The following is a 49402-nucleotide window of genomic DNA, read 5'->3' as shown; positions in this document are numbered from 1 at the left end:
CCCCCCCCCCCCCCCCCCCCCCCCCCCCCCCCCCCCCCCCCCCCCCCCCCCCCCCCCCCCCCCCCCCCCCCCCCCCCCCCCCCCCCCCCCACCACCCTGGGTGCACTGCTCCTGCCGGTCAGGCGATCGAGAAGGTGACGACCGTCTGGTAGGTGTCCGCGAACATGAACGGCGGGAGCTGGATCATCCCGGCGCCGCCGACGGCGAACTCACCGCCGGTCAGCTCGTCCCCGCCGGCGGCCTGCGAGGCCACCTTCATCGGGGTCTCGGAGATCGCGCCGGGCGTGCCCGCGGTGCAGGTGCTCGGGCTGTCCGGGTTGGTCACGGTGCAGGACGGCTGGATGCCGATCTGCGCCTTCGCCATCGAGTGGCCGGTCGTCTGGTTCAGGAACGGCGTACGGGTCGCCGTCACGTCCCAGCCGAGCGTGCCGCCGCGGAAGTCCTGGACGGTCGCGGCGTTGAACACGCCGACCACCGACTGGGCCTTGCCGTTGATGGTGACCGAGGGGAAGGCGACGGCCGGCTGGCCGTCCTTCGGGCCGAGCGCCAGCGGGCCGGGGAGGACCTCGATGTCGACCGGGTTCTTCACGCCCGCCTGGTCCTCCAGGTACACGAAGGACTTGTACGGGGTGACCGAGCCGTCGATCTTGAGGGCGTCGGCCTTCTTGGTGACGGTGATGTTGCAGGTGGCGGCGCCGGTCGCGTCCGCCGTACCGGTGCCGGTGTCACCGGTGGCCGCGCCCGCGAGGAGGGCGGAGCAGGTGACGGGCCCGGCCGCGAAGTTGGCGCCGCTGACGACGACGGCCGTGCCGGCCTTGCCGCTGTTGGGCGTCAGCTTGGTGGTGACCGGGTCCTTGGGCAGGGCCTCGACGGCGACCGAGCCGAGGGTGGCGCTCGGCCGGGGAGCCGGGGTGCAGGTCGTGGTGAACACCGAACCGCTGAGGTCGGCGTCGGTGACCGCAAGGTCGAGCTTGATGTCGACCGTGGCGCCCTCGGTGCCGTCCGGGATCTTGATCGTTCCGGAGAAGGCCTTCGGGTCGAGCGGGGTGCCGGCGACGACGCTGACGGTCTCGGGCGGGCTGGTGACGACCTGGGTGGTCGTCCCCACCTTGAGGGTGATCTTGGTGGTGTTCACCGTCGTGACGGAGAAGCCGGGGATCAGCGGGCTCGCACCCGGATCGATCGTGATCGGTACGACGTCGCCGGCCTTGGCCGTGCCGGGCACCGTGACCGTGTAGTTCTGGTTTCCCGAACCGTCCGGCTGCGGAGCCGGGGCGTCGCAGTTCTCGAAGACGGGGGTGGTCACGGTCGCCGCCTGGGCGGTGCCGGTCAGGCCCACCACGCCGCCCGTCAGCGCGAGGGACAGGGCGCCCGCCCCGGCCAGAATTCTTCGTCGGAACGTTGTACTCACTGGGTCGCGACTCCTTCGTCAGACGAACCCCTCCCCCCACCCGCTGTGTGGGGGAGGCCGAGCCGGTGCGGTGGCCGACATTGACGCGTCGCGGTGATGAGAAGTCAATGACTTGCTTTCGCCCGAAGCACACAGAAATTGATGTCCCATCAGGCCGGGGCTTCGGGGGTGCGGTGCGGGTGGGATGGGTGGGGTGCGGGCGGGGGCGGACCCGGTCGCTGACCTGGGCGCCGGACCGAGGCCGCCCGCGCGGGCCCGTCAGTCCGCGGCCGCCGGGGCGCGCAGCAGAAGGTTGGCGGTGCCCGCCGGGACCCCGGTGAGGTGGTCCGGTACGGCGCCCCGCACCAGCGCGGCGGAGACCTCTGCGGGGGTCTTCGCCGTACCGCCCGCGGCGAGGCCGTCCGCGAGGATGAGCGCGGCGACGCCCGCCGCGTGCGGGGCCGCCATGGAGGTGCCGGAGGCGCGCGCGAGGGCGGTCGTCGAGCCCTTCCAGGCCGAGGTGACGGACACGCCCGGCGCGGCGAGGTCCACGCACTTGCCGTAACTGGAGAACGGGGCCCACTGGTCCGCGGCGTCGGCCGCGCCGACCGTGACCGCCGCGGGGACGGCGGCGGGGGAGCCGGTGCAGGCGTCGTCGGCAGAGTTGCCGGCGGCGACGGTGAAGGTGATCCCGGCGGCGACGGCCCGCGTCACCGCCGCGTCCAGGGAGTAGCTGCGGGTGCCGCCCATGCTCATGTTGGCCACGGCGGGGGTGCCCGGGGCCTTGGCGGCGTCCTTCACCATCCACTCCAGGCCGCCCAGGATCGACGTCAGGGACGCGGACCCCTTGCAGTTGGCGACCTTGACGCTCACGAGGGAAACCCCCTTCGCGACCCCGTACGTCGCCCCGCCCAGGGTGCCCGCGACGTGCGTGCCGTGGCCGTTGCAGTCGGAGGACCTCTCCAGGAACACCCCGTTGTAGCCGGCCCGGGCCCGGCCCCCGAACTCCTGGTGGCCGGTGTTGATCCCGGTGTCCACGACGTACGCGGTGACGCCCCGCGCGGTGGTGGCGTACGTGTACGAGCCGTCGAGCGGGAGATCGCGCTGATCGATCCGGTCCAGGGCCCAGGGCGCCGGGTTCTGCGCGTCGCTGATCCGGAATTCGGCGTCCGGCTCCACCGAGGCCACCCGGGGGTCGGCGGCGAGGGCGGCCGCGCGGGCGGCGGTGGTGCGGACGGCGAAGCCGCTGAGGACGGTGTCGTAGACGGCCCCCACCTGGTCCCCGGAGCCGGCGGCCTCGGCGGCCAGGGCGCGGGTCGGGGCGCGGGAGGCGGTGTCCTTGAGGACCACGACGTACGGGGCGGTGGCGGTGGCGGTTGCGGCGCGGTCGGCGGCGGTGGGTGCGGGGTGCGGCGGCAGGGCGGTGGCCGCCGCCAGCAGGGCGGCGGCCGGGAGCAGCGCGGTGATTGCGGTCATGCGGCCGATGCTCGGCGAGCTGAGGGCAGGGCGCGCGGAGGGTGCGCCGAGTGGGCGCACGACACGCCGCCGGACGGATGAGGCGGTGCCCGCCCGATCATGGCGGCGCCCGCCCCGCCGGCCGCCCCGAGGGCGACGGTCTCGGTCGTCCCGTCCGGGCGCAGTGGGTCAGGCCGGATCCGGAAGGGGCGGCTTAGGGCCGGTCTTTCGGATCATGCCGGGCTCGCGGGGCCTGGCACGCGCGCTCGCCGCGTTGTCGTCGCTCGCCAACGTCCCCCAGCTACCGCTGGGAGGTGCCCCCACCGCGTTGACTCCCTCCTGCGCCTTGCGATCGCACGCACCAGGCCCCGCTCCCTGATCCGCCTGATCCAAAAGACAGGCCCTAGCCGGCGAGGGGCCAGCCGCGCATGGCGAAGACACCCTCGTCGCGGGAGCCGGCGGAGGCGTAGGTGGCGAGGGCGGCCTCGTTGTCGGCGTCGACTCCCACCCACATGCCGTAGCAGCCGCGCGCCTTGGCCTCGTCGGCGAGGGCCTCGGTCAGGGCGCGGCCGATGCCGCGGCGCCGGTAGCCCTCGTCGACGGAGAGCTCGTACAGGCACATCTCGGTGCCCTTGTCCGGGTGGCTCATCTCGACCCCGGAGACCATGCCGGCGGGGATGTCGTCGACGTAGGCGATGAGCATCAGGTGTCCCGGCGCGGAGAGGAAGCGCTCGGACCAGTCGAGTCGGGCGGGGCCGTCGAAGAGCCCCTCCGCGGCCTGGAGTTCGGCAACGGTACGAGCGGGGCGGATGTCCATGGCGGTCACGATAGTGGGCGCGCGACGAGCGGAGACTTGATTTCCCCACGGCGTGGCGCACCGTTCCGGAGGCGGTGCTCAGGGGCGCGGCTGCCCGCGCGAGTCGTGCCTCCTGATGCCGCTCCCGCTGCGCCCGACCGCCGCCGCGGCGCAGTCGGCGGGCGGAGTGGGCGGGCCGGGGTGGTGGGGTGGTGGGTCAGGTGCGGAGCGCGAGGGCCGCCGCGTAGGCCGGAGGGGACGGAAGGTCCGTGACGTGCCAGCCGGGGACGGGCGCCGGGTCGGGGCCCGCGCCGACGTACGGGTCGGCCAGACCCATGGCCAGGCCGGTGCCCGTGCCCTTGAAGTAGGCCTCCTTGCGCGACCACAGGCGGGCCATTGCCTCGGGCCGCTCCGCCACGGGCAGCGCGGAGAGCTCCGCGGTCTCCGCCGGATGCAGGCTGGGCAGGACGTCCGCCACCGCCGCCGCACTCGGGGTCGCCTCCACGTCGATCCCGACCGGCACCCCCGCGAACGCGAGGTACGCCAGGTCGTCACTGTGCGAGAGCGAGAACTGCACCGCGCCTCCCGCCACCGCCGGCCGCCCGTGCGGGCCGTCGCAGCACGGGCAGTCCTCCCGGACCAGGGCGACGTCCTGCGGAGCCAGCCCGAGGTAGCCGCCGAGCAGGACCCGCAGCCCCACGTGGGAGGCGAGGTACCGGTGCCGGTCCTCGGCCCGCAGCAGCCGCCCGGCCCGGTCCCGTTCGTTCCCGTCCAGGATCGCGAGGGCTCCGTCGATGCGGTGGCCGCCGACCACGTCGAGGGTGGTGTCCAGGGTCCACACCGTCACGGCCGTCCCCGTCGGGACCTCGCCGGTCCGCGGTGCGTCCTCGCCGAGTCGGTTCACGTACGTACTCACCCGACGAGGGTAGACCAGACGTTCGAGTCGGCCCTGGTTAATCTCTTCCTCTCGCTGATCAGTTGATCAGCCGATCAAGGGAGAGCCTGATGCGAAGTGCCGCCGTCACAGCGGAAGATGACCGGATCCGCTGGGTCGAGCTGCCCGGCGAGGAGCCCGCCCGGGTGTACCTGCACGGGCTGGGGTCGACCTCGCCCGCCTACTTCGCCGCGAGCGCCGTGCACCCGCTCCTCGCGGGCCGCCGCTCGCTGCTGGTCGACCTGCTGGGACACGGGCACAGCGACCGGCCCGAGGGTTTCCCGTACACCCTCGAGGCACACGCAGACACCCTGGCGGCCGCTCTGGATGCGGCAGGTGCGACGGACGTCGAGCTGATTGCCCACAGCATGGGCGGCGCCGTGGCCATCGTGCTCGCCCACCGGCACCCCCGCCTGGTCTCCCGGCTGGTGCTGGTCGACGCCAACCTGGACCCGGTGCCGGTCGTCCCGCGCACGGCCGGCAGCAGCGGCATCGCCTCCTACACCGAGGAGGAGTTCCTCGCCGGCGGCTGGGCCGAGGTGCGCGACCGGGTCGGCGCGCACTGGTGGTCCACCATGCGCCTGGCGGACCGTACGGCCCTGCACCGCACCGCCGTACACCTCGCGGCCGGCACGACGCCGACCATGCGCGAGCTGCTGCTCGAGCTGAAGATCCCGCGCACCTACCTGCTGCCCGCGGCCGACGGTCCCCTCGCCGGAGCCGAGGCGCTGGAGGCCGCCGGGGTGTCCGTGGTCCCCGTACCGGACTGCGGGCACAACATCATGCTCGACAACCCGGACGCGTTCGCCCGGGCCACCGCGGCCGCACTCGCCCGCGACCAGGACCGGGCCTGGGGCCAGGGCTAGGGCTAGGGCCTGTCTTTTGATCAGGCGCCGTTAGCCGCGGCTGCGTGCGTGGGCCGTGGCCGGGGAGCCGTCCTGCGTCTTCGCCCCCGGCGAAGGGGTCCCGTCGGTCCAGGCGTAGACCCGCTTGTCACGCACCGCGACCTGGTACTGGTAGAAGTCCCGGCACTCGGGCCGCTCCTCGGCCCGGGTGCCCTGCGGCCACCACTTGGCGCTCAGCTTCCGCCCGCCCTGGTCGTTCGGCGTGCCCGCAGTGCACTGCGGGCCGTCCAGCGGGGTCGCTCCGAGCGTGAATCGGATCAGCCTGGCTTCGCCGGTGCTGCGCACGCGTATGCGTATGTCGGTGGCGTCCTTGGGCACCCAGGACGGCAGCGTGAAGGCCTTCCCGTCGCGGGTGGGCGCGTCGGCGGCGGTCGCGAAGTGCTTGCTCTTCTCCTTGAAGACCTGGTCGTTGAGGGAGTCGGTCAACGGGTTGGGCGGGAGATTGGGCAGCGCGATGGCGGCGGTCGCGACGACTCCCACGGTGGCGGCGGCGATGACGAGGGGACGGCGTTTCATGTGATCCAGTCTCGGCCGCGGCGCTCCCGCGCGCGTCCCTCCCCAGGACGAACCTGATGTCTGCCGGAGGTCTGATACGGCGTCCTACCTGAGAGCTGCCTCGGTCAGCGACGCGCCGGCTGCGGCACGAGGCCAGGACCGAGCCAGGACACGCCACTGCCCCCTGTCATCCCGACACCCCGGCCCTGCGAGCGGCGTTATAGCGGCGTTAAGGGGCGGCGATAGGACGTGCCCCGAGGGTGGGACCCGACGCCGTACCGGGGGTTACCCCGGGCGGCCCCGTCCCCGTCCCGGAGGAATGCCATGCGCCGTCGTCCCGCTCCTCTCCTCGCATCGGTGGCCGCAGCCGCCGTACTCGTCGTCGCGACCCCCGCGTCGGCGGCCCCGGCCGACAAGCCGCAGGTCCTCGGCACTTGGACGCAGACCAGCGCCACCAGCTACAACGCCTGGGTCGCGGCGCGCGGCAACCAGGCCAAGTGGGCGCCGTACGGGTTCGACTGGTCGACGGACTACTGCACGACCTCGCCCGACAACCCGTTCGGGTTCCCCTTCCAGACGTCCTGCGCCCGCCACGACTTCGGCTACCGCAACTACAAGGCCGCAGGCGCCTTTTCGGCCAACAAGTCCCGCCTGGACGACGCCCTCTACGCGGACCTGAAGCGGGTCTGCTCGGCGTACTCCGGTGTGAAGAAGGGCTCCTGCGACAGCACCGCGTGGACCTACTACCAGGCCGTCAAGGCCTTCGGCGTCTCCCCGCAGGACGCGCCCCAGGGCGCGCCCGCCGCCTGAGCCGTCCCGTGACCGACCCGCTTCCCCCTTGATCTCCGGTCCCGCCCGCACCCCGGTCGGGCGGGACCGGCCGGGCTGTTCCTCACCGCCACCGCCACCGCCACCGCCACCGCCACCGCCACCGCCACCGCCAGAGCGCAGATCGCGGTCCGCCGGACCCCCGCACGTCGGACTACGTCCAGGGCCGCTTCGGCCGAGCCACCCGCGCAACCCGCAGGTCGACGAGGTAATGCTCGTCGACGGTCCCCTCGGGGAACAGCCGGAACAGGCGCTCCCTCTCCCCGTCCAGGAACTCATCGGTCCCGGGCCGTCCGATCAGAAAGAGGGAATGCGTCCCCAGCTTGGCGAGGTGGACGTCGACAGGCACCCGGCGGGACCAGCGCAGCAGCCGGGTGGTGAACTCCAAGCCGCTCTGTGACCGGGGACGTTCGTTGATGTACCAACCGGGACCGAACCGCTCCTCGATCCGCGCCTGCTGGTCGGCGATCCACCCGACGCCGACATCGGGGTCGTTCGACCAGACGGCCAGTGCCCCACCGGGCCGCAGCACGCGCAGGGCTTCGGGCCCGGAGCGTGCCGGGTCGGTCCAGTGCCAGGACTGCGCGTATGTAAGGAGGTCAAGGGACCCCGAAGCAAAGGGCAGCCGATCCCCATCCCCCCGCACGAGCGGAACGTGCGGGTGACGCCGCCGGAACTCCGCAGCCATCCCCGCCCCCGGCTCAACGCCGACCACGTCGGCCCCGCGGGCGTACAGCAACCCGGTGGCAATCCCCGTCCCGGCCCCCACGTCGGCAACCCGCGCCCCACCCAGCGCAACCCCCGAGACCTCCTCCAGGGCGTCCAGCAGCGCGTCGGGATACGACGGCCGATAGTCCCCGTACCGCCCGGCCGCCGACCCGAACGACCGCGCCCGCTCAACAGATCCGTCCGCCATCCGCCCACCCTCCCGCACCATCCCCCTCCCACACCAGGGCACACTGAGGCCATGGCCGGTCTCGTCTACTTCCGCAAGATCTCCGAGGACGCGGAGAGGGTCCGCTACGCCTTCGGCCCCGAACCGGACGACATGCCCCGCACCCTGACCTGGAACAAGGCCTCCCACACCTCGGAAGTGGACGACGGCCGCCCCGACTACCTCTCCCTGAAGGCATCCCGCAAGATCAACGCCCTGCGCGCCCGATCCCCCCACTGGCCAGAGCGCGGCATGAGCGCCAGCTAGCCCAGCCGCCGGTCACGCACCCGCCCATGAACCAGGACGTCCAGTCGGTCGGCGCGCAGCTCGGTGGCGCGCTGTCCGACAAGGAGACGCGTACTGCGGCCTGTCCCGCCCCGAGTTGACGGCCGGTCGGCCACGGGCCCTTTCCTCTGCCCTTGCCGTCCTTGCTTGCCCTGAGTCGTCCCACTCGGGCGAGATTCGGCCTTCTGGCCGACTTGCGTCTCTATCTGAGGTGGCGCGATCTCGTCACACTCTGATGGGAGTGAGCGAGACACCCATTGGCTTGGTGCTGAGTGCGCTGGGGGAAGCCGTTGGCATACGTTCCGATACTCAAAGGCAAGGCAGGGGAGTTCTCGGCCCTTGCGCACGTCACGCCGGCAGTTCGCTCATCCATCCGCCCGGTCATGGAGTTGGTTCCGGACCCGGACGTGCGGGATGTTCTGGAGACCTTCTGCGACCGTGCGATGGATGCAGTGCCGCTCGGAACGGTCCTGACGGTCGACAGCGGTGCCTTGCCGGCCGAGCGAGTCCTCGAGGGCGATGCGGGTGGCCCTGTCGCCCGACTCGGTGAGTCGCTCGGTCTGCGTGGCGTGGTGATGTGCCCAGTGGTTCGGTACACGGATCCGAGAGATGTGCTGGCTGAGGCCTCGCAGGCGATCGCAGCGCATCGGAGCGGCGCATGCCTGCGCGTCTCCGTCGCCACAGATTCGCCGGAGGGCCTGCCGCATCACGGACAGATCAGCGGGCTACTCCGAGCCCTTCACCTGGAACCGGAAGAGGTCGACCTGCTCATAGACGCCGGGCCGGTGGACTCCAGCATGACAAGAGACCGATCGGCTGATCGCGCGCTGGCCGCCCTCAAAGCGCTGTCTGCCTGGTGCTGGCGGAGTGAGTGTGTCGCTGCTGGGGCGTTCCCCGTCAATTTGTCGGGCTTCCCGAGGGGGCAGGCGACGCCCGTAGCCAGGCGGGATGCGCAGCTCTGGGGGCGAGTCCTGCGCGGATGCCACGGAAGATCCCCGGATTTCGGAGACTTCGGAGTGACGCACCCTCGGATGCCGGTGAAGTCCCGTGGGACGCCGGATCCCAACATGCGCTACACGACACCGAACGACTGGCAGGTGTTCGTCTATCCGCGAGTCCGCGCCGGCAATGACGACTTCTTCACGCTGAGCGCCGATCTGGTCGACTCCTCGTACTGGCCCGTGACAGGGGCGCGAACATCGTGGGGCGATGCGCGGCTCAAGGAGTGTGCGACCCGGCAGAGGTCCAAGGCGGGCGGCGGCACGGAGTGGCGGGCATGGGCAACGTCGCATCACCTGGCAGTGGTCACGTCCAATCTCACCACGCGAGGCCTCCCGTAGTGAGCGCCGAGCGGTCAGGCGGGCCATCAGGCAACCGCACGCACCGCACGGAGGCTGGGGGCCCTGACCTGCGCGAAAGCCCTCCCCGGGGGGAGGGTTTGGGGTGGCTGGTGGAGAGTGCCCCCGGCAGGACTCGAACCTGCGGCCAAGTGCTTAGAAGGCACCTGCTCTATCCACTGAGCTACGGGGGCCGGAAGGTGGCCGTGGTGGCCTGGAGCCCCGGGGTGGGGGTGGGACTGTCGTCCGGACCGGGTCAAGGATAGGGCTCCGGCCGCCTTGTCCCGGTTGCTTCACCCGCGTGCCACGATGTGGAGGTTCGGTGAAGCGGTCCCGATAATCGCAGGCAGGTGCGATTCTCGCACCGCTTTTGCGCCGCGGCGCCCCTGGTGTTGTGCACTCGTTATGCCTGCGCCCCACTCGTCCGCTGTGTCCAAAAGGTCCCACTGGAGTCGCGGTCGGCGCGCAGGGGGCGTATAAGCTTCAAAAATGGTCCCAAATTGGGCATTCTTCGCATGTGGTGACCTTGGATGTTCGGCCTCAGCTGCTCGATGCCCTGTCCGCCCTGCGCGACCGGGTCGCGTCCGTGCGTCTGCCGCTGCCCCTGCCCGGCGCCCCGCGCGCCCGCCAGACCAGAGCCGAGCTGCTCGCGCAGCTCGACGACTACCTCGTACCCCGGCTGAAGGCGCCCGAGGCGCCACTGCTCGCCGTCGTCGGCGGGTCCACCGGGGCCGGTAAGTCCACTCTCGTCAACTCCCTCGTGGGGCGCCAAGTGAGTGAAGCCGGCGTCCTGCGGCCCACGACACGCACCCCCGTGCTCGTCTGCCATCCGGATGACCATCACTGGTTCGCCGGAATGCGGGTGCTCCCCGACCTGATGCGGGTCTGGGCCCCGCCCGGCGAGGACGACCCGCTCCCCGCCCCCCACCGCGGCTCCCCCCGCGCGTTCGGGAACACCGCCGCCACCCGCGAGCTGCGGATCGAGACCGTCGCCGGCCTGCCGCGCGGGCTCGCCATCCTCGACGCCCCCGACATCGACTCCCTCGTCGTCGAGAACCGGACACTCGCCGCCGAGCTCATCTGCGCCGCCGACGTCTGGGTCATGGTCACCACCGCCTCCCGGTACGCCGACGCCGTGCCCTGGCACCTGCTGCGCACCGCCAAGCAGTACAAGGCCACCCTGATCATCGTCCTCGACCGGGTCCCGCACCAGGTGCTCGCCGAGGTCTCGCGGCAGTACGGGGCCCTGCTCACGCGGGCCGGGCTGGGCGACGTACCGCGGTTCACGGTGCCGGAGCTGCCCGAATCGGCCGGCGGGGGCGGGCTGCTGCCCGCCAGCGCCGTCGCCCCGCTCTTCGCGTGGCTCGCCCACCACGCGCAGGACCCCGCCGCCCGCCAGTACGCCGTCGGGCGCACCGCGCTCGGCGCGCTGGACTCCCTCGGGCGCCGGATGCCGGAGCTGGCATCCGCCGTCGCCGCCCAGTACGCCGCCTCCGTACGGCTGACCTCCGCGGTGGAGGACGCGTACCGCAGGGAGGGCAAGCGGGTCCGCAACCGGCTCGACCAGGGCGCCGTACTGGCCGGGGACGCGCTGACCCGGTGGCGCGGCTACCCCCTCGACACCAGCGCCGACGAACTGCTCGACTCGCTCGCCGAGTCGCTCGCCGCACTGCTCCAGTGCGCGGTGGCCGCCGCCGACGAGCGGATCGCCCAGGCCTGGCGGCGCGAGCCGGCCGCCGGGGCGGTGCAGCTGCCCGGGCCCGACCGGGAGGCGGCGGAACGTATCGGCCTGGCCGTACGGCGCTGGCGGCGCGTACTGGAGGAACTCGCCGAGGACGAGGTCGCCCGGCTCGACAAGCAGCCCGCGCCCGCCCCCGACGGGGTCACCGCCCTGCTCGCCGCCGCCCTCCTCGGTGGCAAACGGGCCCGGCCCGCCGGGGAGAAGCTCGCCGAGCGGATCGGCGTACAGGCCGCCGTACGGCTGCGCGACCGGGGCGGCGAACTGGTCGCGCAGCACCTGGAGCACGTGCTGCGCGCCGAACGCGACCGCCGGCTGGCCCCGCTGGAGGCGCTCGAGGTGACGCCGGAACCGCAGGCCGAGCTGATCGCCGCGCTGTCCCTACTGCAGAAGGAGAGGTGACGCGGTGACCGCTTTGACCGACCGCACCGACGACCGCTGGGACGACGGATTCATCGCACGCTCGCGCCGCGTCGGCGGGACCGACGTGGACATCGACATCGACATGGACATCGACGACGGGGACGAGGGCGACGACGCGCTCGTCCGTGCCGTCTCCGGCGCCGGCAGCGACGGGGGCAAGGCGCCCTCGCCGCCGCTCAGCCCCGAGGGACAGGCGCTGCGCACGCGCCTCGAGGCGCTGCGCCAGCTGGTCGGGCTCTCGCGGACCCGGCTCGACGGAAAGACCCTCGCCGAGGCCGGCCGGGTGCTCGACGAGGCGGCCGCGCGGCGCGGGCTGTCGCTGCAGCACACGGTCGTCGCGATCGCCGGAGCCACCGGAAGCGGCAAGTCCACGCTCTTCAATTCACTCGCCGGAGTGCAGATTTCGGAGACGGGGCTGCGCAGGCCGACGACCGCCGCGCCCATCGCGTGCAGCTGGTCGGACGGCGCGGCCGGGCTGCTCGACCGCCTCGAGATCCCGGGCAGGCTGCGCCGCCGGCCGCGCGAGACCTCGGAGACCGGGGCGCTGCGCGGGATGGTCCTCGTGGACCTGCCGGACCTGGACTCCGCGGTCGGCGCCCACCGCGAGCACGTGGACCGGGTCCTCGCCCTGGTCGACGCGGTGGTGTGGGTGGTCGACCCGGAGAAGTACGCCGACGCGGTGCTGCACGAGCGGTACCTGCGCCCGCTCGCGGGGCACGCCGAGGTGACGTTCGTCGTGCTGAACCAGGTGGACCGGCTGCCCGGCGAGTCGGCGGACCTCGTACTGGACGACCTGCGGCGGCTGCTGGACGACGACGGGATCGCCCTCGGCGAGCACGACGAGCCCGGCGCCACCGTCCTCGGGCTGTCGGCGCTGACCGGCGAGGGAGTAGGGGAACTGCGCGACCTCCTCGCACAGTTCACCCAGGAGAAGGGCGCTGCGACCCGGCGGATCTCCGCCGATGTCGACCGGGCCGCCATGCGCCTGCGCCCGCTGTACGTGGCCGACGGCCATCCGGGGCCGGAGATCGGGGAGGTGGCGCGCGCCGAGTTCGAGGACCGGCTCGCGGAGGCGGTCGGGGCGTACGCGGCCGGGCTGGCCGCCGAGCGGGCCTGGCGGCGCAATGCCGGCAAGGCGTGCGGCACCCCGTGGCTGCGGCTGTGGCGGTGGTTCGAGAGCCGGCGCGCCCCGCGCACGCTGGCCGGCCTGGCTGCGCTGGCGGTGATCGGCGGCCGGGGGCCCGCGACCGCGCAGACGCCGGTCGAGGAGGAGGTGACCGCGCGCCAGCGGGTGGAACAGGCCGTACGGACGGTCGCCGACGCGGCGGCCGACGGGCTGCCCGACGCCTGGGCGCAGGCGGTACGGGAGACCGCGGTGCGCGGCGCCGAACAGCTCCCGGAGTCGCTGGACGAGATCGCGGTGACGCTGGGGTCGGCGGTGACGGTGCCGAGTGCCAAGCCGCCGCGGCCGGCGTGGTGGCCCGCGGCGGTTCTGGCGCAGGCGGCGATGACGCTGCTGCAGATCTACGGCGGGCTGTGGCTGGTCGGGCAGATCGCCGGGGTCCTGGAGCCGCGCCTGATGCCGCCGGTTCTGCTGATGGTGGCGGGCATTGTCGGCGGACCGCTGGTGGAGTGGACCTGCTCGATCGCCGCCCGGGGCCCGGCGCGGCGGTACGGGCAGGACGCGGAGCGGCGGCTGCGGCAGGCGGCGGCCGGCTGCGGGCGGGCCCGGGTGCTGGAGCCGGTGGCGGCGGAGCTGCTGCGCTACCGGGAGGTGCGCGAGCAGTACGCGACGGTGGCCGCAGGGGGGACGAAGTTGTCCACAACCCGCCAGTAGTCCACAGGCCGGAGCCGGAATCGGGGAGCCGGGCCAGCATGGGTCGTACCTCGTGCGGACGGTCCGTGCGGGTCGTGCGGAGGGTCCGTGCGGGTCGTGCGGAAGGTCCGTGCAGGTCGGGCGGATGGTCCGTGCGGGCACGGACGCGGGGGAGGGCTGCCGGGATGAACGACACCACGGTGACGCTGATCGGCCATGTGGCCACGCAGATCGACTACAAGGAGACGGTGAACGGGCCGTCGGCGCGGTTCCGGTTCGCGGTGACGCCGCGGTACTTCGACCGGCGCAGGGACGCCTGGACGGACGGGACGACCAGCTTCTACACCGTGTGGGCGCGGCGCGCGCTCGCGGTGAACCTGGCCGGTTCCGTCGCGGTGGGCGAGCCGCTGGTGGTGCACGGGCGGCTCCGCGTACGAGAGGATCCGCCCGACGGTGAGGGCAACCGGTGGTTCTCGGCGGAGATCGACGCGACCGCCGTCGGCCACGACCTCAACCGGGGGACGGCGGCATTCCGGCGGGTCGTCAAGGCGGACCCCCCACTGATGGCCACTCAGAAGGCGGCGGTGGTCTGAGTGTTCGAGACGGTTAGGATTCCCCGGTACTCACGGGCACCTGGGTCATTGGCCCGAAGGGGAAGACTGTGTCGATTGCCGTTCCCGCATCCTCCGCTCCTGATTCCGTTCCTTCTTCGCTGCCTGCTGCGGCTGCGGCTGCGGCTGCCGTCGCTTCCGCGAGACCTGCCACTCCTGTTGCGGCGGTGGCGGCCGTACGGGCTTCCGCGCGGCGGCCGTTGGCCATGGCACTGCTGGCTGCGGCCCTGGCCGCCGCCCCGGCCGCGCGGGCGGCCGCCGACTCCGGGACTCCTGCGCCCCGGACGCCGGAGGGCGCGAGCGCCGTGCTGGACGGGTTGAAGACGTACGGGCAGGCGGTCCTGCGCGCGAAGGACGGGTCGGTCCGGCAGATTCCGGCCGGGCTGTACGAAATGCGGGTCGACGGCGGCGGGATGCTCCAGACCTACGGCGTCGGCGTGGCGGGCAACGCCCAGCCGCAGGCCCGGTACACGGAGAGCGGCTGGAACGGCACCCTGCTCGCGGGGAACGGGGAGGCGGGCCGGATCCGCTGGGTCCTCGAGCACTCCTTCCCGCAGCTGAACGATCTCGCCGGACTGGCCAAGGCGGCCGGGGCCGGGGCCCTGACCGCGGAGAGCGCGGCGGCCGGTACCCAGGTCGCGATCTGGAGGCTCGCGGACGGGGCGCAGGTGGAGGCCGCCGACCCGGCGGCGGAGAAGCTGGCCGACTACCTCCAGCGGTCGGCGGGCAAGCTCCCGGAGCCGCCGGCCTCGCTGGGGCTGGACCCGGAGAGCGTGTCGGGGCCCGTGGGCACCCGCCTCGGGCCGGTGACCGTGCGGACCGGGGCGCAGAGCGTGACGGTCACCCCGGACGCGGCGGCCCTGGAGATGGGGGTGCGGGTGGTGGACGCCGAGGGGCGACCGATCACCACCGCTGCCAACGGGAGCAAGCTGTACTTCGAGGTCCCGGCGGGCACCCCGGACGGCGCGGCCTCGGTCACCGTCCAGGGCTCCACGAAGGTGCCGGTCGGGCGGGTCTTCACCAGCGGGGTGCCGGCGCAGGCGCAGATCGTGGCCGGTTCCAGCGAGTCCGCGGCGGCGGCCACGGCGAACGCGGTCTGGCCGCAGCCCGTCGTGGCCGAGGGCGGCACGACCGGCGACGGGCCCGCCGTGACACAGGCATCCGCCGCGGCTGCGGCGGCGGTCTCGTCGGAGTCCACCCCGGACGAGGAGCGGCTCGCCACCAGCGGCAGCTCCGCCGCGACCCCGGTCATCGCCTCGCTGGCGGTGGGCCTGGTGGTTCTGGGCGGCCTGGTGGTCCTCCTGCTCCGCAAGCGCCCCCAGGACGAGGAGGACCAGGCGTAGGACGCCGCGCCCGGATGCCCGTGGGAACGGGTCTCAGGGGCAGCTGCATGGTGCCGATGACGTCCGTCGGGCGACCGGGTGCCCCGGGGAGCGGCATGGTGCCCGTCGAATCGGTCCGGCGCGCGGAGTGTGGGTGCTCGGGGAGGGCCGGTTGGCGCAGGGGTTGGTTCCAGGAGCGGCGGTGCGGGTAAGCGCAGGCAATGGCTGATCAGGAGCTGACCTGGCGGGGCGCCGCCGCGCGATGGGACCGGATGCTGTTCGACGGGGTGGCCCGCCGGCACTGGCCCGCGGCCGACCGGGTGCTGCCGAGACTCGGACGGGCCGCGAACCACGGTGTGCTGTGGGGCGGGGCAGCCGCGGCGATCGCGGTCCTCGGCTCGGCCAGGGCCCGTAAGGCGGCGCTGCGCGCAGCCGCCTCGCTGGCGCTGGCCTCGGCAACCGTCAACACCGTCGGCAAATGGTCCGTACGCCGGCCCCGGCCGCTGCTGGAGGGGGTGCCCGAGGTGCGGCAGCTGTTGACGCAGCCGACGACCACCTCGTTCCCGTCCGGCCACTCGGCGTCCGCGTTCGCGTTCACCACCGGGCTCGCGCTGGAGGCGCCCGGCTGGGGCGCCGTGCTGGCCCCCGTGGCCGTGTCGGTGGCGTTCTCCCGCGTGTACACGGGGGTCCATTACCCGTCCGACGTGGTCGCGGGGGCGGCGCTGGGCGTGGCCGCGGGCCTGGCCGTACGCCGCCTCGCGCGCGGCGTCGAAGAGGCGCGGGTCGTGCCGGGCGACGAGCGGGAGGCCGCCGAGGCGCCCGCGCTGCCGGACGGGGCCGGGCTCACGGTGGTGGTCAACACCGGGTCGGGCACGGCCGCCGACGCGGGGCTCGACGTGCTGCGCACCCGGCTGCCCAAGGCCGAGGTGGTCGAGTGCGAGGGCCCGGAGCTGTCCGCGGAACTGGCGGCGGCAGCCGCCCGGGCCGCCGTGCTCGGGGTGTGCGGCGGCGACGGCACGATCAACGCGGCCGCCACCGCCGCGCTGCGGGCCGGCGTCCCGCTCGCCGTGTTCCCCGGCGGCACGCTCAACCACTTCGCGCTGGACCTCGGCCTCGCCGGAGCCGAGGACACCTGCCGCGCGCTCGCCGCCGGCCAGGCGGTCCGCGTCGCGGTGGGCCGCTTCACCCCGGGCCCCGACCCCGACGACGGCCGCTCCGGGTACTTCCTGAACACCTTCAGCATCGGCGCGTACCCGGAGCTGCTGCGGCACCGCCTGCACTGGGCGCCGCGGATCGGCGGCGGGCCCGCCGCGCTCCTGGCCGCCTGGAAGGTGCTGCGTGCGGAGCGCCCCGTACGGCTCCGGCTGGCGGGGCGGCCCCGGAAGGTATGGCTGCTCTTCGCGGGCAACGGCACCTACCACGGCACCGGCCCCACCCCCCGTCGCCGCGACGGTCTCGGCGAGGGCCTGCTCGACGTCCGCCTCGTGCACGGCGGCGGCCGCCCCGGCCCGCGCCTGTTCGCCGCCGCGCTCACGGGCCCGCTGAGCCGTTCCCCCGTCCACACGGCCACCCGCCTGCGCAGCCTGCGCGTCGCGGAGATCCCCGCCGGCACCCCGCTCGCGTACGACGGGGAGTACGCCCACGCCCCCTCCGCACTCGTCCTCGACACCCTCCCGAACGCCCTGACGGTCTACCGCCCCCGCTGAACGGTCCCCTCCCCGCCCCTCCCCGCCCCTCCCCGCCCCTCCCCGCCCCTCCCCGCCCCTCCCCGCCCCTCCCCGCGACCCGCGCGCCCGCCCAGGCTCGGCGTCGTGTCGACGATCTACGTGCTCGACGGCCGCCGGATCGGGGGGCGCGAGGACTTCCGGGTGGTGCTGGGCGAAGCCGTCAACGGGGCCGGGGGGTATTTCGGGCGGAACCTGGACTCCCTCGACGACTGCCTCCGGGGAGGCTTCGGAACCCCCGACGACGGCGACTTCGTGATCGAGTGGCGCGACCACGAGGCGTCCCGGCGGGCGCTCGGGCACACCGAGACCGCGCGCCACTTCGAAGGGGTGCTCACGCGCTGTCACCCGACGAACCGCGAGCGCGTCGCCGACGAGCTGGCCCGGGCGCGCGCCAGCCGAGGCCCCACGCTGTTCGACTTCCTGACGGAGATCTTCGAGGGGCAGGTCCCGGGCGCCCTCCGCCTCCGCTGACCTGCCCGAAGACCCTCCGCGGCGCCGCCCCCGCCGGGCTCCCCGGGACCATACGGGTTTCCCCCGGGGGATGGACGTACGGCAAGATGGGGTGTTACTGGCCAACGGATCACGGAAAACCGCCCCCCACCTGCGGCGGAGCCGCTAGCGGGGGGCCGTCTCATGCCGCCTGGGCCGTCTCTGGGCCGTAATCGTTATGGATGCATGCGTCGACGCCGGCCATGGACCAGAATGGCCCCGTGGAAATCGCGCGCCTAGTACTCGACTTCGTCAAGGTCCTTGTCTGGCCAGCTGTGGTGGCTGGGATTGCCTGGGGCTTCAGGGGGCAAGTAGGGCGCCTCTTGGACCGAATGCGCACTTTGAGTGGACTGGGCTTTGATGCGGCGTTCTCGGCCGATATCGACCAAGCCAGTCTTGACGCCGAGCGCGCTGTCGCGGAGCCGCCCGCCGGTAGCGTCCAGGCTGAGCCCGACGAGTCGGAAACCCCGAGCGCTCTGGGGCGACCTGCAAGCACGGTGGGTACGGATGTTCTGATCGCTGCTCTTCAGAATCCCGCCGCTGGCATGGTTGCTGCGTGGGCGCCGATTGAGTCCATCCTGCGTGAGCTCGCCCCAGAACAGCCAGATCACCGATATGTCGGAGTGGGGCATGTTATCGACGCGTTGCCTGATATTCCCGCAGACATTCGCAGCTCGTTGCACAGGCTTCGTCAACTTCGCAACGCAGTGGCGCATGGCGTGGGCCCGGCTCCTAGGCCGAGCGCGGCAGCCAATTATGTTGAGAGTTGCCGGGCAATGCTGAGGTGGCTTCAGTCCTATCGGCGAGGGCACCAGTGATCCTTCTCAACCGCCGTCTCGGAGTCTCAGCACGGCATTAACTGCATTCCGCGTCCGCCCCTCACTACTCGGCATCAGGTGCGTGTAGACCTTGAGCGTGAAACCCGGGTCGCTGTGGCCGAGGTACGTGCTCAGCGCTTTGACGTTCTCGCCAGCGTCCAGGAGAACCGACGCGTAGAAGTGCCTCAGAGCGTGCATCCCGTGTTCGCGGGCTGATGCGTACCGCTTGCCCTTCTCCGGCAGGGGGATGATGCCTGCGGCTACGAGCGCAGGTTTCCACGCCTGGTCGTTGAAGGCGCTGCGCCAGACTGCGTTATTCGCCGAACTGGTGAACATCAGCTCCTTGGTCAGCGGGGCACCGTCCGGCGTCAGCCACGGCAGCGTGACCTTGACCGGCGGGAAGCAGCGCATGTGCTCCGTAAGTGCCGCCGCGACCGCGTCCGGGAGGGGAACGTCACGAACCTTGCCCCGCTTCGGTGGAGCGAAGACGAGAGTCCCGTGCACGCGCTTCACCTGGAAGCCGACGTGTACCCATCCTGTGTGGAAGCCGACTTCGTCAACGGGCAAGCCGAAGATCTCACCCTGCCGGAGCCCGCACCCTCCACCGAGGTTGACCATGGCCTGGTACCGCGTGGGCAGCCCGTCCCGGACGCCGAGCAACTGCTCGACCGTCCAGGGCTTCACGCGCGTCGGTACGGGCTGCGGCGCCTTAACGGATGTGGCGCGGCAGGGGTTCTGCCGAAGGATGCCATCGTCCACGGCCGCGTTCAGCACCGACGACGTGTTCTCGAAGATGGCCCGCCGGTAGCTCGCCGCGAGTCCCGTCGCCGCCAGCTCGCCGAGCCAGTCGCGAATGTGGGCGGGCTGGAAGGACCCGAGGGGGCGGGAGCCGAGGTGCGGGTATGCGTGCAGCCGGAGCCGCGACTCGACCGCTGTCCGGCTGACGTCGTCCGTTGTCAGCTTGGACACCCACTTCTCGGCGAACTGCTGGAAAGTCGTTCGCCCGGCGCGAGGGTCGACGTACTGTCCACGCGCCATGTCCGCTTCCACCTGGGCTAGCCACTGGTCCGCAAGGCGCTTCTGCCGGTCGGGAAAGGACTTGGACTTCTCGGTGCCGTCAGGGCCGAGGTAGCGGGCGCGGTACCGGAGCCCGGTGCCGTAACGGTCGGTCTTGACGCGTACGGGCTTGCCGCCGGCGTCCGTCTCGGTCTTGAACCAGCGGTCTTGGATATGGCCTGCCACGTGAGGGCCTCTCTGGGGAAGCGCCGAGGGCGGGCCCAGGTAGGCCCGCCCTCGGCGGTGATGTGGTTGGTCAGGCGGCTTGGCTGATGTCCTTGCGCTTCTGCTCGGCGATCCAGTCGTAGAGGTCGGCGGGGTCGTAGCGGGTGTGCTTGCCGACGCGGAATCCGGGCGGGCCGGTCCGCTTCTTGCGCCACTGGTAGAGGGTCTCCACCGGTACGTCGAGGAGTTCGGCGACGTCGTCGGGGGTGAGGTAGCGGTCGGGGAGTCCGCCGCGCAGGATGGCGCGGGGGTCGCTTTGGGCGGGCATTGCTCCTCCTGCGGAGGTGGCTGTGCAGGGCTGTTGAGCCGTTGCCGGAGAGGCGGTAGGGCTCTGTGTGTGTTCGAGGCTCGGATTTCTGCGTCACCACGTCGTCTGTGTCATTTGCCTGTCTGACCTGCGGTTTTCGATGACGCGTGGCGTGGTCGTGCGTCACCGGCCTGTGTCACCCGTGTCATCCGGTGACGCAGGCCGGTGACGTGGGTGACGCGTGATGACGCAGCCGTTGGCCGTCTGCGTCACCGGTGGAGCCGCAGGTCACGGGCCGTATGGAGTCCGGTGGTGACACGGGTGACGCAGCTTCTCTTTTCTTAGGAAAAGACGAGGGGCGTCTGTTGCAGTGCGGTGCGTCTTAGAACGTGAAGAGGGAGCCGCTGCGCGGCACGTCCGTGCAGCGGCGGCAAGCCGCCGGACAAGCAAGAGGAGCACGCCTCTGCGCGGCACGTCCGTGCAGCGGCGGCAAGCCGCCGGACAAGCAAGAGGAGCACGCCTCTGCGCGGCGGCGGGTGCTCCTCTTGCTTGAACGTGCGTTGTCGCGGCGACGCTGGTTAGAACATCCGATCCGCATGGTCTGCCGGCGCGGAGGCCGGGTGGGTCATCTCGATGTAGCGGGCGGTTTTGGTGCGGCCCCAGTCGACGAGGACGCCGCGGGCGGCGAGGGTCGGCTGAAGCCGCTTGAGACGGTCGGAGAAGACCTTGCCGGTGGTGGGCCACCCTTTGGGTAGGGCGCGGAAGTCGTCTCCGGTGTAGAGCTGGGTGAGGGCGTGGAGCCACTCGGTCGAGGTCATCCGGACTTCCTCGCCCCCCTCGAGGCCGGCGGCGTGCTTGAGGACGGTCTGTGCGAGGAGGTCACCCTCGATGACGTCGTCGTTGAGATCATCGAGGCTGGCCCGGTAGGCGTTCAACGCGCCGAGCCCGTTGGCTGCGTCGAGCTGTGCGCAGAGGTGGGCGAAGTCGGCCATGCGCAGATCGGTGGGGATGTCGGCCTCGGTGGCCCGCACCTTCACGGTGAGGTCCAGCAGTGAGCCGAGGATGACGGGCAGCACCTGCGCGTACTCCGCCCACAACTCCGCTTCCGTCCGGCGCACCCGGGGCCGTTCCAGGCGCAGGGGCAGGAGACGTTCGGCTAGGTCGGGGCGGATCACCCCCACGTCGATGCCGGTCAGCAGCAGCGGGCGGCGGTAGCGGGAGCGGACCACGTCGCCGTCAGTGAACAGAGCGCGCTTGATGCTCTCGGCGCCGGTGACGATGCAGCACATCAGGTCCGACAGGTCCGGGGGCAGGTGGGAAAGGTTGTCCAGGGCGGTGACCCATCCGGCCGCGACGGCCGTGATCAGGTTCTCCTCGTCCTTCGGCGCCCGGCGCAGGTCACCGCTCATGCCCTCGATGATCCGCACCAGCATCCGCCCGCCGGTCGACTTCCCGGCGCCCTGCGGGCCGGTGAGGAACGGCGCGGGGACCGGCACGGACGGCGCCAGGCAGCCAATCAGCCACGCGATAGCCAGACACTCGCTCTCGGCGTTGGCGAAGTTGCACAGCCGCAGCAGCAGGTCGATGCCCTTGCCATCGGTGTCCTTCTCGGGGAGGGGGAGTTCGCCGGTGAGCTGTGTGCGCCGCCAGCACACCTCCCGCGGGTCGGGGGTGAGGATGTCCCAGCCGGTGGGGTGGATACGGACGGACCGGCCGTCGTCGCGGCCCAGGTCGAGCCAGGTCGCGCCGTCGAATCCCGGGGCCACACGGATGTGGGTGGCCTGTACGTCCTGGCTGAGCGCGAGTGCTTCGATCAAGTCCAACGCCTCCTTGAGCGCGGTCCCGTTGAACACGCCGTGGCCGTCGTTGAAGAGGCCGACCATGAGTTCCTGTCGGTGGCTGCCGGTCGTGCCCTGGGAGCGGATCGGGCGGGCGACGGGGTGGCCGTTCTTCTGCGCGTACACGGTCCCTTCGGTGGTGCGGAAGTACCGAAAGTGGGCCTGCGCGTAGTCGGTGATGATCTCGCGGGCCGGAGTCTTCTCGTCCTCAGCCATGGCTACATCCCCAGCTTCATGCGGGCGTTGGACCAGGCGTCCTCGCAGTTCCGCGTCGACTCGCCCTTGGCTTGAGCCGCGATGAACAGCTGGCCGATGTGGGCCTCGGTGAGGCAGTCGCACCGGCCGTGGGCGGATAGCACCGCGAGGAAGATTCGGTACACGGTCTTGTGGATGCTGTCGGGTGCCTCGGTGATGCGCTGCTCCGCCATGGCGATGCCGCGTTCGAGGTAGGCGGGTGAACGGTGGGGACACTCTCCGCGCCCGGCTGACGCAGGCAGGGTGACAGTGCACGGTGCAGGCTGGACCGTGGTGGGCTCCTTCACGGCGAGCGCGCGCACGGCGTCGGGCAGGGCTTGGATCGTGCCGGAGCCGGGACCACGCCACCGCGCGTAGGCCATCGTGGACTTCAGGTCGACCCCTTCTCGGACGCCGTTGACCGAGCGCATGGTGCCCCTGTAGATCCAGTGCTCTCCTCGGGTGGTCGCCACGGTCTTGGTCGTGGGGAGGTTCTGGAGGGCCCATGCGACCGCTTCGGCGTTGTCGAGGTCTACGACGGTGAGTCCGGCGCCGCCAGGGTGGTAAGCAACGGCCCTAGCCTGCCTCCAAGCTCCCGCCCATGCGGAGGAGGTGAGAACGGCCGGATCGGTCGTGGCGGCGGCCCAGGCGTGGCAGGGGGCGGGGCACTGGCAGGGGCCGGCGGCGAGCATGTGCGGGCGGCCGCCGCACGCCGAGCCGGTACAGGCGGGGCAGTTCCCGAACGGCTGCTTGCCCTCCCGTAGCGGCATCACGGGCAGGCCCAGTTCGGCTAGCCAGAGCCCGGTTCGGAGGTGCGCGGGTAAGGCCGGGCGAGCGGGGTCTCGTGGGAAGTCGGTCGGGTGGGTCATGCTGGTCTCTCCAGTTCTTGAGTGTTCTGGACGAGAGCGGCCCCAGTCATTGGCGTGAGTGGGGGCCGCTCTCGGCATGTCCGACGGGTGAAGTGGAATCCCTGACGTAGGTGAGACAGGGAGGCTTGGGCACCCCCTGATGGGATGCGCGTGCAGGGGGTTTCGGGGGTCTGACCTGCGGCGCCTCCCTGCCTCCCTGGTGGATCATTCATGCAGGTCAGGCCCAGGGAGGCGGGCCAGGGAGACGGTCAGGGAGTTCTCCCTGCCTCCCTGACCATGCGGGGGTCGGGGCCCTCTACTCGGCGGCAGAAGCGGAACCGTTGTCGGGGCGGTTGGCGAGGGCGCGGGAGATGCGTTCGCGGCCGATGACCATGCGGCCGTCGGACTTGTACGGCTCGGCGCCGGTGCCGTCGAGGACGCGCTTGAGGTCGATGAACGACCACCGCCCGTACGCCTTGCCGTTGAGCGCGGCGAGCCGCTTGAGCACTTCCTGGGTGAGGACACGCGGCTCGGTGCCGAGGACGGTGAGGATGTCCTCGAGCGGGTCGCGCTCCTCCTGCGGCTCGGTGGCGTGGGCTGTGGTGACCCCGTCGCGCAGGGCCTTGGCCCGGTCGGCGATCAGGGCAGCAGCGTCGGTGTCGATGTAGTGCGTCCGCACCGTGATGGACGCCTGCCCGGCCGGGATGGTGATGCCGTCAGACGCGACGACCACGGTCCCCTTGTCGAGGCCCTGGCGGAGCAGGTGCGGAGCGGCGCCCCCGTCAACGGCCTTGTCTCCCAGGGCCATACGGGCCTGCGATTCGGTGCCGAGGGCGAGGGAGATGCGGGTGTGGGCGCCTTCGCGGACGAGCTTGGGCAGGTTCTGGTCGGTGGGGTCCTGGGTGCCCTCCCACAGCAGCACGTTGACGGCGCGGCCTTGGTTGTGGATCTTTCGTGCGGCCATGAAGTAGCGGGAGGTGGCCTTCGACCCGCCGTACGGGCGCTTGTCGTCGCCGACGGCCGGGCACATGAACGCCACCTGCGCTTCGTCCACGATGCCGACCAGCGGCGGGAAGACGGTTCCGGGCGGGGCCTGGATACGGCGTTCCATCTCCGCGACCAGCCCTTCGACCATTTCCGTCGCCTCGATGACGTGGTCGTCGGTCGGCCCCTGGATCAACGTGGTCGCCAGGCCGTCGAACATGGCCCAGTCACCCACGCCCTTGAGGTCGGCCACCCGAAACTCGACCGTCTTGTCGAGGGCCAGCCACAGGGCCAGCGCACGCAGGGCCGCGGTCTTGCCCTGGTTGGACAGTCCGGTGATCAGCAGCATGCGCTGATACAGACTGATGAGAGCGCCATCGCCCCGCAGATCCTGACCCCACGGGGCTTGCCCGGTCCGGTAGTTCGCGGTCATAGTCTCGTCGGTGACCAGCGGGGACGGGCCGATCGGCTCGTCGAGGGCGCCGGAATCGGCGATCCACAGCCGGACCGTGCGGGCGGCGGTCGGCAGGGTGATGAACACCTCGTGTTCGTGGCGGGCGAGGTTCTCGGCGAGCTTCCTGCGGCGGCCCTGCACCTCGGCGGTGGAGACGCCGGAAGGCAGGGTGACGTCGACTTCCACGCCGCATCCGGCGATGCGGATTGGGCCGAGCATCGCGGCGCCGGCGTCCCCCATCTCCTTGATGGCGTTGCGCAGGGGAGCAACGCCGAGGTCGCGCAGGGCGGTGACGACGATCGAGGGGGTGATCGGGGCTCCCGCGTCGTCCCGCTGCTGCGCGGGCAGGGCCCAGGCGGGGGCGGTCTGCCGCTGCCGACCGACCTGCCACAGGGCGAGTAAGGCCAGCCACGGGCCGGCCGTGACCAGCGGGCCCCAGACGACGGTGCCGATGTAGACGATCCAGCTGATCGCCTCGATCACCGCGCTGATCGGGGCGATCACGTCGGTGATGTCCTTGTTGGCTATGGCCAGCACGATCCCGAGCAACAGCAGACCGCCCACGGTGAGGCCGGTCCCGTACAGGGCGCTCTTGACCATGTCCTGCGGGGCCTTCAGGAGGTCCATACGCCGGTGATGGCGGGCGGCCCGGTAGCGAGAGAGTCGGTCCTCCCATTCCTTGGCCTCTTCGAACTGCCCGGCAGCCTCGGCAGCCCGGAGCATCCGCTCGTATCGGGAGGCGGTCCGGCCGTCCCAGGTTCGCTTGGCGACGATCCTCGTTCCACCTGCCACGTAAAGGCCGTGCCGGGCCACCAGCCGCGCTGCAGCCCGCGTGCGCTCGTCAGTCACGGCCGTACGCAGGGCGCGCCCGGTGCGCCGCCACACCCGCACGGGGCGTACGACGTCCGGCGCGGCCGGCACGGCGGCGGGATCGGTGTAGATGCCGGTCTGAGGGCCTTTGAAGAGGGGGACGACGTTGTCGGTCATGCTGAGCACTCCTGCTCTCGCTGACTAGCGGGTGGGTAGGGCCCGGGGCGGCCGCGCATTCTTTGGCGAGAGGGGCGGCCGCCCCGGGGCACAGCTACTTGCGGTTCTTGGCCTTCGCGGCGGCCTTGCGGGCGGCCTTCTCGGCCGCGGCGGCCTCGAGGGCCTGGCGCGCTTCGCGTTCGCGGGCGCCGTCGATGATCCGCTCGACCTTGCGTTCCAGGTCGCCCTGGTAGACGTTCTCGCCGGCGATGCCGCGCTTGGCCATCCGGCCGATGTACCAGCCGAGCTTGGCGGTCTCAGCAGCGGTGAACTTCGGGTCTTTCGCCATCACGGGTCTCCTTCCGGAGTCCGGGCTGTCCGGCTCCCCTCACCACCCGCCACGGGGCGGGTGGATCGGGCAGCTGTCAGCTAACGGATCTTCCGGGCGAGCCATTCGAGGCGCTTCGCCTCGCGTTCATCGGCGTCAACCTGGCGGTTCAGCCGCTGTGCCTCCCGCGAGGAGAGAGCCGTGATCCCGTAGTTGTTGCGCAGTGCGCGCATGCCGGTCTCCAGCGCCCTGGCCCGGGCGTACTGGACTGCGTGGACCAGCTCGTGCACGAGAGTGATGGCCGTCTCGCGGCGATGTGTCCCGCAGGCCGTGGCGTTGATGCCAATCAGGACCCCGTTCGGGCCGAGCGTCGTGCAGCCGAACACGGCGTCGTCGTAGCGGTAGAGGCGCTCCAGAGCGCCCCCTCCGAGCAAGCGCTCGTGAGCCTGCTGAACGGCCTCCTCCATGCCTTTGACGTCAGTGACCACGATCTCCAACCGGCCCAGACGCTCACGCATCTGCTCCTGGACCAGTGCGGCAGCCTTCTCAGCAGATGCTTCGACCTGCGCGAGAACCGGCGCGTGTCGGCGGGCCAGCTTGTATCCCTTGATCCTCATGAGCCCCTCACACGCGAACGCCGGGCCTTGCGCACGTTCTTCACGGCCGCCGCGCCCTGCGGGCTACCGACCGACTTCACGACCGTGTGGACACCCCAGCCGAGCATCAGGGCGAGGAACGCCAGGAACGCGATGTTCGCCGCGATCGCCGTCAGCACCCCGACGAGCAACGGGCCGAAGTACACCCCGGCCGCGACGGCCCCGGCACCGACGCCGGAGCCGAGCGCGATGCGCTGCACCGTCCGGTCCGGCGGCGCCTGGTGGATGTGCTGGTGGACGACCTGCGGCCCCTGGAATGCGGCGGGCAAGGTGCCCGGGTTGGCGTAGACGTGGCGGCCGTCCGGGAGTTGGACGACGTGCGGGAGGTCAGGCAGGTGCTCCATCAGGGGGTCCCTTCCGGGTAGGCGCACGGCACGCACATGCCGAGCGAGGCGGGGATCACGTATCCGGCATCGCCCCGGCAGACCGGACAGGTCCGGCGAGCCGCGTTGGCCTTCGCCAGGGCCGCACGCTTGGCGGGGGTCATCGGGCGGACGGGCTTGGCCCGGTCGACGCGGTACAAGAACGCGGCCAACGGGCCGCGCCGGTAGCGGGGCCGCAGGACCTGACCGGCAATGTCCTGACCCCCCGGCCTCAGGCCAAGGGCCCGTAACTGCCGGCGGGTCGCAAGTCCATCGGGGGCCAGGCGCCAGGGGAAGGTGGGTATCCCGAAGCGGGCGCCGGTCGGATCGATGCAGAGAGTCATGAGGCCACCGCCTCAGCGGCGGCGTTCGCAGCCCGCTCCGCCTTCAACGTCTCGCGCAACACCCGCGCCTTCGCCGGAGACGTACGCAGGGTCTTGCGGATCCTCTCGCCGGTGAGGTCCTCAACCGACCACGCCTCGGTGATGCTCCGAGCCTCGGCGAGGAGCTCGTCTGGGGTGCGGACCGGTCGGGCCGATCGAGCCGACTCCGGTACCCGACCGGTCGCCCGACGCTGCCGCGGAGCTTCAGCCGCAACAGCAACCGGCGCCGGGACCGCGATCGGCTCGACTGCCTCGAGCACCTCGACCGGCACGGACTCCAGCGCAGGGGGCGGGGTGGCCTCTTCGATCGAGGGTTCGCCCTGCTCAACCATCGACCGATTTGCAGCGGTCTGAGTCGATTCCTCCGGAGTCGACTCGATCAGGGGTCGGTGGTGCAGGACCTTGGCCACCAGATCGGAGCCGAAGTAGATCGAGCCGACCGGCAGCGACGTCGCCAGCAATACCAGCACCCAGTTCGTGAAGTCCCCGTCGGCCAGTCGGGTCCAGCCCATCGACTCGGAGTGCAACTCGGGCAGCAGCCCATGCACGTAGTTCAGGACCAGTGACGCGAGCGTGTATGTCGCCAGGACCCGAAGTGCGAACCTTCGGGCATCGCCGGTCAGGACGAGGGCGGCGACGAGGGCCAGGGCCATCAGGCCGTCGACCACGAACGGGTACAAGTTCGCTGCCGTGACGTCGGCGCCGATCGCCCGTGCCACATCCCGCAGCGCGTTCCACGACACACGGAACGCCATGCCGACCACGACCACCAGGGCGAGCACGAGGAGCGTCTTCGCTTTGCGGTTCACCGGTCGGCCTCTTTCTCGAGGTCGCCCGGCTCCCAGATCCACGACGGGCCCCACCAGTCGTCATCGCGCTCGTCCGGGAGGTCCACGGAAGAGGGCGGGGTCGGAGCGGCCGGTCGGAGCGCGGCTAACAGCTTGCGAAGGAGGTTCCTCACGCTCCCACCTCCGGGAGCGAAGAGGTCACGGCCTTGGCGGCCAAGTCCCGGCGCGCGGCGAGCAGGCGCCGACGGGCCCGGCGAATCCGCCGCTCGTCCAGCTCCGTGATCGGCCGGTCCAGCAAGGTGATCTGCACGTCGAGCAACTCGACCTCGGCGGAGATGATGGGCATCTCGACCTCGATCGCGTCCAGCTCCGCATCCGTCGGCTCCAGACCGTCGGACCACGGGGTAACACGGTTTTGAAGTGCAGCGATGAACTTCATGGGTCTTGCTCCTTCGGTAGAGGAACGGGCTCGAACAGCAGCCCCCGGCGTTCCCGCGCCGGGGGCTGCACCTGTGTGAAGCGGGGAAAACCCGGCTCCCCTCGACCCCGCCCGTACAGCGCCGAACGGCGTCGGACGGGCAGAGGAGGCAACCGGCCGCGGCGATGCTGCGGCATGGATGAGGTAGTGCGATGTCTCCTTCCGGCTGCGAGCCAAGGCGTATGGAGACGTGACCTTTCGGTCTAAGCCCTCCGGAATGACCAGGGTCCGGAATGCGCCCTCAGCCCGCTCTGTCCCGGGCCCCTTTGCCCGTGAGCGGCACCGATTCCCGGCGCAGCTCTCCCGTTCAGCCTGACTTACTTGGCTAGCCCGGTGGGCACGAGAACAACGTAGCCAGCTTGGCTAGTCACGTCAACATGTGGCTATCCAAGCTGCCCAAATAGTCAGGTTGGCCGTAGCATCGAGCCATGACGTTTGCGCTGGAAGCCCTGGACCCGGACGACGATCGACCGCCCTACGAGCAGGTCGCACGCAGTCTTGGTGCGGCGATCAGGACGAGGAAGCTCGCGCCAGGAGAGAAGCTCCCGTCGCACAAGATGCTGACCGAGCACTACGGATTCGCCCGTGCGACCATCCAGAGGGCGCTACGGGACCTCGAAGACGAAGGGCTTGTCGTCTCCCGCAAGGGCAGTGGTGTCTTCGTCCGGAACCGAACCGAGCGGCCGGCGGGACTACGCCCCTACGTTGAGCAGGCCTTCGCCAGTCGGAACGTGACGATCGACTTTGCGGGTTTCTCCAGCGAGACGCTGCATGGTGCGCTGCAAGAGCCGCTCGACAAGATCCGCATTGGACGGCTCACCCCGACAAGCATCCGTATTCGCATCCTTGTGCCGGACATGGCGGTGCCGCAGGCTGCTCCCGTGCGGCGCGAGGACTGCGCGGATGACCCCAGGCTCCGCGCCCGCATGCACGACATCATGGTCGGCTACACGCGGAGTATCTCGGATGCCATAAGCGAACTGAGCCACCTTGGGTTGGTGCAGGAGAGCAGTGTCAGCGTCCGTGTCCACAGCGGTACGCAATTCTTCAAGCTCTACGTGGTCAACAACGAGGACGCATTCTTCGGGTACTACCCGATCCGGCCGAACAAGGTGGTTGCTCAGGGCGAGGTCATCGAGATTTTTGACCTGGTCGGCAAGGACACGATCCTCTTCCACCACTCGATCAACGACGGCGACTCCTCAGGCGGTGCTCAGCAGGTTGAGCAGGCTCGCATGTGGTTCGACAGCATCTGGGACACGATCGGGAGGGACGCTGATGCAAGCACCCTCTGAGGCCCTGGTCGACGTGCTCAGCGTGTCCCGTGCGGTCCTCTTCGACTTCGACGGACCTGTCTGCGACGTGTTCCGCGGACTGCCTGCACCCCACGTCGCGGAGGAGCTGGCGGACCTCGTTGCCCTGCACGCCCCGCATCTCGGGGACCGAGCGCGTGCGACGGATGACCCGATGGAAGTGCACCGCATCTCCCAGGAGGGAGGGAAGGTGTTGCTTGGGGTGGTGGAGGACGCTCTCACCTCTGCGGAACTCCGTGCGGTCAAGGTGGCCGGCCCGCCTGTGGCGGGGGCCGTCCACGCGCTTCACGCGGCACGTGATGCGAAGTGGCGCCTCGCCGTAGTCAGCAACAACTCTGCCGACTGCGTGAAGGAATTTCTGGCGATCCATGGCCTCGCGGGTGTGGTGGACGAGGTGATCGGGAGGCCCAGGCTCCGGCCGGACCTCATGAAACCGGCGCCGTACCCGCTCCTCGCTGCCGCGCAGGCCCTGGGAGTCGAGCCCGGAGAAACGGTCCTCATCGGGGACGCGGTGACCGACGTCGAGGCGGCTAAGGCCGCCACAGCGCGGAGCATCGGATTCGCCAACAAGCCGATGAAGCGGTCGACCCTGGCTGGCGCCGGGGCCGACGTCGTCATCTTGGGCATGCAGGCTGTGGCGGATGCTCTGGTTTTGCTGGGGCCGTCGGATAGCGGGTCCTAGGGTCTGCCACCTGCAAGAACGGGCTCTAGATCGACCGTGGCCGGGCCGTCCCTGGGCCGTTGGAGGGGGCCCAAGGATGGCCAACAATGACCCATGACGACCGGGACGGTCAGGTGCCTCTGTGACTGGAGCCCAGTTCAGGGGCCCTGACCATACGGGTTTCCCCCAAGGGATGGACGACTGGCAAGATGGGGTGTATCTGCCCACCCATCGATCTGCCGGACGGTTTCTCTTGGCTGAGTTCATCTACACCATGCGCAAGACGCGCAAGGCGCACGGCGACAAGGTGATTCTTGATGACGTCTCCTTGAACTTCCTGCCCGGCGCGAAGATCGGTGTGGTCGGCCCGAACGGTGCCGGCAAGTCCACCGTTCTGAAGATCATGGCCGGCCTGGAGCAGCCGTCCAACGGTGACGCGTTCCTGTCGCCCGGCTTCACCGTCGGCATCCTCATGCAGGAGCCCAAGCTCGACGAGTCGAAGACGGTCCTGGAGAACGTCCAGGACGGCGCCGCCGACACCATGAAGAAGCTCAAGCGCTTCAACGAGGTCGCCGAGCTGATGGGCGTCGAGTACACCGACGCCCTCATGGACGAGATGGGCAAGCTCCAGGAGGACCTGGACCACGCCAACGCGTGGGACCTGGACGCCCAGCTGGAGCAGGCCATGGACGCCCTGGGCTGCCCGCCCGGCGACTGGGCGGTCACCACCCTCTCCGGTGGCGAGAAGCGCCGCGTGGCGCTCTGCAAGCTGCTGATCGAGGCCCCGGACCTGCTCCTCCTCGACGAGCCCACCAACCACCTCGACGCCGAGTCGGTGAACTGGCTGGAGCAGCACCTGTCGAAGTACGCGGGTGCCGTCGTCGCCGTCACCCACGACCGCTACTTCCTCAACAACGTCGCCGAGTGGATCCTCGAGCTCGACCGCGGCCGCGCGCACCCCTACGAGGGCAACTACTCCACCTACCTGGAGAAGAAGGCCGCCCGCCTCAAGGTCGAGGGCCGCAAGGACGAGAAGCGCCAGAAGCGCCTCAAGGAAGAGCTGGAGTGGGTCCGCTCCAACGCCAAGGGCCGCCAGACCAAGTCCAAGGCCCGTCTCGCCCGCTACGAGGAGATGGCTGCCGAGGCGGACAAGATGCGGAAGCTGGACTTCGAGGAGATCCAGATCCCGCCGGGCCCGCGCCTGGGCTCGATCGTGGTCGAGGTCAACAACCTCTCCAAGGCGTTCGGCGACAAGGTCCTCATCGACGACCTGTCGTTCACGCTGCCGCGCAACGGCATCGTCGGCATCATCGGCCCGAACGGCGCCGGCAAGACCACGCTCTTCAAGATGATCCAGGGCCTGGAGGCGCCGGACGCCGGCTCCGTCAAGGTCGGCGACACCGTCAAGATCAGCTACGTCGACCAGTCCCGCGCCAACATCGACCCCAAGAAGACCCTCTGGGCCGTCGTGTCGGACGAGCTGGACTACATCAACGTCGGCCAGGTCGAGATGCCGTCCCGCGCGTACGTCAGCGCCTTCGGCTTCAAGGGCCCGGACCAGCAGAAGCCGGCCGGCGTCCTGTCCGGTGGTGAGCGCAACCGCCTCAACCTGGCGCTGACGCTCAAGGAGGGCGGCAACCTGCTGCTCCTCGACGAGCCCACCAACGACCTCGACGTCGAGACCCTGTCCTCGCTCGAGAACGCGCTGCTGGAGTTCCCCGGTGCGGCCGTGGTCATCTCCCACGACCGCTGGTTCCTCGACCGCGTCGCCACGCACATCCTGGCGTACGAGGGCGAGTCCAAGTGGTACTGGTTCGAGGGCAACTTCGAGTCGTACGAGAAGAACAAGATCGAGCGTCTCGGCCCGGACGCGGCCCGTCCGCACCGTGCCACCTACAAGAAGCTCACGCGAGGCTGAGGCCGACAACATGGCCAGACACCACTACCGGTGCCCCCTGCGCTGGGCGGACATGGATGCCTTCGGGCACGTCAACAACGTCGTCTTCCTCCGCTATCTGGAGGAGGCGCGGATCGACTTCATGTTCCGCCTCGCGCCGGGGGAGGGCAGCGAGTCCTTCACGGGCGGCTCCGTCGTGGCCCGCCACGAGATCGACTACAAGCTGCCCCTCGTGCACCGTCACGAGCCGGTCCTCATCGAATCCTGGGTGACCCGGATCGGCGCCGCATCCCTGACCATCCGCTACGAGGTCAAGGACGAGGCGACCGAGGACGCACCCGAGACGGTGTACGTACGCGCCGAGACGGTGGTCGTGCCGTACAACCTCGCCGAGGGGCGGCCCCGCCGCATCACGGCCGAGGAGAGGCACTTCCTCGAGAAGTACCTCGACGAGCCGGCCAAGCCGGCCGGCAAGGCCAAGGCCGCCGAAAGGCGCCTGGCGGCATGACCGAGCAGCTGCGCTTCGCCGATTCCGGGGAGGCGGCGGACCTCGCCGCCTTCCTGGGCCGGCTGGTGCACTACGACCGCGCCGCCGCGGTCCGCCTGCAGGCGCAGGCGGGCGGCGGCGCGCTCGCCGTCTTCGGACGGCCGGCCTCCTTCGAGGTGCTGGCCATCCGCACGGTGCGGCTCGCCGAGCCCGTCTCCCGGCCGCTGGACGTGACCGTGTCCGCCGGTGAGCTGCTGGAATCCGTCGACGAGGCCACCGCGAGCGCCACTGTGCCCGGGCCGGTCACCGGCCCGCCCTGGACCGGGGTGCTCCCGCCCCGGGGAGGCTGGCGGCAGCTGCCCGGGCTGCCCGGTCCCGAGGAGGTACGGGCCGCCGTGGCGGCCTCCGTCGCCGAGTTCCGGGCCCGTGACGAGGCCCTGCCCCCGCAGCACCGGACCCGGTCCGAGCGGGACCGCATCGGCCGTGAGATCTGGTCCCGGACGCTGGGCGACACCGAGCTCCCGCTGCGCGCCGTTCACGCCGCGCAGTCCCTGGGCTTCCTGCGGCCGATCCGGTCGGCCGTGCCGAGCGGTGCCTCCGCGCCCGGCGCCCCCGAGCCGGTGGCCCTGCTCGTCTCGGGCAGCTGGCTCCGGCTGCGCACCCCGTACGGCTCGATCGCGATGCGCCGCCCCGGCGACAACGGCGGCCTGGGCGCACTCCAGGTCCGGCCGGTCTAGAGGCTCCGGGTCCGCCCTCCGCCCGGGGTTCCGCGTACGGACGGCCGTACGGGCGCTCGTACGCGCTAGCCCGCGGTGTTGATCATCGATGCGGCGGCGTACGTCAGGTACCGCCACAGCTGCGCCTCGTGTTCCGGCGCCAGGCCCAGCTCGTCCACCGCCACGCGCATGTGCCCCAGCCACGCGTCGTGCGCCGCGGCGTCCACCTGGAACGGGGAGTGCCGCATCCGCAGGCGCGGGTGGCCGCGGTTCTCGCTGTACGTGTTCGGACCGCCCCAGTACTGCATCAGGAACAGGGCGAACCGCTCCTCGGCGGGGCCGAGGTCCCCCTCCGGGTACATCGGGCGCAGCAGCGGGTCCTCCGCGACCCCCTGGTAGAAGCGCCGCACCAGGCGGCGGAACGTCTCCTCGCCGCCCACCTGCTCGTAAAACGTCTGCTCCTGAAGCGTGCCCCGCGGAATCTCATTCACCCGACCATCGTCTCAGACGCCCGGACGGAGGACCGGGGACTTAGGACCACCGGCCCCTCGACCGCCGCCCCGCGACCGCCCCGCGACCGCCCCGCGACCGCCGCGCCCCCCGCGACCGCCCCCGCGCCCTTCGCGACCGCCGCCCCGCCACCTCGCCCCGCGGCCCCCGGCTCCCGCGACAGCCCGGCTCCCACGGCCACCGCTCGCCTCCCGGGCCCGGTCGCAGGACAGTGGAGCCATGGGTGCACACGCCGCACACTCCGCCCACCCCGCGCAGGCCCCCCACGCCGAGACGCGGGACCTGCGGGACGCCGCCCACGCCGCCCAGGTGCGGGAGCTGACCGCTGCCGGGGTGCTGCAGGATCCCGCCTGGCGCTCGGCCTTCGCGGCGGTGCCCCGGCACGTCTTCGTCCCGTACTTCTTCACCGGCCGCGGCGCCGGTCACGAGAGGCTGTGGGGCGAGGACCCGGACCCGGCCCACCGCGCCCGCTGGCTGCGCGGGGTCTACACGGACGGCCCGATCGCCACCCGGCTGCGCGACGGCGAACTGGTCTCCTCCAGCAGCCAGCCGTCCCTCATGGCGAAGATGCTGCAGGCGCTGGACGTCCGCGACGGGGACGACGTGCTGGAGATCGGCGCCGGCACCGGCTACAACGCCGCGCTGCTGTGCCACCGGCTCGGCGACGAGCACGTCACCACGGTGGACCTGGACGAGGAGATCACCGAGTCCGCGCGGGCGCACCTGGCCCGGCTCGGTTACCGGCCGGCCGTGGTCACCGGGGACGGGGCGCGCGGCTGTCCCTCCCGGGCCCCGTTCGACCGGATCCTGGTGACCTGCACGCTGCCGCTGATCCCGCACGCCTGGCTCGGCCAGTGCCGGCCGGGGGCGCGGATCCTGGCTCCGCTGTCGACCGGGCTGATCGCGCTCACGGTCCGTGACGCCGACTTCGCGGAGGGCCGGTTCCTGCACACCCCGGCGTACTTCGTCCCGTTGCGCGGGGCCGAGGCCTCGCCGAACGCGCCCGGGCTGCCGTACGGGCTCCCGTACGAGCTGGTGGAGAACGAGCGGTTCCAGTTCATGCTCGTCCTGACCGCGGGCGCGCTGCACCCGCGCGAGGCCCTGGACCTGTGGCGCGGCGAGGGCAGGCCGGGCCGCGAGCGGTTCGGGGTGACGGTCAGCGGCGGGGGACAGTGGTCCTGGCTCGACGACCCCCAGGGCCCGTACGTATGGCCTCTGGGGGAGTAGCGCAGCAGCCCGGGATCAGCCCCGGCGGATGGTGATGGTGGTCCAGGCGCCCACGTGGACCTGGTCGCCGTCGGTGAGCAGGACCGGGACGTAGGGCTGGATCGGCTCCTCGCCGCCGTTGATCGTGGTGCCGTTGGTGGAGTTCTGGTCCACCACCGCCCAGCTGAGGTCGGGCTGCTGGACGAGCACCGCGTGCTGGTGGGAGACGCCCGGGTCCTCCGGGGGCACCGACAGGTCGATGTCCGGGGACTCGCCCGTCGAGGCGCGGCGGCGGCCGATGGTGATCTGGCCGCCGGAGAGAGGAAGATGCTGCTCCGGGGAGTAGGCGGGCAGGTTGAGCCCGGCCGCCTCGGGGCCGCTGCGCTGCATCATCGCCATGAAGTACGAGCGGTCCGGGCCGATCGTCGCGCTCCAGGCGCCGGTGCTCTGCGGCGGGAACGGCTGCTGGGACTGGGGCTGGTGCTGAGGCTGGTGGGGCTGCTGGTACTCGTGCTGCTGCGGGTATTCCGGCTGCCGGTACTCCTGCTGCGGCGGGGGCTGCTGCCGGTACTGCTGCTGCGGCTGGGCGTGCTGCTGTTCGTGCGCCGGGGGCGGCAGCAGCCAGTCGTCCTCGCGCTGCAGCGGCTCCGCCGGCCGGTTGACCCGGGACGGTCGGGAGCCCTGGTACTCGAAGTGGTCCTGGGAGAACGGCGCCGGGGCAGGAGCCGGCGGCGCGGGAGGCGGAGGCGGCGGGGTGGCCCCGGCGCCGTTCCCGCCGAGGCCTCCTGCGTCCGTGCCGAGCGGCGCGTACGAGGTCGCCGAGCGGGTCAGGAAGTTGTACCGGCACTCCTCGCAGAACGGGGCCATGGCCTCGCGCGGGGTCCGGCACTGCGGGCAGAGTTCCGCCTGGGCGGTCGGCTCACCGGCGGTGGGAGGGTAGCCGTAGCCGTAGGAGGGCGCCGCGGGCGCACCCGTGGCGGCAGCCATGCGGTGGCCGCAGACCTCGCACCAGTCGTCGGAGGCGGACTGGTGCCCGTTCGGGCAGGTCGGCATGGCGGCTCTTCCCCCTTCAGCCTGCGTCTTCGCGTCAGGTCTCTCAGGTCTCTCAGGTCTTCTTCACTCGGACGGTCTGGATCGAACGCGTTTCGAGGGTCATCTCGTCGGCATCCGCGACCTTCGCCTTCAGCCGCACAGTACCCGCCGCGGCATCGACGACATCCACCACCTTCGCGAGCAATTTGGCCGTGTCCGCGTTTCCGGAGGCACTGGCCAGCTGCACGGCACGGCCGAGCTTGGCCGTGGCGCCGTCGACATCGCCCAGTTTGCGCGCTTCCAGGCCCTGTTGGATAGCCTGCGCGAGCTCCGCCTGCCCCGTGTAGTGGGCGACCTGCGGGTTGATGGCGGTGGAGGCGGCCAGATCGTCCGTCCACACCGCCCGGACCAGGCCCTGCGCGAGCGTGGCCGGCGGTTCGCCCGGCGCGCCGGGGAGCAGGAGCGTGGCCCGGGCGGCCAGCATCTCCTGTCCCACGGAGGCGGCCGGGACCCGGACGCACACGTGGTACTCGCGGGACTCGTCGCCCCACGACCCGGTCGGGTAGTCGCCGGCGCGCGGGCCCGCCTCGGTACGGCGGTCGCTGAGGTCCTGGACGGTGGGCGCGACCTGCTTGACGTACTGGATCTCCACGCCGACCGGGGTCCACAGGCGCAGCGCGACGTCCGCGACCTCCTTGCCCATGACGTTCTCCATCATGAGCGTGAAGTCCTCGGTGAGGTGCGCCGGATCGGCGACGATGTCGGCCGAGCCGAGCAGGGCGCTCGCGATGCCGGTGACCTCCTTGACCTCCCAGTCGGTCCCCACCCCGCGGGCGTCGCAGGTGAAGCGGCCCGCGCAGGCGTCGAGGGTGGCGCTGAGCACCGCCGGGTCCTCGTGCTCGTTGCGGCCGTCGGTCAGCAGGATGCCGTGCCGTATGGCGGCCGTGGACTGGCGCAGCAGGCCGTCGGCGAGGCGCAGCCAGGTGCCGATGGCGGTGCCGCCGCCGGAACTCAGGGACCGCAGGGCCTCCTTGGCCTGGGCCCGGGTGGCCGCGTCGGCGACGGCGAGGCGGCCCTGGCCGGGGTAGACCTCCTTGGCCACGTGCGTCCCGGCGATGACGGCGAACGCGGTGCCGTCGCGCAGGGTGTCGATCGCAGCGGCGGTGGCCTCGCGGGCGCCGCGCATCTTGTCCGGCGGGTACTCCATGGACCCCGAGCAGTCCACCATGATCACGACGGCGGCCGAGCCGTGGGCGGCCGCCGCGCGGGTGGCGGTGGCGCCGCCGGTGGACGTGACCGTGACGATGGCGTGGACGTCCCGCCCGCCCTCGGGGAGGAACTCGTTCTGGTACACCTCCACGCTGAAGCGCGGGGCGCTCGGCTTGGCGAAGTTCGCCATCGGTTGGACTCCTAGGAGAGGGACGGGGGACGGGGCGGGTGGATCAGCCGGATCAGCCCTGAGGGCGTACTTCCGCTTCCGTTTCCGATTCCGCTTGCGGCTGTTCCGGCCTCGACGCAGTCGCCACGGCCGCCGGTGCCTGCGCCGCTCCCGGCCCGGCCGGCGCGGCGAACGGGACGACGGCGACCGTGACGTTGTCGTGGCCGCCCCCGTCGAGGGCGTGCCCCACCAGGACCTGCGCACTGTGCAGGGGGCGGGCGGCGGCGTCCGCGGGCAGCACCTGGGCCATGTCCTGGGCGGACTCGGCGTAGTTCCACAGGCCGTCGGTGCAGACGACCACGACGCCCGCGTGGTCCGGCTTGAAGGTGGCGGTGTGCGGCTCCAGGTCGTACGCGTCGGCCCCGAGCCAGCCGGTGATGGCGTGGGCGCGGACGTCGGCGTAGGCCTCGGCCTCGCCCATCAGCCCCGCCGCGACCATCTGGGCCGCCCAGGAGTCGTCCTCGGTGAGGCGGCGCGGCAGCGCGTCGCGGTCGTCGGGGACCCAGTACGCGCGGCTGTCGCCGACCCAGCCGATGGTCAGCAGGCCGCCGCTGACGACGGCGCCGACCAGGGTGCAGGCGGGGGCGTTCTGCGCGCCGGGGACCTCCGGGGCCAGGGCGTTCACGGCGGCGGCCGCCGCCAGGATGGCGTCGTGCATGGCCTCCTGGGGGTGCGCGCCGCGCGGGAGGGCTTCGAGCAGGGCCTCGTTGGCGGCGCCGGCCGCGGCGGCAGATGCCTCGTCGGGGCGGCTGGCGGAGGAGACGCCGTCGCAGACGATGGCCACGGTGGCGGCCGAGCCGTCGGGCAGGGCGGTGGCCGCGACCGCGAACGAGTCCTCGTTGCGGTGGTGGCGCAGCCCCCGGTCGCTGACGGCGGCGACGCTGCCGAGCTCCTCCTCGAGGTGGTCCCGCTCCCGCGGCTGGGCGTGCCCGCAGTGCTCGCAGTACCCGTCGGTGTCGACCCGCCCGGCCCGGCAGGCCACGCAGGTCTTCCCGCCGTCGGCGGCCGCGGGACCGCTGCCCTGCGGGGTGCCGGAGGCGTACGGGTCCTCGTGCCCGGGGCCGGCGGCGCCGTACGCGGCTTCGGCCGCGCCCCAGGGGGTCCCTTCGGCGGGGGTGGCGGTACTGCCGGGCCGGTCGTGGCGGATCTCGCCGCCGGCCGCCGGATCGGGCACGCCGCCGTACGCAGGCACGGGCGCCCCGTACGAGGGGCCCTGCGGCGGTACGGGCGCGGCCTCGGCGACGGGCGCGGCGAGCGGCGGGGCGACGGGCTCCGCGGCCGGCCGCGCGGCGGCGGCCGCATCGGGCATCGGCCGTGCGGCCGGCTCCGCGCCGGGCTCGGCGGCCGGATCCGCCGATGCGGACCAGCCGGCGGAGTCCCCGACCAGCGTGGGCGCCGCACCGGCCGCGACACTGCCCCACCCGGGCGCGGGCTCCGCGAGGGCGTACCCGCCGGCCGGGCCCGCCGGGAGCGGCGGGATCGGCAGGGTCGGGTTGTCCCGGGACACGGGTGGGGGCGCGGCGGACACGGGGGAGCCGCAGACGCCGCAGAACCGGTCACCCTCCTCGAGGGGCTCCGCGCAGCTGGGGCAGCCAGACGGCCGATGCATCGACATCACTCACACCCACGTCCGGGGACGGAAACGGTTTGCCCGCTCCACCAGTTCGATCCTGTCCTCGCCTCGCTGCGCCAGCCGCGCGAGTACGCGGTACGAGCGCTCCAGGCCGAAGCGCAGGCCCCGCTCGTCCAGTTGACTGCCGAGCAGCGAGGTCCGACCGGGGTCGGAACCCCGGCTACCCGACAGTACCCAGTCCAGGGCCGAGCCCAGAACCTCCGTCGACAGCCGCTCGTGGCGCACCGCGTCCAGCCCGAACCGCTCCAGGGCCTCCACCTGCGCGGCAGCGGCCGCCAGATCCGGCAGCAGGGCCTCCTCGGGAGACCGGTCGCGCAGGCGTGCCCGTACCGCCGCCACCCGTGCGGCCGTGTAGTGGATCGACGCCTCGGGCACGGACTCCAGCGTGCGCACCGCCCCGGGCCGGTCGCCCGCGGCGAGCTGGACGCGGGCCAGCCCGAAGGCCGCGCTCACGAATCCCGGGTCGGTGATCCACACCAGCCGGTAGTACTCGGCGGCGTTGTCCAGCTGGCCCAGGATCTCCGCGCACAGGCCCAGCGCCAACTTCGGCGCGGGCTCGCCCGGGAAGGCGTCGTAGATGGCGTCGAAGGACAGCGCCGCTATCTCGTCCTCGCCGGTGGCCAGCGAGGCGATCCCGCGGGCCCACACCACCCGCCAGTCGTCAGGGTGCCGGGCTTCCAGGTCGGTCAGGGCGCCGCCGGCTGCGGCGAGTTCGCCGAGCTCCAGACGGGCCCGCAGCTCGCGCAGCCGCAGCTCCGCCGAATCGGCGGGCGCCGAGCGCAGGGCGCCCAGCAGGTCGCCCGGTGCCGAGGCCAGAAGTCCGGCCAGGAAGCCGGCGTTCGGGTCGCCCGCGTCGACCAGCGGCACGGGCAGGGCCAGCGCCATGTCCCGGGCGTCGAGCGCGGCCAGTTCGCCGGGGCGTACGGCCGGTACGGGCACCGCCCCGGGGCCGGCCGCCACGGGTCCGCCCGCCGCGGGATCCGCCCCCGGGATGTGCCGGCCGGCCGGCCCCGGGGCCTGGCGCGCAGCCGGGACGGCGCCTGCGGGCACGGCTCCGGCCGCCGGGCCGCCGGCCCGGTGGGTCGCCGTGGTCCCGAGGGGCGCCGCGAGGGCGGCCGCCCCCGGCGTCCCCGCAGGGACCGCGGACACGACGGCCGCCGCAGCGGGCGGCAGGGCCGACGGCCCCGGCCTGCGTCCGAGCCTGCGTCCCGCCGCGGGAGCCGGCAGCGCCCGCGCGCCCAGCCGGGACACCTCGGCCCCCGCCACGTCGGCGAACAGCCGGGTGTCCAGCACCCGGAGCTCCGGCCCGAACAGCGTGGAGACCTGCGGTCGGGGCCGGCCCGTCTGCAGGGCGACGACCTCCCGCAGCACGCCTGTCAGCTGGTCCGCCATCTCCTGCGCGGACGAGAACCGCCGACCCGGATCCGGGTCGGTCGCCCGGACCAGCAGCCGGTAGAAGGACTCGTACCGCCCGAACACCTCGATGTGCTCCGGATCCGGCAGCGAGTCCACGAACACGTTCGTGTAGCCCTGGAAGTCGAAGGTCAGGACGGCCAGCGTCCGCGCCACCGTGTACAGGTCGGAGGCGACCGAGGGGCCGAGCTCGGCCACCTCCGGCGCCTGGTAGCCCACCGTGCCGTAGATGGCCGACTCCTCGTCGTCCATCCGGCGCACCGCGCCCATGTCGATCAGCTTCAGCTGGTCCTGCTGCTGGATCGCGTTGTCGACCTTGAAGTCGCAGTACAGCAGGTTCCGGCTGTGCAGGTGCCCGAGCGCCTCCAGCGCCTCGATGCCGTACGCGCAGGCCTGCTCCACCGGCAGCGGATCGCGGCGGCCGTCCGGCCGCCGCCGCTCGTTCGCTATCTCCTTCAGCGACTTGCCGCCGACGTACTCCATGACGATGTACCCGTCGAGCGAACCCGTACGCTGGTCCAGGTGCTCCACGAAGTTGTAGATCCGCACGATGTTGGAGTGCTCGATCTCCGCCAGGAAGCGCCGCTCCGAGATCGCCGCGGCCATCGCGTCCTGGTCCCCGGTGTCCAGCAGGCCCTTGAGCACCACCCACCGGTCCGACACGGCCCGGTCCACCGCCAGGTACACCCAGCCGAGGCCGCCGTGCGCCAGGCAGCCCGCCACCTCGTACTGGCCGTGCACGACCTCTCCCGCACGCAGCTTGGGCACGAAGGAGTACGGGTGGCCGCACTTGGTGCAGAAGCCCTCGGTCCGGCCCGGCCGGTCCCCGCGGGCCCGGCCCACCGGAGCCCCGCAGTCCGAGCGCGAGCAGAACCGCTTGCGCTCCGGCACCTCCGGGTTCTCCAGCACCGCCGCCGAGGGATCCGGACGCGGCACCTCCGGGACGTTGACCAGCCCGGCGCCCAGTCGGCTGCGCCCCGAGGGCCCGGCCGCCGAACCCGAACTGCGCACCGACACCGAGCGGGTGGACGCGGCGCCCGGCAGGGAGCGGGAGAGCCGGCCCGACACGGAGCGGCGCGAGGACGACGAACGCGAGGAGCGCGCCGAGGCCGATGTCGACCCCGACCGGCCCGACCGGGCCGAGCCGTGCGAGCCCTGCGAGCCCCGGGAGTCGCCGTGCCGGGCCGCGCTCGTCATCCCCGTCGGCGGCGAGACCAGCTCCTCCGCACCCGCGGCGACGGCGCCGACCGGCGCCAGACCGCAGGTGTCGCAGTACAGCCCGCCGTCGCCCATGTCCTCGTACGACCCCGGGCAGCCGGGGCGAACGCACGCGGTTCCGACCAGACTCATGCGTCCTCCTCTCCGGGCCCCTCGGGCCGGTACTGCGGCTGCGGCGGTGCCAGTGACTCGGCCGTCGCCGCTTGGTAGCGCAGCACGGCCTGCTCGGCGGCCCGCAGGTCGCAGGGCGCGCTCCACAGCATCCGCCGGGCCGTGTCGTACCGCTCGATCAGCAGCGGATCCTCCGCCATCCCGTGCCGGGCCACCTTCGCCTTGTACGCGTCCAACCGCCCGCGCAGTTCGGCCCGCACCGCCAGGGGAGCCGTCACGGCCGTCAACGATTCGCGGGCCCGGCGCAGTTCCTCCTCGGCCCGCTCCTCCAGCGATTCCAACAGCGGCGAGAGCCGGTGCCACTGGGCCTGGCGCCGGTAATCGGCCGCCGCCGCCAGCTGCTCCTGCAGTGCCGTCGGCGGCCCGCTGACCACCGGAACCTCCGACGCCGCGATCTTCGCCAGCACCTCGCCGCGTGCGATCCGGGCCTCCGCCAGCGTCCGGTCGGCCCGCGAGAGCACGTCCCGCAGGCTGATCAGGCGCTGCTCGGCGTCCTGCCGTACGGCCAGGACCGCCTCGATCTCCCGGCGTACGTCCTCCAGCGCGACCGCGGCCCGGTCGTAACGGGTGGTGTCCGGACGGCCGCCGCCGGGCGCGGAACTCCCCGCCACCGGCTGCCAGAACGCCAGCGGATCCGCGATCACCTGCGCCCGCAGCCCGGTCAGCTCGGCGGTGATCGCCTCCAGGTCGTCGCCCGAGGGGTGTTCACCCGGGCGGACCCCCACGGAGTGGGCCAGCGAGCGGGTGCGGTGCAGTTCGGCCGCGAGCAGGTCGATGCGGGCGGGCAGCGCCGACCAGACCGAATCGGCGGCCACCACGACGTCCAGCGAGCTCGCGTACAGCTCGTTCATGCGGGCCACCAGCTCGGCGAGCGAGAGCCGCTCCGCCAGCGCCACGCCCTCCGCCGCGGCCCCGGCGATCAGCACGCCGGGCCCGCGCAGCCGCTCGGTCAGCTCGATCAGCTCTTCGCGACCCGGCCAGCGGCGCCGCTCGCGGATCTCCCGGGCAGCGCCCAGCGCCCCGCTGTAGGCGTCGAAGTACGTCCACAGCCGGGTGATGGCGGCGTCGGCCTCGGCCCACCGCTCCTTGGTGACGCCGGTGAGCCCGGCCCCTTCCAGCAGCCGGCGTCCCGCGTGGTCCTGGAGGGCGAGCAGCGAGGTCTCGACGGCCTCGTGCTCCGCGCCGAGCCGGGCCAGGGCCCGGTCGACGTCGTCCCGGTCCATCACTGCCGACTGCGCTTCCAAAGACCCCGCCTCCGCTTTCCTGACATCGGGCTCCGACTCTGCCACCTGCCTCAGCCGTCCCGGTACTTCGGCGCGGGCGGTCCTGCCACTCCGGGCAGGACGGGCTTGAGGTGCGTCACGTAGGCCTGCATCCAGAGGCTGTTGTCACCGCCGGCGCGGTAGTCCTCAAGCACCTTGTTGACCCGGCGCACCAGGTCGGAGGCGTCCTTGTTCATGGCGACCCCGTAGAACTCCTTGGTGAACGGGGAGCCGACGAGGCGCACCGACGGGTCCTGCGCGGCCTGCCCGGCCGCGAGCGCGTTGTCCGTGATGATGCCGTCCACCTCGCCGAGCTGGAGCCGGACCAGGCAGTCGAGCTGGTTGGGGACGCTGACCGGGACCGAGCCGTACGGCTGGGCCTTGAGCGCCGCCTCGGCCGTGGAGCCGGCCGCGGTGCAGATCCGGCGGTCCTTCAGCGAGGCGTCGTACCCGGTGATCGGCGAGCCCTTGGGGGCGAGGACCTGCTGTCCGGCCTCGAAGTACGCCGTCGAGAAGGCGACGTCCTCCAGCCGCTTGCAGTTGATCGTCATGGTCCGCACGACGACGTCGACGCGGCCGTCCTGGAGGGCGGGGACGCGCTGGCTGGTGGGGATGGCCCGGTAGATGACCGCGTTCTCGTCGCCCAGGATGTCCTTCGCGATGGCCTTGACCAGGGCGATGTCGAACCCGTCGAGGCGGCCGTCGACCGGGTTGCGGTAGCCCCACTTGAAGCTGTTCTGGTCCACGCCCGCGACGAGTTTGCCCGCCTTGCGGATCCGCTCGATGGCCGGGCCGTCCACGCCGGACGGGCGCAGGCTGGCCTCCGGGTCCTGGCAGGTGTCGGTGAGCGACCAGGGCGCCGGGGCGGCCGCCATGGAGGCGGGCTCGCGGACCACGGCCGGGTGGCCGGTTTCCGGGGCGGCATGGGCCAGCGGCAGCAGGACGGCCGCGGCCGTCACCGCGCAGGCGGCGGCCATGGCGCTCACCCCGCCCCAGCCGCGCAGCCGCCCCGCCGGCCGGCGCAGGCCGGTTCCGCCGTCGAGGCCCTCGTCCTGGGACTTCACGCGTATCCGCATCGCTGTCACCTGTACTCCGAAAGCCGGCGGCCGATGCCGAGCAGCGCCGCCGCGGCGCCGACGACCGCGAGGGCCGCCGAACCCGTCACCAAACCGCCCAGCGCGCCGAGCCCGCCCCGGGCCGCCCGGGTGAACTCCTTCTGCTCATGGGCCACTGCCTGCTCCAGGGACTCGTCCACCGTGTCGAACGAGGCCCCGCTGCTGTCCTTGTGGTCCTTGTCCCCGATGACCTGGGGCAAAGCGTCCTGGTAGTCGCCGCGCAAGTCGGTCTCCCGGGCCGCCGCGTGCCGTTGCTTCCACTGCGTGACACCGTCCGCGGCGCGGCCGACCGGCTCCCGCCCACTGCTGTCGTCGGCGAGCTTCAGCGCCGTCGCCAGCCCGGTGTCCAGCTCCTTCATTTCGGTCGTGAAGTCCACGTCGTACTTGTCGGACTTGTTGTCCGCGGCCAGTACGGCGCCCCGCGCGATCAGCGTCAGGTTCTCACTGGCGCGCGCCTGGAGCGAGGCGATCCGCGCATCGTTCAGCACCTTCAGCGACTCCTGCCCGTCCGATCTGGCCTCCGCCAGCTCCGACCGGGCGACCGTGTGCCCCACGGCCAGCCACATCAGCACCACCAGCGAGGCGGCCGTCGCCGCCACGAGACCGTGGTTGAAGACCCGGTTCGTCCGCCGGTAGTTGCGGCGCTGCGCCCACGCCAGCGCGGCGAGCGCGAGCAGCCCCGTACCGAGCGAGGCCAGCGGCAGCGAGCGGGCGTCGTCGTAGTCCGTGTAGAGCCGGTCCGTCTCCACCTCGTACAGCCGCTGCGCGGCGGGCAGCAGCTGGGTGCTCATCTGCTCGTTGGCGTACCGCAGATAGGCGCCGCCCAGCGGCAGCCCCTGCTTGTTCGTGGCCCGGGCCTGCTCGATCAGACCCGTGTAGCGGGGCAGCTGCTCGCTCAGCAGCGCGATCTGCTTGCGGGAGTCCTCGTCCGCCCGGGTGTTGGCGGCCGCGCTCACCAGCAGCTTCGAGGCGTTGGAGATGTCCTTCTCGTACCGCCGGCGGACCTCCCGCGGCTCGTCGCCGCCGGCCAGGAAACCGCTGGAGGAGGCCGTGTCGGCGTCCGCGAGCGAGCGGTAGATGCTCGCCGCGTCCGCGCTCAGCGGCTGGCTGCGGCCCACCACGTCCTCCGCGGCGCCGACCCGGCCGGAGATCTCCAGGACGGTCACCCCGCCGAACAGCAGGACCAGGGCGGCCAGGACCGCGCCGATGATCCGCAGCTTGCCGGGCTCTGTCGTCGCGGCCGCGCGCAGCCGCTCCACCCCCTCGGCCCAGGCCGTACCGGGCCGGGGTGGCGCCTGCGGCGGACCGGCGGGCGGCACGGCGACACCGCCCCCGGGCGCGGGCGCGCGTGATGTGATGGCCACCGTGACCTCCCCCTTGGTCCTCTGCTCCGCAGCAGTATGGCCGTAGTGACGGTCAACCACAGCACCCGGTGCCGGATCCACCCCTGTGCGCGCCGACCCCACCCTTCACCGTGAATAGGACTCCACGGCCGCCACGGTTCCAGAACCGGGGCCTCCCGGGGCGGGTTCACCCGAAATGGGCACGGAGTTTTCCATGGGCCTCGGGCAGGGCCCCGAGCGCGTCCAGCCCCAGCAGCCCGGCGCCCAGCACCGGCGGGGCCGCGACCACCGACACCCGGGCCCGCGGGGCCCGCCGCGCCAGTCCCGCCGCGATCCGCCCGTCCAACTGCTCGTGACCGGCCGTCAGCACCCCGCCGCCGAGCAGTACCGGAGCCTCCTCGCCCAGCAGGTCCAGCCGGGCCAGCGCCACCGACGCCAGCGCCACCACCTCGTCCGCCTGCCGCTCCACGATCGCCGAGGCCACCGGATCGCCCGCCGCGGCCACCGCGAACAGCACCGGCACCAGCTCGTGGGTCCTGCGCTGCGCCAGGGTCCCCAGGTGCAGCGCCTCGATCAGCTCGGCCATCGAACCGAGCCCGAAGTGCTCCGGCAGCGCCGCCGCCAGCTGCGTCGAACCGCCGCGGCCGTCCTCCGCACGCGCCGCCCACCACAGGGCCTCCGCGGCCAGGCCGCCCCCGCCGCCCCAGTCCCCGGAGATCTGCCCGAGGGCCGGGAACCGGGCCGTGCGCCCGTCGGGCAGCATCCCCACGCAGTTGATGCCCGCCCCGCACACCACGGCGACCCCGCGCGGCGGCCCGCTACCGGAAAGCCCGGCCCGCAGGATCGCGAAGGTGTCGTTGAACACCCGGGTCGCCGCCCCCCAGCCGCGCGCCCCGATGGCGTCCGCGAGCTGCCGCTCCTCCACCGGGAGGTCGGCGTTGGCCAGACAGGCCGAGACCTGGTCGGCGTACGGCGCACCGGGCCCCGGCAGGGGCAGCGCCGCCGCCTCGGCGGCCTCCGCGACCGCCTGCGCCAGGACGTCCACCGCCGCCTCGACACCGGTGCGCTGCGGCTGGAAGCCGCCGGAGCGCCCGGTGCCGAGGACCGTGCCGTCCGCGGCGATCAGGGCCGCGTCCGTCTTGCTGTTGCCCGCGTCGACGGCGACGACGGCGGCGGACCGTGCGGGACGGGCGGGACCCGTGGGGCGGGCGGGAGCGTTCACGCCCATGCCAGGTGCTCCTTGTTGTGCGCGAGGAGCCGGTCGGTGAGCCCCTCGGCGAGGTCGAACTGGCCGACCAGCGGGTGGGCCAGCAGCGCCTTGAACACCCGCTCGCGGCCGCCTCGTACGGCCGCGTCCAGCGCCAGGTCCTCGTACGCCGTGACGTGCGCGACCAGTCCCGCGTACAGCGGGTCCAGCCGGGGCACGGCCAACGGCACCGGACCGGACCGGTCCACCCGGGCCTGCACCTCGATCACCGCGTCGTCCGGGAGGAACGGCAGCGTCCCGTCGTTGCGCGCGTTGACCACCTGCAGGGCCGCCGGGCCCGGGCCACCGTCGCCCAGCAGCGCCGCCGCCAGGTCCACGGCCGCCTCCGAGTAGAAGGCCCCGCCCCGCTTGGCCAGCAGTTCCGGCTTCTCGTCCAGCGCCGGATCGGCGTACAGGGCGAGCAGCTCCTTCTCCATCGCGGCCACCTCGGCGGCCCGCGAGGGCTTCGTGCCCAGCTCGCGCACCACCGCGTCGTGCGCGTAGAAGTACCGCAGGTAGTACGAGGGGACGACCCCGAGGCGGTCCAGTACCGCGCGCGGCAGGCGCAGGTCCGCGGCGACGGCCTCCCCGTGCTCGGCGAGCAGCCCCGGCAACAGGTCCTCGCCGTCCGGGCCGCCCTTGCGCACGCCGAGCTCCCACGTGAGGTGGTTGAGCCCGACGTGGTCCAGGTGGATGTCGGCCGGGGCCAGGTCCAGCAGCGCCGCGAACTTCCGCTGGAAGCCGATGGCGACGTTGCACAGCCCGACCGCCTTGTGCCCCGCCCGGAGCAGGGCGCGGGTGACGATCCCGACCGGGTTGGTGAAGTCGATGATCCAGGCGTCCGGGCTGGCCCGCCGGACCCGCTCGGCGATGTCCAGTACCACCGGGACCGTCCGCAGCGCCTTGGCGAGCCCGCCGGCGCCCGTGGTCTCCTGCCCGACGCAGCCGCATTCCAGCGGCCAGGTCTCGTCCTGCAGCCGGGCCGCCTGCCCGCCGATGCGCAGCTGGAGCAGCACCGCGTCGGCGCCCTCGACGCCCGCGTCGAGATCGGCGGTGGTGGTGACCCGTCCGGGGTGCCCCTGCCTGGCGAAGATCCGCCGGGCCAGCGCGCCGATCAGCTCCAGCCGCTCGGTGGCGGGGTCGATCAGCACCAGCTCGCCGATCGGCAGGGTGTCGCGCAGCCGCGCGAAGCCGTCGATCAACTCGGGGGTGTAGGTGGAACCGCCGCCCACCACTGCGAGTTTCATGGTCACTAGCCTTTCACTCCCGTCAGGGTGACGCCCTCGACGAACGCCTTCTGGGCGAAGAAGAAGAGGACGATCACCGGCGCCATGACCAGCACGGTTGCGGCCATGGTGAGGTTCCAGTTGGTGTGGTGCGCCCCCTTGAAGGACTCCAGTCCGTAACTGAGGGTCCAGGCGGCGGGGTTGTCCGAGGCGTAGATCTGCGGGCCGAAGTAGTCGTTCCAGGCGCAGAAGAACTGGAACAGCGCGACGGCGGCGATGCCCGGCTTGGCCATCGGCACGACGACGCGCAGCAGGGTGCGGACCTCGCCGCAGCCGTCGACCTTGGCCGCGTCCAGGTACTCGTCGGGGATCGTCAGCAGGAACTGGCGGAGCAGGAAGATGGAGAACGCGTCGCCGAACGCCATCGGGATGATCAGCGGCCACAGGGTGCCGGACAGGTCCAGTTGCTTCGCCCAGAAGAGGTACATCGGGATGACCACCACCTGCGGCGGCAGCATCATCATGGCGATCACCAGCAGCAGCGAGAGCCGCCGCCCGTGGAAGCGGAACTTGGCGAGGGCGTACGCGACGGGCACCGAGGAGACCACGGTCAGCAGTGTGCCCAGCCCGGCGTACAGCAGGGTGTTGCGCCACCAGGTCAGGAAGCCGGGGGTGTCCCAGACCTTGGCGTAGTTGCCCCATTCCCAGGTGTCGGGCACCAGGTCGCGGGTCAGCGCCTGCTGGTCGCTCATCAGGGAGGTCAGGAGGAGGAAGACGAACGGGAGGACGAAGAACAGGGCGGCCGCGACGCCGAGGGCGTGGACCCCGACCCAGTGCAGGACGGCCTTGCGGTTTCGTCGCATGCTCAGTCACCTGCTCCGATCAGCCCGCCACGGCGGCGCATCAGCAGTGCGGTGAAGGCCATGGAGAGGGCGAAGAGGACCAGCGCGACGACACACGCGGTGCCGTAGTCGAAGCGCTGGAAACCGACGTTGTAGACGACCTGGGGGAGGGTCAGCGTGGACTTGTCGGGGTAGCCCGGCTCGAACTGCTGGCCCGAGCCGCCGATGACACCCGCGGCGACCTTCCCGGCCACCAGGGGCTGCGTGTAGGCCTGCATGGCCTGGATGACCCCGGTGACCACCGCGAAGAGGATGATCGGCGAGATGTTCGGCAGGGTGATGTGCCGGAACCGCTGCCAGGGGCCGGCCCCGTCCAGCTCGGCGGCCTCGTACTGCTCCTTCGGTACGTCGAGCAGTGCGGCCATGAAGATGACCATCAGGTCGCCGATCCCCCACAGGGCAAGCAGGGTCAGCGCCGGCTTGGACCAGTCGGCGTCGGTGAACCAGCCGGGGGCGGGCAGGC

The 49402-nt window shown here is 72.2% G+C and carries 46 protein-coding genes and 1 tRNA gene (1 of these 47 running past the window's edge); 16 read left to right on the top strand and 31 right to left on the bottom strand.

Annotation, left to right across the window (positions count from 1 at the left end; translation table 11 throughout):
- Positions 1-118 precede the first annotated feature (118 nt).
- The 4 genes from ACZ49B_RS25130 to ACZ49B_RS25115 all read right to left on the bottom strand — a co-directional run bounded on the left by ACZ49B_RS25130 (position 119) and on the right by ACZ49B_RS25115 (position 4557).
- Positions 119-1411 carry a hypothetical protein gene (locus ACZ49B_RS25130; RefSeq protein ID WP_468309863.1) on the bottom strand — a complete coding sequence of 431 codons (1293 nt, stop codon included), beginning with the start codon at positions 1409-1411 and terminating at the stop codon, positions 119-121.
- Positions 1412-1669: 258 nt separating this feature from the next.
- A complete protein-coding gene (locus ACZ49B_RS25125; RefSeq protein ID WP_468309861.1) occupies positions 1670-2866 on the bottom strand; it encodes a S8 family peptidase in 1197 nt (398 codons plus the stop codon).
- A gap of 382 nt (positions 2867-3248) precedes the next feature.
- Entirely contained in the window at positions 3249-3662 is a 414-nt protein-coding gene (locus tag ACZ49B_RS25120) for a GNAT family N-acetyltransferase (protein ID WP_468309858.1), read from the bottom strand.
- Between the two features lie 196 nt (positions 3663-3858).
- Positions 3859-4557 (bottom strand): 4'-phosphopantetheinyl transferase family protein, encoded by a 699-nt coding sequence (locus tag ACZ49B_RS25115; RefSeq protein ID WP_468309855.1) that lies wholly within the window; start codon positions 4555-4557, stop codon positions 3859-3861.
- A gap of 89 nt (positions 4558-4646) precedes the next feature.
- Here ACZ49B_RS25115 and ACZ49B_RS25110 point away from each other — a divergent pair, with 89 nt between their 5' ends.
- Entirely contained in the window at positions 4647-5441 is a 795-nt protein-coding gene (locus ACZ49B_RS25110) for an alpha/beta fold hydrolase (RefSeq protein ID WP_468309853.1), read from the top strand.
- A 30-nt stretch (positions 5442-5471) separates the two neighbouring features.
- On the opposite strand, the gene ACZ49B_RS25105 is transcribed toward ACZ49B_RS25110, so the two are convergent.
- Positions 5472-5996: a hypothetical protein gene (locus ACZ49B_RS25105; RefSeq protein WP_468309850.1), complete on the bottom strand. Its 525-nt coding sequence runs from the start codon at positions 5994-5996 to the stop codon at positions 5472-5474.
- A gap of 303 nt (positions 5997-6299) precedes the next feature.
- On the opposite strand from ACZ49B_RS25105, the gene ACZ49B_RS25100 reads away from it, so the two are divergent.
- Positions 6300-6785, top strand: a complete 486-nt coding sequence (locus ACZ49B_RS25100) for a phospholipase (RefSeq protein WP_468309847.1) — start codon at positions 6300-6302, stop codon at positions 6783-6785.
- A gap of 172 nt (positions 6786-6957) precedes the next feature.
- Here ACZ49B_RS25100 and ACZ49B_RS25095 read toward each other — a convergent pair whose 3' ends face one another.
- A complete protein-coding gene (locus ACZ49B_RS25095) occupies positions 6958-7719 on the bottom strand; it encodes a class I SAM-dependent methyltransferase (protein ID WP_468309844.1) in 762 nt (253 codons plus the stop codon).
- Between the two features lie 51 nt (positions 7720-7770).
- Here ACZ49B_RS25095 and ACZ49B_RS25090 point away from each other — a divergent pair, with 51 nt between their 5' ends.
- Together ACZ49B_RS25090 and ACZ49B_RS25085 are read left to right on the top strand one after the other, a co-directional pair.
- Positions 7771-8004 carry a hypothetical protein gene (locus ACZ49B_RS25090; RefSeq protein ID WP_468309842.1) on the top strand — a complete coding sequence of 78 codons (234 nt, stop codon included), beginning with the start codon at positions 7771-7773 and terminating at the stop codon, positions 8002-8004.
- A 290-nt stretch (positions 8005-8294) separates the two neighbouring features.
- A complete protein-coding gene (locus tag ACZ49B_RS25085; protein ID WP_468309839.1) occupies positions 8295-9362 on the top strand; it encodes a beta family protein in 1068 nt (355 codons plus the stop codon).
- A 118-nt stretch (positions 9363-9480) separates the two neighbouring features.
- On the opposite strand, the gene ACZ49B_RS25080 is transcribed toward ACZ49B_RS25085, so the two are convergent.
- Positions 9481-9553, bottom strand: a tRNA-Arg gene (locus tag ACZ49B_RS25080).
- Between the two features lie 332 nt (positions 9554-9885).
- Between ACZ49B_RS25080 and ACZ49B_RS25075 the strand changes: the two genes are divergently transcribed.
- From ACZ49B_RS25075 to ACZ49B_RS25050, 6 genes are all read left to right on the top strand, one after another.
- Positions 9886-11499, top strand: coding sequence for an ATP-binding protein (locus ACZ49B_RS25075; RefSeq protein ID WP_468309836.1), 1614 nt, complete (start codon positions 9886-9888; stop codon positions 11497-11499).
- A gap of 4 nt (positions 11500-11503) precedes the next feature.
- Entirely contained in the window at positions 11504-13357 is a 1854-nt protein-coding gene (locus ACZ49B_RS25070; protein ID WP_468309834.1) for a GTPase, read from the top strand.
- 164 nt (positions 13358-13521) lie between these two features.
- A complete protein-coding gene (locus ACZ49B_RS25065; RefSeq protein ID WP_468309831.1) occupies positions 13522-13929 on the top strand; it encodes a single-stranded DNA-binding protein in 408 nt (135 codons plus the stop codon).
- Between the two features lie 224 nt (positions 13930-14153).
- Positions 14154-15290: a thioester domain-containing protein gene (locus ACZ49B_RS25060; RefSeq protein ID WP_468309828.1), complete on the top strand. Its 1137-nt coding sequence runs from the start codon at positions 14154-14156 to the stop codon at positions 15288-15290.
- Between the two features lie 200 nt (positions 15291-15490).
- Positions 15491-16975 carry a phosphatase PAP2 family protein gene (locus tag ACZ49B_RS25055; protein WP_468309825.1) on the top strand — a complete coding sequence of 495 codons (1485 nt, stop codon included), beginning with the start codon at positions 15491-15493 and terminating at the stop codon, positions 16973-16975.
- A gap of 105 nt (positions 16976-17080) precedes the next feature.
- Complete coding sequence (locus tag ACZ49B_RS25050; RefSeq protein ID WP_468309822.1) at positions 17081-17467, top strand: barstar family protein; 387 nt, start codon at positions 17081-17083, stop codon at positions 17465-17467.
- 842 nt (positions 17468-18309) lie between these two features.
- Here ACZ49B_RS25050 and ACZ49B_RS25045 read toward each other — a convergent pair.
- The 12 genes from ACZ49B_RS25045 to ACZ49B_RS24990 form a co-directional block, all read right to left on the bottom strand.
- Positions 18310-19545, bottom strand: coding sequence for a tyrosine-type recombinase/integrase (locus tag ACZ49B_RS25045; protein WP_468309819.1), 1236 nt, complete (start codon positions 19543-19545; stop codon positions 18310-18312).
- A 70-nt stretch (positions 19546-19615) separates the two neighbouring features.
- Positions 19616-19852 (bottom strand): helix-turn-helix transcriptional regulator, encoded by a 237-nt coding sequence (locus ACZ49B_RS25040; protein WP_468309816.1) that lies wholly within the window; start codon positions 19850-19852, stop codon positions 19616-19618.
- A 557-nt stretch (positions 19853-20409) separates the two neighbouring features.
- Positions 20410-21885 (bottom strand): ATP-binding protein, encoded by a 1476-nt coding sequence (locus ACZ49B_RS25035; RefSeq protein ID WP_468309814.1) that lies wholly within the window; start codon positions 21883-21885, stop codon positions 20410-20412.
- A 2-nt stretch (positions 21886-21887) separates the two neighbouring features.
- The gene (locus ACZ49B_RS25030) at positions 21888-22772 is read right to left on the bottom strand and encodes a bifunctional DNA primase/polymerase (RefSeq protein WP_468309811.1); all 885 of its coding nucleotides are present in this window, start codon (positions 22770-22772) and stop codon (positions 21888-21890) included.
- A 295-nt stretch (positions 22773-23067) separates the two neighbouring features.
- On the bottom strand, positions 23068-25176 hold the full coding sequence (locus ACZ49B_RS25025) for an ATP-binding protein (RefSeq protein ID WP_468309808.1): 2109 nt from the start codon (positions 25174-25176) through the stop codon (positions 23068-23070).
- A gap of 94 nt (positions 25177-25270) precedes the next feature.
- Positions 25271-25504, bottom strand: coding sequence for a DUF6257 family protein (locus ACZ49B_RS25020; protein WP_468309805.1), 234 nt, complete (start codon positions 25502-25504; stop codon positions 25271-25273).
- An 80-nt stretch (positions 25505-25584) separates the two neighbouring features.
- The gene (locus ACZ49B_RS25015) at positions 25585-26100 is read right to left on the bottom strand and encodes a hypothetical protein (protein ID WP_468309803.1); all 516 of its coding nucleotides are present in this window, start codon (positions 26098-26100) and stop codon (positions 25585-25587) included.
- Positions 26097-26483: a DUF6251 family protein gene (locus ACZ49B_RS25010; RefSeq protein WP_468309800.1), complete on the bottom strand. Its 387-nt coding sequence runs from the start codon at positions 26481-26483 to the stop codon at positions 26097-26099. Before ACZ49B_RS25010 ends, ACZ49B_RS25015 begins: the two co-directional genes overlap by 4 nt.
- Entirely contained in the window at positions 26483-26845 is a 363-nt protein-coding gene (locus tag ACZ49B_RS25005) for an RRQRL motif-containing zinc-binding protein (RefSeq protein ID WP_468309797.1), read from the bottom strand. The genes ACZ49B_RS25010 and ACZ49B_RS25005 overlap by 1 nt, the downstream gene beginning before the upstream one ends.
- A complete protein-coding gene (locus ACZ49B_RS25000) occupies positions 26842-27693 on the bottom strand; it encodes a DUF2637 domain-containing protein (RefSeq protein WP_468309794.1) in 852 nt (283 codons plus the stop codon). Before ACZ49B_RS25000 ends, ACZ49B_RS25005 begins: the two co-directional genes overlap by 4 nt.
- Complete coding sequence (locus ACZ49B_RS24995) at positions 27690-27845, bottom strand: hypothetical protein (RefSeq protein ID WP_468309791.1); 156 nt, start codon at positions 27843-27845, stop codon at positions 27690-27692. Before ACZ49B_RS24995 ends, ACZ49B_RS25000 begins: the two co-directional genes overlap by 4 nt.
- Positions 27842-28111 (bottom strand): DUF6284 family protein, encoded by a 270-nt coding sequence (locus tag ACZ49B_RS24990; protein ID WP_468309788.1) that lies wholly within the window; start codon positions 28109-28111, stop codon positions 27842-27844. Before ACZ49B_RS24990 ends, ACZ49B_RS24995 begins: the two co-directional genes overlap by 4 nt.
- 467 nt (positions 28112-28578) lie before the next feature.
- Here ACZ49B_RS24990 and ACZ49B_RS24985 point away from each other — a divergent pair, with 467 nt between their 5' ends.
- The 5 genes from ACZ49B_RS24985 to ACZ49B_RS24965 all read left to right on the top strand — a co-directional run bounded on the left by ACZ49B_RS24985 (position 28579) and on the right by ACZ49B_RS24965 (position 33245).
- Positions 28579-29445, top strand: coding sequence for a GntR family transcriptional regulator (locus tag ACZ49B_RS24985; protein ID WP_468309786.1), 867 nt, complete (start codon positions 28579-28581; stop codon positions 29443-29445).
- The gene (locus tag ACZ49B_RS24980) at positions 29429-30145 is read left to right on the top strand and encodes an HAD family hydrolase (protein ID WP_468309784.1); all 717 of its coding nucleotides are present in this window, start codon (positions 29429-29431) and stop codon (positions 30143-30145) included. Before ACZ49B_RS24985 ends, ACZ49B_RS24980 begins: the two co-directional genes overlap by 17 nt.
- A gap of 232 nt (positions 30146-30377) precedes the next feature.
- Complete coding sequence (gene ettA / locus ACZ49B_RS24975; RefSeq protein ID WP_468309782.1) at positions 30378-32042, top strand: energy-dependent translational throttle protein EttA; 1665 nt, start codon at positions 30378-30380, stop codon at positions 32040-32042.
- A 10-nt stretch (positions 32043-32052) separates the two neighbouring features.
- Positions 32053-32529, top strand: coding sequence for an acyl-CoA thioesterase (locus ACZ49B_RS24970; RefSeq protein WP_399252495.1), 477 nt, complete (start codon positions 32053-32055; stop codon positions 32527-32529).
- The gene (locus ACZ49B_RS24965; RefSeq protein WP_468309779.1) at positions 32526-33245 is read left to right on the top strand and encodes a DUF8010 domain-containing protein; all 720 of its coding nucleotides are present in this window, start codon (positions 32526-32528) and stop codon (positions 33243-33245) included. Before ACZ49B_RS24970 ends, ACZ49B_RS24965 begins: the two co-directional genes overlap by 4 nt.
- Positions 33246-33310: 65 nt before the next feature.
- Here ACZ49B_RS24965 and ACZ49B_RS24960 read toward each other — a convergent pair whose 3' ends face one another.
- Complete coding sequence (locus ACZ49B_RS24960) at positions 33311-33715, bottom strand: globin (protein WP_468309776.1); 405 nt, start codon at positions 33713-33715, stop codon at positions 33311-33313.
- A gap of 238 nt (positions 33716-33953) precedes the next feature.
- Between ACZ49B_RS24960 and ACZ49B_RS24955 the strand changes: the two genes are divergently transcribed.
- On the top strand, positions 33954-34961 hold the full coding sequence (locus ACZ49B_RS24955; RefSeq protein WP_468309773.1) for a methyltransferase domain-containing protein: 1008 nt from the start codon (positions 33954-33956) through the stop codon (positions 34959-34961).
- A 15-nt stretch (positions 34962-34976) separates the two neighbouring features.
- On the opposite strand, the gene ACZ49B_RS24950 is transcribed toward ACZ49B_RS24955, so the two are convergent.
- The 11 genes from ACZ49B_RS24950 to ACZ49B_RS24900 form a co-directional block, all read right to left on the bottom strand.
- Complete coding sequence (locus ACZ49B_RS24950; RefSeq protein ID WP_468309770.1) at positions 34977-35993, bottom strand: FHA domain-containing protein; 1017 nt, start codon at positions 35991-35993, stop codon at positions 34977-34979.
- 52 nt (positions 35994-36045) lie between these two features.
- A complete protein-coding gene (locus ACZ49B_RS24945; RefSeq protein ID WP_468309768.1) occupies positions 36046-37371 on the bottom strand; it encodes a vWA domain-containing protein in 1326 nt (441 codons plus the stop codon).
- 52 nt (positions 37372-37423) lie between these two features.
- Positions 37424-39025: a protein phosphatase 2C domain-containing protein gene (locus tag ACZ49B_RS24940; RefSeq protein ID WP_468309765.1), complete on the bottom strand. Its 1602-nt coding sequence runs from the start codon at positions 39023-39025 to the stop codon at positions 37424-37426.
- A gap of 3 nt (positions 39026-39028) precedes the next feature.
- Positions 39029-41806 (bottom strand): serine/threonine-protein kinase, encoded by a 2778-nt coding sequence (locus ACZ49B_RS24935; protein WP_468309762.1) that lies wholly within the window; start codon positions 41804-41806, stop codon positions 39029-39031.
- The gene (locus ACZ49B_RS24930) at positions 41803-43068 is read right to left on the bottom strand and encodes a hypothetical protein (protein WP_468309870.1); all 1266 of its coding nucleotides are present in this window, start codon (positions 43066-43068) and stop codon (positions 41803-41805) included. The genes ACZ49B_RS24935 and ACZ49B_RS24930 overlap by 4 nt, the downstream gene beginning before the upstream one ends.
- A 71-nt stretch (positions 43069-43139) precedes the next feature.
- Positions 43140-44183, bottom strand: coding sequence for a glutamate ABC transporter substrate-binding protein (locus ACZ49B_RS24925; protein WP_468309759.1), 1044 nt, complete (start codon positions 44181-44183; stop codon positions 43140-43142).
- A gap of 5 nt (positions 44184-44188) precedes the next feature.
- On the bottom strand, positions 44189-45541 hold the full coding sequence (locus ACZ49B_RS24920; RefSeq protein WP_468309868.1) for a hypothetical protein: 1353 nt from the start codon (positions 45539-45541) through the stop codon (positions 44189-44191).
- A gap of 211 nt (positions 45542-45752) precedes the next feature.
- Positions 45753-46793, bottom strand: coding sequence for an N-acetylglucosamine kinase (locus ACZ49B_RS24915; RefSeq protein WP_468309756.1), 1041 nt, complete (start codon positions 46791-46793; stop codon positions 45753-45755).
- Entirely contained in the window at positions 46784-48058 is a 1275-nt protein-coding gene (locus ACZ49B_RS24910; RefSeq protein WP_468309754.1) for a 6-phospho-beta-glucosidase, read from the bottom strand. The genes ACZ49B_RS24915 and ACZ49B_RS24910 overlap by 10 nt, the downstream gene beginning before the upstream one ends.
- Positions 48059-48063: 5 nt before the next feature.
- A complete protein-coding gene (locus ACZ49B_RS24905) occupies positions 48064-48900 on the bottom strand; it encodes a carbohydrate ABC transporter permease (RefSeq protein WP_468309751.1) in 837 nt (278 codons plus the stop codon).
- A gap of 2 nt (positions 48901-48902) precedes the next feature.
- Positions 48903-49402: the 3' portion of a carbohydrate ABC transporter permease gene (locus ACZ49B_RS24900; protein WP_468309748.1), read on the bottom strand. 475 nt of this gene lie beyond the right edge of the window; the window shows 500 of its 975 coding nt (coding positions 476-975); the start codon falls outside the window, past its right edge; the stop codon is at positions 48903-48905.

It is taken from the genome of Streptomyces sp. NPDC031132, assembly GCF_055570595.1.
Note: the sequence above shows the minus strand (reverse complement) of the source record. Positions and strands in the feature narration are given on the sequence as shown.

Bases quoted from the DNA above. Each gene is read 5' to 3' on its own strand.
- ACZ49B_RS25125 (WP_468309861.1), bottom strand. From the start codon at position 2,866: ATGACCGCAATCACCGCGCTGCTCCCGGCCGCCGCCCTGCTGGCGGCG.
- ACZ49B_RS25120 (WP_468309858.1), bottom strand. From the start codon at position 3,662: ATGGACATCCGCCCCGCTCGTACCGTTGCCGAACTCCAGGCCGCGGAG.
- ACZ49B_RS25110 (WP_468309853.1), top strand. From the start codon at position 4,647: ATGCGAAGTGCCGCCGTCACAGCGGAAGATGACCGGATCCGCTGGGTC.
- ACZ49B_RS25105 (WP_468309850.1), bottom strand. From the start codon at position 5,996: ATGAAACGCCGTCCCCTCGTCATCGCCGCCGCCACCGTGGGAGTCGTC.
- ACZ49B_RS25100 (WP_468309847.1), top strand. From the start codon at position 6,300: ATGCGCCGTCGTCCCGCTCCTCTCCTCGCATCGGTGGCCGCAGCCGCC.
- ACZ49B_RS25095 (WP_468309844.1), bottom strand. From the start codon at position 7,719: ATGGCGGACGGATCTGTTGAGCGGGCGCGGTCGTTCGGGTCGGCGGCC.
- ACZ49B_RS25090 (WP_468309842.1), top strand. From the start codon at position 7,771: ATGGCCGGTCTCGTCTACTTCCGCAAGATCTCCGAGGACGCGGAGAGG.
- ACZ49B_RS25065 (WP_468309831.1), top strand. From the start codon at position 13,522: ATGAACGACACCACGGTGACGCTGATCGGCCATGTGGCCACGCAGATC.
- ACZ49B_RS25060 (WP_468309828.1), top strand. From the start codon at position 14,154: ATGGCACTGCTGGCTGCGGCCCTGGCCGCCGCCCCGGCCGCGCGGGCG.
- ACZ49B_RS25055 (WP_468309825.1), top strand. From the start codon at position 15,491: ATGGCTGATCAGGAGCTGACCTGGCGGGGCGCCGCCGCGCGATGGGAC.
- ACZ49B_RS25040 (WP_468309816.1), bottom strand. From the start codon at position 19,852: ATGCCCGCCCAAAGCGACCCCCGCGCCATCCTGCGCGGCGGACTCCCC.
- ACZ49B_RS25035 (WP_468309814.1), bottom strand. From the start codon at position 21,885: ATGGCTGAGGACGAGAAGACTCCGGCCCGCGAGATCATCACCGACTAC.
- ACZ49B_RS25030 (WP_468309811.1), bottom strand. From the start codon at position 22,772: ATGACCCACCCGACCGACTTCCCACGAGACCCCGCTCGCCCGGCCTTA.
- ACZ49B_RS25025 (WP_468309808.1), bottom strand. From the start codon at position 25,176: ATGACCGACAACGTCGTCCCCCTCTTCAAAGGCCCTCAGACCGGCATC.
- ACZ49B_RS25020 (WP_468309805.1), bottom strand. From the start codon at position 25,504: ATGGCGAAAGACCCGAAGTTCACCGCTGCTGAGACCGCCAAGCTCGGC.
- ACZ49B_RS25015 (WP_468309803.1), bottom strand. From the start codon at position 26,100: ATGAGGATCAAGGGATACAAGCTGGCCCGCCGACACGCGCCGGTTCTC.
- ACZ49B_RS25010 (WP_468309800.1), bottom strand. From the start codon at position 26,483: ATGGAGCACCTGCCTGACCTCCCGCACGTCGTCCAACTCCCGGACGGC.
- ACZ49B_RS25005 (WP_468309797.1), bottom strand. From the start codon at position 26,845: ATGACTCTCTGCATCGATCCGACCGGCGCCCGCTTCGGGATACCCACC.
- ACZ49B_RS24990 (WP_468309788.1), bottom strand. From the start codon at position 28,111: ATGAAGTTCATCGCTGCACTTCAAAACCGTGTTACCCCGTGGTCCGAC.
- ACZ49B_RS24985 (WP_468309786.1), top strand. From the start codon at position 28,579: ATGACGTTTGCGCTGGAAGCCCTGGACCCGGACGACGATCGACCGCCC.
- ACZ49B_RS24980 (WP_468309784.1), top strand. From the start codon at position 29,429: ATGCAAGCACCCTCTGAGGCCCTGGTCGACGTGCTCAGCGTGTCCCGT.
- ACZ49B_RS24970 (WP_399252495.1), top strand. From the start codon at position 32,053: ATGGCCAGACACCACTACCGGTGCCCCCTGCGCTGGGCGGACATGGAT.
- ACZ49B_RS24965 (WP_468309779.1), top strand. From the start codon at position 32,526: ATGACCGAGCAGCTGCGCTTCGCCGATTCCGGGGAGGCGGCGGACCTC.
- ACZ49B_RS24955 (WP_468309773.1), top strand. From the start codon at position 33,954: ATGGGTGCACACGCCGCACACTCCGCCCACCCCGCGCAGGCCCCCCAC.
- ACZ49B_RS24950 (WP_468309770.1), bottom strand. From the start codon at position 35,993: ATGCCGACCTGCCCGAACGGGCACCAGTCCGCCTCCGACGACTGGTGC.
- ACZ49B_RS24945 (WP_468309768.1), bottom strand. From the start codon at position 37,371: ATGGCGAACTTCGCCAAGCCGAGCGCCCCGCGCTTCAGCGTGGAGGTG.
- ACZ49B_RS24940 (WP_468309765.1), bottom strand. From the start codon at position 39,025: ATGTCGATGCATCGGCCGTCTGGCTGCCCCAGCTGCGCGGAGCCCCTC.
- ACZ49B_RS24935 (WP_468309762.1), bottom strand. From the start codon at position 41,806: ATGAGTCTGGTCGGAACCGCGTGCGTTCGCCCCGGCTGCCCGGGGTCG.
- ACZ49B_RS24930 (WP_468309870.1), bottom strand. From the start codon at position 43,068: ATGGACCGGGACGACGTCGACCGGGCCCTGGCCCGGCTCGGCGCGGAG.
- ACZ49B_RS24925 (WP_468309759.1), bottom strand. From the start codon at position 44,183: ATGCGGATACGCGTGAAGTCCCAGGACGAGGGCCTCGACGGCGGAACC.
- ACZ49B_RS24915 (WP_468309756.1), bottom strand. From the start codon at position 46,793: ATGGGCGTGAACGCTCCCGCCCGCCCCACGGGTCCCGCCCGTCCCGCA.
- ACZ49B_RS24910 (WP_468309754.1), bottom strand. From the start codon at position 48,058: ATGAAACTCGCAGTGGTGGGCGGCGGTTCCACCTACACCCCCGAGTTG.
- ACZ49B_RS24905 (WP_468309751.1), bottom strand. From the start codon at position 48,900: ATGCGACGAAACCGCAAGGCCGTCCTGCACTGGGTCGGGGTCCACGCC.